The organism is Pandoraea captiosa (genome assembly GCF_902459775.1).
Lineage (GTDB): Bacteria > Pseudomonadota > Gammaproteobacteria > Burkholderiales > Burkholderiaceae > Pandoraea > Pandoraea captiosa.
On record NZ_CABPSQ010000022.1, the window covers coordinates 1 to 42,603 of the forward strand.

Consider the following 42,603-nt stretch of genomic DNA (forward strand, 5'->3'; position numbering starts at 1 on the left):
TGATATTTCATAAGCCAATGATTTATAATGAAATTCCCTTCACTAGGGGCACAAGTATCCGCGACGAAAGCGCGTTCGGGACGTAGAGGCCGGAGGTTCGAATCCTCTCACCCCGACCAGGATTTACTTTGCTTTATGCAAAGCAAAAAAACCGACGGCATTGTCCGTCGGTTTTTTTATTTCTGCGTCGGCGCTGCGTCGATAACAGCAGCCGGTCGCTACGTCCCGGATGGACGCTTTGTAGTCCGTCGGAATCCGGCCGCCACCGGGCAATCCCGCGGCGATTCGAAAAAGCCGCATCCCTGGCGCCGTTATCCCCTCTGATATAGTGGCAACTCATTGCCACCCCCAGCGCTTGTCGCGCATCTAACAGCTTGGACGCCTTGCCCTTATGGGCGCAGATTTGCGCCGTCGCCTTCCTGATCGTCTGCTCGGGATTCTTTTCCATTTCCGAGACCAGCATGATGGCGCTCAACCGCCATCGCCTGAAGCACCTCGTGCGCATGAACGTGCATGGCGCCAGGTCGACGCAGGGCCTGCTCTCGCGCACCGAAGATCTCCTCTCGACGATTCTCGTCGGCAATAACGTCATCAATACCGTCGTGCCGGTGCTCACCACCTCGATTGCGGTGCGCTACTTCGGCAACGATGCCATCACGCTGTCCATCGCCACGGCGGTCATTGCGTTGCTCATCATCATCTTCGCGGAAATCGCCCCGAAGATCGTCGGCGCAACGTATCCGGACCGCATCGCCCTGTCGGTCAGCACACCGCTCAAACCCATCGTCGCCGCCGCCAGGCCGCTGGTTTGGGTGCTGAACAGTTTCGTGCGCGGCATGCTCCGCGTGCTGCGTATCGACACGCGTCGCGCGTCCGGCGAAACGCGCCTGACGACCGAAGAACTGCGCACCATCGTGCTCGAAGCCGGCAACTACATGCCGACCAAGCCGCGCAGCGTGCTGCTCAACCTGCTCGACCTGGAGAACATTGCGGTCGACGACGTGATGGTGCCGCGCGCGCGTATCGAGGCGCTGGATATCTCGGCACCGCTGGACACGATTCTTTCGCAGCTCGAGACGTGCTACCACAACAAGTTGCCGGTCTACGACGGCGACATTGATCGCATCGTCGGTATTCTTCCGGTGCGCCGCACGCTTTCCGCGCTGCGTCATCCGGACGACATCACGGTCGACACGTTGCGTGCGTTGCTCGTCGACCCGTACTTCATTCCGAGCGATACACCGGCGTTGCGTCAGTTGCAGTATTTCCAGGAAAACCAGCGTCGTGTGGGGCTGGTCGTCAACGAGTACGGTGAGGTCGAAGGGCTCGTGACCACCGAGGACATCATCGAAGAACTCATCGGCGAATTCACGACGAGCGTGCCGGGCACCGGCGGCAGCCGCTCGGGCTGGACGGCCGAAGGGGAATGTCTGGTGGGCGGCGGCGTCGGACTGCGCGACCTGAACCGTCGACTGGGGCTGCACCTTCCGACCGACGGCCCCAAAACGCTCAACGGATTGATTCTCGAAGTCCTGCGCGAGATCCCGGAAGCTTCGGTCAGCCTCGAGATCGACGGCCTGCGCATGGAAATTGTGCAAATCGACAATCAGGCGATCAAGACGGTGCGTCTGTTCAAACCGGGACCGCGTCCTGCGCACCACGACTGAGTTGTGAGCGTGAGATGACGCGTATCGACTCACGAACCGCGTGAATCGATCGCGTCTCCTTCGCTCACTGCACGTCACACGAGGGCTTTTTTCGGGTTTTTCCGATTGAGTCGCCGCAGGGTTGCGTCGAGACTGAAGCTTCACTCAGCTCTCTTAGTGCAGCTCTCTTAGTTAGGGCAGCTCTCGCCGGACCCCGTCATGTCACACGCCACCGTTCCCTCGGGCGACACTACGTCATCGCTACATCGTCGCTCATCGGCCTCACAGCCTCCCGCCACTGCTCCTTTCAACCCTGCCGTGCCCACGGCCACCACGCCGCTGCAATGTCTCGAAGAGGTATTGAGCGACGCCGTGCGCGCCGGTGCGTCAGACGTCCATTTCGAACCCATGGCACAACGTTTCCGCGTGCGCCTGCGTATCGACGGGCGCTTGCAGGAATACCGTGACATTCCCTTGTCGTGGCGCGACATGCTCGTCTCACGCCTCAAGGTGCTCGCAAATCTGGACATTGCACAGAAGCGTTTGCCGCAGGACGGGCGCATGCTTTGGCGCGAGGCCGGGGAGCCGGTCGAATGCCGCGTGAGCGCGCTGCCGACATTGCACGGTGAAAAGCTCGTGGTGCGGTTGCTCGATGGTGCGAAGGTGCCGCTCTCACTTGAGGGGCTGGGTTATACACCGACGCAGTACCTCGCATTGACGCAGGCGATCGCGCGTCCTCACGGCATGATCCTGCTCACCGGTCCGACCGGTAGCGGCAAGACCGTCTCGCTGTACAGTTGCCTGCGACGGCTGAACGATGCCTCGCGCAATATCGTCACCATTGAGGACCCCGTGGAAATTCGCCTGCCGGGTGTCACGCAGGTCAATCTCAACGAGCGCGCCGGGCTCGACTTTGCGACGGCGTTGCGCGCCTTTCTCCGGCAAGATCCCGATGTGCTCGTCGTCGGTGAAATTCGCGATGCGCAAACCGCGGAAATTGCCGTGCAGGCAGCCCAGACCGGCCATCTCGTATTTGCCACGGTGCACGCGAACGACGCGCCAAGTACGCTCGCACGGCTCTTCGACCTCGGTGTCGCGCCGTTCAATCTCTCGTCGACGCTACTGCTCATCAGTGCACAACGATTGCTCAGACGACGATGTCCCGCCGGGTGCGAACCCGGCAACATGACGGGAGATGGCCAACGCAGCGCTCACACATGCATGCGGTGCCACGGGACCGGCTTCGCAGGACGCGTGGGCGCGTTTCAGGTGATGCCCATCAGTGCCACACAGGCCGTCAACATCTCGCAGGCACGCAGCCCGCACGAACTGGCAGCGCAAGCGCAAAGCGAAGGCGTAATGACGTTGCGCGAGTCGGGACTGTGGCACGTCGAGACAGGGACGGTAAGTCAGGAGGATGTCGATGCGACAACGCCGGCCTGAACGGAAATCGCACGGCAACTGCCCCATGCAATGTCGGCACGCATCAGCCGGAGATGACGCATGTCTCGAATGACCCGGCCACGCCAGTGGCACTGGCAGGGGCGCGAGGCGGACGGGCAACGCCGACGCGGGGAATGGGTCGCGCACGGCGAGGCGGCGGTGCGTCTGGCATTGCGTCGTCGATATCCGCAGATGACGATTACGCACGTCACCCCGGGGCGTCGACATACTGCTTCGGCACGCACCCGATCGGCGGATGCCGCCGACCTCGTGCGACGCCTTGCCACGTTGCTCGGCGCAGGCGTGCCGCTAAGCGCGGCGCTCGATGTGCTGGCCCGCGGCGCGCACACCCGAGGCCTCAAGCGCCTGGCGTCCGACATTGCGCAGGATGTCGCGCAGGGACATTCGCTGGCGCTCGCCATGGCGCGTGCGAGCCGTCGATTCAGCAGCGTCGATTGCCAGTTGATCGCGGCGGCCGAGCTGAGCGGAGAACTTGGCCCGACACTGGCTCGCCTGAGCGCGCACTACGATCACGCGAAAGGCATACGCGACAAACTGCAACGTGCGCTCATGTATCCCGTGACAGTGCTGGCAGTCGCGCTCGCCGTTATCGCGGCGCTGCTGCAATGGGTGATCCCGGAGTTCGAGCGTCTGTTCGCGAGTGCAGCCGGCGGAGGCGTGCCGTTACCGCCCCTGACTCGCTGGCTGATCGATCTCTCACGGGCATCACTGGACAAGGGGCCATGGGTGCTCGCATGCGTGGGCGCCATGGCGTTAATCCTCACCGCTGCCGTGCGGCGCAGTCCCCGAATGCGACGGCAGCGAGACCGGTGCCTGCTGCATTTGCCGGGCGCGGGCAAGATCATCCACATGATGAGTGCCGCCCGCTGGGCCAGGACCTTGGGCACGCTGCTCGATGCAGGCATCGCGCTGCCCGACGCCATGGACGCCGCCGCCAGCGCGTGCGGCAATCTCGTCATGTCGCAAGCCGCACACGAAGTGCACCGGAAGGTCGCGCGCGGCGCTCGGCTGGCGACGTCGCTGGAGGCCGATGCCCATTGGCCGCTGGCGATAGCGCAACTGGTCGTGATCGGGGAGGAATCGGGTACACTCGGGCGCATGCTCAACCAGGCCGCTGGCTTGCTCGACGAAGAAGCGTCGCATGCGCTGGTCAGTACCTGCGCCACGCTCGAACCCATGATGATTACGTTTCTCGGCCTGCTGATCGGCGGCATGGTCCTGGCCATGTACCTGCCGATGTTCCAACTCGGATACGGTGTCGCATGAACGCCCTCGATGGCTACGCTGAGCTGCTTCTCGTCGACTGGCTCGCCCAACTGGCGCCTCACTGGCGTCTCGCGATGTTCGCGATCGCCGGAACGCTTGCCGGGCTGATGCTGGACGTCGTCGTGCGCCGGGTCCCGGCGGCCATCGAGCGTGCGTGGCTGGAAGAACTTCAGGCCGCAGAGACCACCGACGGCGCGACACCCTCGGCGGCGCCCTCGCCTTCATCTGCTTCATCTGCTTCGTCCGCTTCGTCCGCTTCATCCGCCTTGTCCACCTCATCCACGCAAACGACGCCGCTCGCGCTCGCGCCGTGCGCGAAACTCCCGGGCATCGGCGCAGTGGAGCTTCCCACCACGTTGACGGACGCCGCGCCCACGCGCCGCTGGCAACTCGCGCTGATCAGCGGGGCGCTCAGCGCCGCCATATCCTGGCGCTTCGGGCCAACTTGGCAGAGCATCGGCGCGCTCGGGCTGGTGTGGACGCTCATCGCGCTCGCATATATCGATCACGACACGCAACTATTGCCGGACATCCTCACCCTTCCGCTCCTCTGGGCCGGACTGCTCTGCAATCTTGGCCACTGGTTCGCCACCTTGCCGTCGGCTGTCATCGGCGCTGCCGCCGGCTACCTGAGTCTGTGGACGATGTATTGGGTGTACTGGTGGGTGCGTCGGCGGGAGGGTATGGGCTTTGGCGACTTCAAACTTTACGCGGCGCTCGGCGCCTGGTTCGGCTGGACAGCGTTGCCCCAAATCCTGCTGGTTGCCTGCCTGCTCGCCATCGTCTTCGCCGGGAGCGCCTGGCTGATGGGGCGTCTGCGTAGTGACCAGATGTTTCCTTTCGGCGCGTTTCTCGCTGCCGCAGGTGTCGTCACGCTTTTTGGCGGCGACAGCCTGATGCTTTGGATCGGAGGAACTCCATGACGTACGCCATCGGCCTGACCGGCGGCATCGGCAGCGGCAAGACGACCGTCGCCAATCTATTCGCCACCCACGGTATCGCGATCATCGACACCGATGCGATCGCGCACAGCATCACCGCCCCCGGAGGCGCCGCCATGCCGGCGATCCGTCGCGAGTTCGGCGACACCTTCGTCGCACCGGACGGCTCGCTCGATCGAGCGCGTATGCGCGAAGCGGTGTTTTCCGACGATGCGGCAAAAACACGTTTGGAGGCGATCACCCATCCGCTGATTCGTACGGAGTGCGAGCGGGCCGCGGCCGAAGCCGACGGGCCGTATCTGATTTTCGTCGTACCGCTGTTGGTCGAATCGGGAACGTGGCGCGAGCGCGTGCAGCGCATTCTCGTCGTCGACTGCACAGAGGAGACGCAGATCGCGCGCGTCATGTCGCGCAATCGCTTCACCCGCGAGCAGGTGCAGGCGATCATGGCGCGTCAGGCCTCGCGCGCCCAGCGGCTCGCTGCGGCGGACGACATCATCGACAACGATGTCCAGCATGCACCGCTCGCGCCACAAGTCGACCGCTTGCATGCCACCTACCTTCAGCTCGCGAAACTGACCGGTGGCGAATAGGGGCCGAGGTGGGCGCGAACAGGGATGCGAACGGGGATGCCAAGCGGGGATGCGAAGCGGGTGCAAAGCGGGCGCGAGGCGGGGACGCTGGTGTGGCTGTCGATGAGGGGTACGGGGCAGATGCGGGGTATAGGTGCGTGGTCCGACTCAACGACAAATCGAGTTTGATGAGCATTTCGTGCAGAAGTCTCGCCTTTTGCCCTCGATTGAGCGCCAACTCGCGTTGCAACCCGACAGTTTCCCGCATTAGAATGTCGCCATTACGCTGAAAAGCGCCAACTTTTGGGCCAACGCGCTTGATCCTGTACGAATATCCGCTCAACGAACGCATTCGCACGCTGCTTCGGCTAGAAGAGCTGTTCGGGCGCTTTGCCTTTTTCGTCGGACAGGATCAGCCGCTCGATCATCATGCGGCCCTGATCACGATGTTCGAGATTGCCGACATCGCCGGTCGCACCGATCTGAAGAACGAACTGGTCAAGGAACTCGACCGGCAACGTCAGACGCTGCAAACCTACCGCGGCAACCCGGATATCGCCTCCGACGCGCTCGAACAATTCATCGGTGAAGTCGAGCTCGCGATTGCGAACCTCAACCAGATTCCCGGCAAACCCGGTCAGCACCTGAACGACAACGAATGGCTCGCCAGCATTCGCAGCCGCTCGGTGATTCCTGGCGGTACGTGCCGTTTCGATCTGCCGTCGTATTACGCGTGGCGTCACAACGATGCCGAACAGCGCCGTCACGACATCGATAAGTGGATCGGGCCGCTGTTCCCGATTCGCGACGCCATCGGTATCGTGCTGGGACTCGCGCGCGAATCCGGCCATGCCAGCAAGGCCATGGCACAGCAGGGCAGCTATCAGCAGATGCTCACGGGACGCGTGTATCAACTGATGCAGGTGCGCGTCGCGGCAGACCTTCGCGTGATCCCGGAAGCCAGCGCCAACAAATACATGCTGTGGGTGCGTTTTACGACACAGGATGGCGATCTGAAGCCGCGCCCGGTCGACAGCGATGTGCCGTTCCTGCTGACCCTTTGCAATCTGTAAGCCCATGACGAGCGTCGTGAACTGTCCGACCTGCGGCAAGAAAGTCGTTTGGGAGCCGCAGTCCAAATTCCGCCCCTTCTGCTCCGAGCGCTGCAAGCAGATCGATATGGGCGCCTGGGCCGCCGAGAAATACACGATTCCCGCCGAGTCGCCTGAAGATCCGTCGCAGGAATCGCCGCTCGATCCGACTCAGCGTTGACAACGGGGAGCGCGGTAATGCGGTAATGCGGTAATGCGGTAATGCGGTAATGCGCGCAAAGTATCGTCGGCACCAAAGAAAAAGGCACCTCACGGTGCCTTTTTCCATGTCGGTGTTTCGACGTTGCCGCCTGTCGTCACGTCGAGCGCTATTCGTGCAGTCAGCGCCGATTTCGCCTGTTGCAACGTGCGGCGCCGTCGATCAGGACCGCTGCGCCAGTTCTTCGGCAAGCCACGTCAACGGAGGCAATGCGGCCGGAAGCAACGGCTCGACGCTCACCGGCGGATGTTCCCAAGCGAGTGCCTGCCCTTCCTTGCCATGAGGCTCGCCCTGCCATGCCGTGACCTTGCAGAAGTGCAGCCGCACATAGGCGTGCGGATAATCATGCTCCAGCACGCGCCACGGGGCGCAGCGCTCGACCGTCACGCCAAGCTCTTCGTGCAGTTCGCGCGCCAATGCGGCAGCCACCGACTCGCCCGCTTCAAGCTTGCCGCCGGGGAATTCCCAGTAACCGGCATAAGGCTTGCCCGCCGGACGTTGCCCCAGCAGCACCGCCCCATCCGGGCGCACCATCACACCGACAGCCACTTCCGTGACGGGACGCCCATCGGGCGCAGTTTGCTTCACATCTGTCATATCGCTACACCTACCGTATCTCTTGTCTGGACGGGGCGGCACGCCGAGCGCATCGACTTGCCCGTGCCGCCGAAATGCTGCCCAAGTGCCGCTCAGACTCACGACGCCTGCGACGCCCCACGCTGCTTGCCCGCCCAGTCGCGCGCAAACTGGAACGCCACACGCCCCGAGCGCGACCCGCGCTCAAGCGCCCAGATCAGCGCCTCCTGACGCGCACTCTCCGTTTGCTCGGCCGGCACACCGAAGTGCTGCAACCAATGGCCGACGATCGTCAGGTAGTCATCCTGCTTGAACGGATAGAAACTGACCCACAGCCCGAAGCGCTCGGACAGCGAAATCTTTTCCTCGATCACTTCCCCCGGATGGATCTCACCGTCGTCGGTATGGCGATAGCTCTCGTTGTCCTTCATGTACTCCGGCAGCAAGTGACGGCGGTTGGACGTCGCGTAGATCAGCACGTTATCCGACTGGGCTGCCACAGATCCATCCAGCGCGACCTTGAGTGCCTTGTAACCGGATTCACCGTCTTCGAACGACAGATCGTCACAGAAAACGACGAAGCGTTCGGGACGCTGCGAAATCAGATCGACGATGTCGCCCAGATCCGTCAGGTCATCCTTGTCGACTTCGATCAGACGCAGCCCCTCGGACGCATACTGATTCAGACACGCCTTGATGAGCGACGACTTGCCCGTGCCACGCGCACCGGTGAGCAGCACGTTATTGGCCGGTTCGCCGCGCACGAACTGGCGGGTGTTCTGCTCGATCAGCGCCTTCTGACGCTCGATGTTCTGCAAATCGTCCAGCGTGATGGCCGAGACGTGTGCGACCGGTTGCAGGAAGCCACGTCCCTGCTTCTTGCGCCAGCGGAACGCCGTGGCGACGCTCCAGTCGATCTCGGGGGCAGCCGGGGGCAGCATTGCCTCCAGCCGTGCCAGCACGCCTTCCGCGCGCGTCAGGAATTGTTCCAGTTTGTCCATGCTTCGAAATCCCCGCGCCGCTCATGGGCGCTCGTGTCGATGCTGCCAGGTGTTGTCGTTTCCCTTCGCTGTGCGCCACGGTGCTTGTGCCACCAACCGACGATGCGTCCGATGCCGAGATACCCGAGCGATCGAACGCGCAAACTCACCGGCGCAGCGCCAATGCCGGTCAGGCATCGGCCGCCCGCGCCGACGGCCCTGGCTTCCTGTGGGAAGCCGAATCCGATTCAGGCCGTCGCGTCAGGTCTCAAGAGCGGTAATCCGCGTTGATGCTCACGTAGTCGTGCGAAAGGTCGCACGTCCACAACGTTGCCGCAGCGTCGCCACGACCGAGCACCACGCGTACCGTAATTTCACTTTGCTTCATCACGCGCTGGCCATCTTCTTCCCGGTAGTCCGCATTACGGCCACCGGCGCGCGCAACGAGCACGTCGTCCAGATAGAGATCGATTTTGCTGACGTCCAGATCGTTCACGCCCGCATAGCCGATCGCGGCCAGAATACGGCCTAGATTCGGATCCGACGCAAAGAACGCGGTCTTCACCAGCGGTGAATGGCCAATGGCGTACGCGATCTGACGGCACTCGGCCACATCACGACCGCCTTCGACCGTCACGGTGATGAACTTGGTCGCGCCTTCGCCGTCGCGCACAATCAGTTGCGCGAGTTCTTGCGAGATCGAGAGCAGCGCGTCGCGGAACGCCACGAAGGCCGCCGTATCCGTGCTTGCGATTTCCGGCAACTCGGTCTGACCGGTGGCCGCGACGATAAACGAATCGTTGGTGGACGTATCGCCGTCGATCGTGATGGCGTTGAACGAACGGTCGGCCACGAACTTCACCAGGGCATCGAGCACCGGCTGCGCCACGCGGGCATTGGTGCCGACGAAACCGAGCATGGTCGCCATGTTCGGCTTGATCATGCCTGCGCCCTTGCTCACACCCGTGAGTACGATCGTGTGACCGTCGATCACGAGCTGGCGTGACGCCGCCTTGGGCAACGTATCGGTCGTCATGATCGACTGCGCGGCTTCGTACCAGTGTGCGGGCGCCAGATTGCCAATAGCCTGCGGGAGCCCCGCGACGAGGCGGTCCACCGGCAGCGGCTCCAGAATCACGCCCGTCGAGAACGGCAGAATCTGGTTCGACGACACGTTCAGCAGCTTGGCGAGCGCATCGCACGTGGCGCGCGTCGCGAGCATGCCCGGCTCGCCGGTACCGGCGTTGGCGTTCCCCGTGTTGACGACGAGGGCCCGAATGCCCGCTTTGGCCGCGAGATGCTCCTTGCACACCGTCACCGGCGCAGCACAGAAGCGATTCGTCGTGAAAACGCCGGACACCGTGCTGCCGGGCGCCAGTCGCATGACCAGCACGTCCTTGCGGTTCGGTTTGCGGATGTTGGCTTCGGCCCAGCCCAGTTCCACGCCCGGAACGGCGTGCAGTTGGGAGGCTTCGATCGAGGGGAAATTGACGGCCATGAGGGTTCGCCCGCGAGAGATAAGGTTGCAGCTCCCGCCCTGGCGATGTCGGCACGACAGCCCGCCGGGGCGGCGGTTGATCGGTGCGGCCGGTGGCAAAAAACCGGCGCTACAAACGACGCGGCGCCGATAAGGAGTCGGCGCCGCGTCGATCGGTTCACATCTTAAGACAGTTTGCCGTGGCAGTGCTTGAATTTCTTGCCACTGCCGCAGGGGCACGGATCGTTACGTCCGACCTTCGGCAGGAAATCGCCGCCGGCCGATGCTGCGGCACCCGCGCCCGCCGCCGCTTGCGCGAGCGCTGCCACCACAGGACGCCCAGCGTCCTCGTCGACCTCGCCTTCACCGCCCACCGTCTCGAGTTCGTCATGCTTGAACTCGATGTTGACCAGACCGCCGGCGTTGTCGTCGAGCGATTCCGTGGCCTGTTCGAGTTCTTCCTGCGACTGGATGCGCACGTTCATGATGACGCGCGTGACTTCCAGCTTAATCGTCTCGAGCAACTGTGCGAACAGTTCGAACGCTTCACGCTTGTATTCCTGCTTCGGATTTTTCTGTGCGTAGCCGCGCAGATGAATCCCCTGACGCAGGTGATCGAGCGCCGCCAGATGCTCGCGCCAGTTCGAATCCACGCTTTGCAGCATGACCGAGCGCTCGAAACCGGAGAACGACTCACGCCCGACCAGATCGACCTTGGCGTTGTACGACGCTTCGGCGGCATCCATGACTTCCTTGAGGATGTCCTCGTCGTCGATCTCTTCCGTGCCTTCGATGCGCGATTGCAGCGGCAAGTCGAGCTGCCACTCTTCGCGCAGCACCGTCTCCAGGCCCTTCAGGTCCCACTGCTCTTCCACGGTGCCGGCCGGCACATAGTTACGCACCAGATCCTCGAACACGCTCTGGCGCATGCCTGCGATGGTCTCCGAGACGTCTTGCGCTTCGAGCAGTTCGTTACGCTGCTGGTAAATCACCTTGCGCTGGTCGTTGGCAACGTCGTCATACTCGAGCAATTGCTTACGCACGTCGAAGTTACGGGCTTCGACCTTGCGCTGTGCCGACTCGATCGAGCGCGTGACGATGCCCGCTTCGATCGCTTCGCCTTCCGGCATCTTCAGACGATCCATGATCGCGCGCACGCGATCACCGGCAAAAATGCGCAGCAGCGGATCTTCCAGCGACAGGTAGAAGCGCGACGAGCCCGGGTCGCCCTGACGGCCGGAACGGCCACGCAACTGGTTGTCGATACGGCGCGACTCGTGGCGCTCGGTACCGATGATGTGCAGACCGCCGGCGGTCTTCACCTGCTCGTGCAGGCCTTGCCACTCGTCCTGCAACTGCTTGATGCGGGCTTGCTTGTCGGCGTCGGAGAGTGAAGCGTCGGCTTCGATGAACGCCGATTGCTTCTCGACGTTGCCGCCCAGCACGATGTCGGTACCACGACCGGCCATGTTGGTCGCAATGGTGATCACGCCCGGACGGCCTGCCTGCGCCACGATCTCGGCTTCACGCTGGTGCTGCTTGGCGTTGAGCACCTGATGCGGCAGCTTCTCGCGCGTGAGCAGTTGGGAGAGATACTCCGACGTCTCGATCGAGGTCGTGCCGACCAGCACCGGCTGACCACGCTCCACGCACCCGCGAATGTCCTTGATGACGGCGTCGTACTTTTCCTTGGCCGTCTTGTAGATCTGATCCTGACGGTCGATGCGCTTGGGCACGCGGTTCGTCGGAATCACCACCGTCTCGAGACGATAGATTTCGTTGAATTCGAACGCTTCCGTGTCCGCCGTGCCCGTCATGCCCGAGAGCTTGGCGTACATGCGGAAGTAATTCTGGAACGTGATCGAGGCGAGCGTCTGGTTCTCGTGCTGGATCTTGACGCGCTCCTTCGCTTCGACCGCCTGATGCAGGCCTTCGGACCAGCGGCGACCAGCCATCAGACGACCGGTGAATTCGTCGACGATGACGATCTCGTCGTTCTGCACCACGTAATGCTGGTCTTTGTGGAACAGCGTGTGTGCACGCAGCGCGGCGTACACGTGGTGCATGAGCGTGATGTTCTGCGGCGCGTAAAGGCTGTCGCCCTCGGCGATCATGCCCCACTCCGCGAGCAGTTGCTCGGCCTTCTCGTGGCCGCGCTCGGTCAGGAATACCTGACGGCCCTTCTCGTCGAGCGTGTAATCGCCCGGCACTTCGACACCGGTGCCATCGGCCTTTTCTTCGCCGATCTGACGCTCAAGCATCGCCGGCAGGCGATCCATCTTCACATACAGTTCAGTGTGATCTTCGGCCTGGCCCGAGATGATCAGCGGCGTGCGCGCTTCGTCGATCAGGATCGAGTCCACTTCGTCGACGATGGCGTAGTTGAGCGTACGTTGCACCCGCTGCTCGGTCTCGTAGACCATGTTGTCGCGCAGGTAGTCGAAACCGAACTCGTTGTTCGTCCCGTACGTGATGTCGGCGGCGTAGGCGGCCTGCTTCTGATCGTGCGGCATCTGCGACAGGTTGATACCCACCGACAGGCCGAGGAAGTTGTACAGACGCGCCATCCACTCGGCGTCGCGTTGCGCCAGATAATCGTTGACGGTCACAACGTGCACGCCCTTGCCCGAGAGCGCGTTCAGATAAGCGGGCAATGTGGCGACGAGCGTCTTGCCCTCGCCCGTGCGCATTTCGGCGATCTTGCCGAAGTGCAACACCATACCGCCGATGAGCTGAACGTCGAAGTGCCGCATCTTGAGCACCCGCTTACCGGCCTCGCGGCATACGGCAAAGGCTTCGACGAGCAACGAATCCACGCTCGCCCCCTGGGCGATACGTTGCTTGAATTCCTCGGTCTTGCCGCGCAGTTGCTCATCGCTCAGCTGGGCGATTTGCGGCTCAAGGGCGTTAATCGCCGCGACGGTTTTCTGGTACTGCTTGATGAGCCGCTGGTTGCGGCTGCCAAATACTTTTTTAAGAAGACCGGGAATCATCGGATCACTGGTTAGGGCGGCAAATGTCGTTCGCATCCGTGCAGCTGTTCCTCGGACGGAAGCTCACCCCGGAGTTGTCCCCCATGAGTAACCATCCGCCTGCGGCGTCTGCGCGCTGCGGGTCACCGTGTTTGGCACTCTGGCCGAACGCCGGTTCGATATATGTACTGAAAAATGGATTCTAGCATGCTGTCGTGGCGCGCCCCGGCAGCGCCTGAGGTCGACAATCCGGTGTTTTCCGACGACGGCAGGAGGCGACGTCCGATCGCGGGGTAAAATATGCGGCGACATCCGTCTCATCATATGAAACGACCCAAAGCACCCCGCGTTGCCCGCCCGCTCACCGATTTGCTATCCGCATCCGACGGTGCCGGTTCGCTGCTGGTCGCCGCCGAACAACTGGGGCGGCTGGAACGAGACGTCCACGCGCTGCTTCCCCCTGCCCTTGCGGGAAGTGTGCGGCTCGCGCCGCCGCGCGAAGGCGCGCTCGTTTTCCTGGTATCGAACAACGCGCTGGCCGCGCGCTTGCGGCAGCAGACGCCCTCGTTGATCGAGGGCCTGGCCACACGCGGGTGGCTGATCCGTACGATCCGGATCCGCGTGAGCATCGCCGCGCCTGAGCCGCAGAAGCCGCCCAAGGAGGCGCGGCTTTCCCGGCAGGGGCTGGTGAGCCTGCGCGACCTGCGCGACTCGCTGGAACCCTCTCCGCTGCGTGACGCGCTCGCCCGACTGGTTTCGCGTCACTCTTACGGCGGTACGCGCAAGCCGTAACGCCCCCGAGGAATCCGGACGCCGAAAACGCATGCGCGTCAAATAAAAAAGCGCCGGATTTCCGGCGCTTTCCTTTTGTTACATCCGCGTCGCCCAATGCACCGGGCCCCGACGTTTTGCGTGACTTACGCGAACTGCGTCTGCGGTTCGAACTGGAAGCCGCGCGGTGCATCTTCTGCGCGCTCGAATGTCACGATTTCGTAGGCTTCCTGTGCGAGAAGCTCGCGCAGCAACTGGTTGTTCAGACCGTGTCCCGACTTGTATGCGGTGTACGACGCGAGCAACGGATGACCGATCACATACAGATCACCGATAGCGTCGAGCATCTTGTGCTTCACGAACTCGTCGTCGTAACGCAGACCGTCGTTGTTCAGAATTCGGTACTCGTCGAGCACGATTGCGTTATCCATGCTGCCGCCACGCGCCAGCCCCAGTTCGCGCAGCATCTCGACTTCGTGTGCGAAGCCGAACGTGCGAGCACGCGCGATCTCTTTCGCGTACGACGTCTGGGCAAAGTCGATCTCGAGTGCCTGGCCCGTGCGATCGACTGCCGGATGACGGAAGTCGATGGTGAACTTGAGCTTGAAGCCATCGAACGGATCGAGACGAGCCAGTTTGTCGCCTTCGCGAATTTCGACCGGTTTCGTCACGCGAATGAACTTCTTTGCCGCGGGCTGCTCTTCGATGCCCGCCGACTGGATCAGGAAGACGAACGTCGCAGCACTGCCGTCCATGATCGGAATTTCTTCGGCGGTCACGTCGACATACAGGTTGTCGATGCCCAGACCCGCGCATGCCGACATCAGGTGTTCCACCGTGGACACCCGCGCACCATCCTTTTGCAGCACCGAAGCAAGCCGCGTGTCGCCGATCGCCATCGCCGACGCCGGAATCTCCACAGGAGGATTCAGATCGGTACGGCAAAAGACGATGCCCGTATCGGGCGGCGCTGGACGCAACGACAACTCGACCTTGCGACCGGAGTGCAAGCCGATGCCGACTGTCTTGGCGATGGATTTGAGAGTGCGCTGCTTAAGCATGCTATTTATTAAAACTATCAGACGCTAATGACCATAGATCGAATTATATCAGATCGGCGCCTTCATCGCTGTGCCACAAACACAACGCTTCGTTACTAAACATTCCGAATGTTGCCTCATCGGACTGTCTCCGCCCATACCGCGTCACGAAACAACGTATTCGCGAAAATGGTCTTGCTTCATCTTAGACGTCAGGTCCGGGACCTGCGCGTCGAATCTGGTTCGGGGCACCCCGGCCACTGCGACGGAGGCATGCCGCAGCGGTCGGGGGGACAGACCCGCGAGACCGGGTCAGGGATCACGAACGCTTACCCGTAACGTTCGCCATCTGCGAGGCGTCGATACCTCTTGCGACTCTGGTTGTCGCAGCCACAAGGCATCTGCACGCGTCACAACCTTGCTGTATCGTCGGTCGGATGCCTACCGAGGCGCGCCTTCCCCACGCCACAGGGCATGGTAGTCGGAGCGACGGCGAATCCTCACGACGACCCGCGTAGGTCTCGCGATTCCCAAGGTGCGGCGGGCGCCGAGCACTGGCACCCGGCCCGCGCGCAACCCTGTCAGTCGGCTTGCTTGCGCAGGAAGGCCGGAATGTCGTACGTGTCGACACCCTTTTCCTGCAACGCGGCGACGTGCGAGGCTGCGGTCTCGCGCGTGCTGCGCCACACGGCCGGCGTATCGAGCGCGCCGTAGTCCGTACCGGCGGCCTGACCGACGTTCGGCACGTGGCCCGTCGCGATCGGCATGTTGTCGGTACCGGTCTTGAGCAGCGTCATCGGTGCAGCAGCCTTCTTTGCCACCGCACGGCCCAGGCCGGTTGCCACGACGGTCACACGCAGTGCATCGCCCATCTTGTCGTCGTAGACGGTACCGAAAATCACGGTCGCATCTTCCGCGGCGTAGCTCTTGATGGTGTTCATCACTTCACGCGTTTCCGACAGACGCAGCGAACGCGATGCCGTGATGTTCACCAGCACGCCACGTGCGCCCGACAGGTCCACCCCTTCGAGCAGCGGGCTTGCCACGGCTTGCTCGGCAGCCAGACGCGCACGATCGACACCTGCCACCGTCGCCGTCCCCATCATCGCCTTGCCCTGCTCGCCCATCACCGTCTTCACGTCTTCAAAGTCGACGTTCACGAGACCGTCGACGTTGATGATTTCGGCGATGCCTGCAACGGCGTTATGCAGCACGTCATCGGCGCACTGGAAGCACTTGTCCATTTCGGCATCGTCGCCCATGACTTCGAACAGCTTGTCATTGAGCACGACGATCAGCGAATCGACGTTGTCTTCGAGTTCCTGCGCGCCCGTCTCGGCCACACGCATACGCTTGCCGCCTTCGAACTCGAACGGCTTCGAGACCACGCCAACGGTCAGAATGCCCATTTCCTTGGCGATCTGCGCAACCACTGGCGCCGCGCCCGTTCCCGTGCCGCCACCCATACCGGCGGTGATGAACACCATGTGAGCGCCACGCAGGGCGTCGGCCACTCGCTCGCGCGCTTCTTCCGCAGCGGCACGGCCCATTTCCGGCTTTGCGCCAGCACCCAGCCCCGTCTTGCCGAGCTGAATGTTCACGCTGGCCTGCGAGCGGCCCAGTGCCTGAGCGTCGGTGTTCATGGCGATGAATTCCACGCCTTGCACACCACGGTTGATCATGTGCTGGACGGCATTGCCGCCAGCGCCACCAACACCCACCACCTTGATGATGGTGCCGTTGGTTTCCGTTTCCAACATTTCGAAGTTCATAGCGCCTCCAGTGAATTAAAAGCAGATCCGGTACTGCGGGTCACGTGCCGCTCGGGTAAGCCGCGCGTGTTTTCAACACCGGATCCACACCCCTCAAAAACTGCAAAAAACACCTTAGAAATTGCTGAAGAACCAGTCACGCATGCGCGTCCAGACCTGGTTCGCCTGCCCCGACTGCACGGCGACCTTGCGGCCACGCATGCGTTGGGAACGTCCTTCGAGCAGCAGGCCCATCGCCGTGGCGTAGCGCGGGCTGCGCACCACGTCGGCCAGGCCGCCTGCGTACTCCGGCACGCCAATGCGCACCGGCTTGAGGAAGATGTCCTCGCCCAGCTCGACCATGCCCGGCATCATTGCCGCGCCGCCGGTGAGCACGATGCCCGAGGACAACAACTCTTCGTAACCCGACTCGCGCACGACCTGCTGCACGAGCGAGAACAACTCTTCGACACGCGGCTCGATCACGGCGGCCAGCGCCTGACGCGACAACGTGCGCGGGCCGCGCTCGCCGAGCCCCGGGACTTCGATCATTTCATCCGGATCGGCCAGCGACTGCTTGGCGATGCCGTGCTGGATCTTGATGTCTTCCGCATCCGGCGTCGGCGTGCGAACGGCCATCGCGATGTCGCTCGTGATCTGGTCGCCCGCAATCGGAATCACGGCCGTATGACGGATCGCCCCTTCGCTGAAGATCGCGATATCGGTCGTGCCGCCACCGATATCGATCAGCACCACGCCCAGTTCCTTCTCGTCTTCCGTGAGCACCGAGATGCTCGACGCGAGCGGCTGCAGGATCAGATCGTTCACTTCGAGGCCGCAACGGCGCACGCACTTCACGATGTTCTGCGCCGCCGACACCGCGCCGGTCACGATATGCACCTTCACTTCCAGACGGATGCCGCTCATGCCGATCGGCTCGCGCACATCCTCCTGTCCGTCGATGATGAATTCCTGCGTGAGGATATGCAGCACCTGCTGGTCGGTCGGAATGTTGATCGCCTTGGCCGTCTCGATGACGCGCGCCACATCGGCCTGCGTCACTTCCTTGTCCTTGATCGCCACCATGCCGCTCGAATTGAAGCTGCGGATATGGCTGCCGGCAATGCCGGTGAAGACGTTGGTGATCTTGCAGTCGGCCATCAGCTCCGCTTCTTCGAGCGCACGCTGAATGGACTGCACCGTGGCCTCGATGTTCACCACGACGCCTTTTTTCAGGCCGCGCGATTCACTCTGGCCAAGGCCGATCACTTCATAGCGGCCTTCAGGGCGCAGTTCGGCCACCACCGCCACGACTTTCGACGTGCCGATATCGAGGGCGACCAACAGATCCTTGTAATCTTTGCTCATAGCGTGTGTAAGTCCTGAAGTCTCACTGGCTTCGCTTTACCGGCGCGGCAGGTTTCGCTGCCGGCTTCTGCGAATCCCGCTTTTGCACCGGTGTCGTGGCAAGCTTCTTGGCCTGTTCTTCGCTCAAGAAGCGCATGCCCGCGGCACGCACTGCAAAACCGTTCGGGTACCGAAGATCGGCATACTCGATCTGATTTCCCCAGCGCGCCGCTACCTGCGGATACGCCTGTACGAAGCGTCGGCTGCGCGTGGCAAGGGTCTCGGGCGTCCGCTCCCGTCCCAGCGCCAGTTGCACGCCCCCTGCGAGCCGCACGCCCCATGCGTAGCGATTCGACAGCGTGACCGCCTCGGGTTTCATATTCAGCGGCGCGAACCACTTCACGAAGTCGTAGTACCGCGCCGTCACATCCTTCTCGCTGCCCGGCGGCCCCGCGAACTCCGGCAACTTGCCGTCGTCCTCCGCTTCCGCCAGATTGGCCGCGAACAGTTCCCCGTCCACACTCACCAGACGGCCGTCGTTCCATGTGGCCAGCGGCTTGTATTCCTCGATCGTCACCGCCAGCTGGTTCGGCCAGACGCGTCGAACGCTCGCATGACGCACCCAGGGCACGGCTTCGAACGCAGCTCGCGTGGCGTCCAGATCGATGGTGAAGAAGTTGCCCTTCAGGCGTGAGACTGCGTTGGCACGCAGTGTCGGCCCGTTGATATGCGCCACGTCCCCGTCGATCTGAATCGCCTTGAGCGTGAAGACCGGCCGCTGGATCAGCCAGTGGCCGCCCGCCGCGAGCGCCGCCAGCACGACAAGTGCGACGAGCGCACTCGCGATGGCGTTGAGCAGGCGTACGTTGTGCCACATGGCGATTTGCTTTCCGTATCAGGGCGTTCTTCAACGCGTTCAATGTTTGACTCGACTCACTCAGGCTTCCACTGCGCGTTCGGATGCAGATCGAGCGTCGCAGTCGCCAGAATTTCAACCACCAGGTCTTCATACGACAGGCCCGCCGCCCGCGCCGAAATCGGCACCAGCGAGTGGCCGGTCATACCCGGCGACGTATTGATCTCCAACAGATACGGCTTGTTGTCGCGTTTGCGCAGCATCACGTCGGCACGCGCCCAGCCACGGCAACCGAGTACGAGGTAGGCGCGCAACACCAGGCGCTGCACTTCTTCCTGCAAGGAGACCGACAACGGCGGCGGGCATTCGTAGCGCGTGTCGTCCTTGAAGTACTTGTTCTGGTAGTCGTAGTTCGCGTCCGGGGCAACGATACGGATCACCGGCAGCGAGCGCGCCGCGTTCGCCCCCTTGGTACCGACACCCAGCACCGGCACGGTCAGCTCGTCGCCATCGATGAACTCTTCGGCCAGCACGTCCGGATCGAGCGCCACGGCCTTCTCGAACGCCGCCTTCAACTGCGACGCTTCGGTGACTTTCGTCAAGCCGATGGTCGAGCCTTCGCGCGACGGCTTGACGATGAGCGGCAGGCCGAGATCGCGCGCAACGGCGTCGAAATCGGTATCGGCATGCAGCATCGTGAAGCGCGGCGTGGGCAGCCCTTCGTTGATCCAGATGCGCTTGGTCATTTCCTTGTCCATCGCCAGCGCGGAAGCCAACACGCCACTGCCGGTGTAGGGAATGCCCAGATGCTCCAGCGCACCTTGCAGCGTGCCGTCTTCGCCATAACGCCCATGCAGCGCGATGAACACACGGTCGAACTTCTGCGCGGCGAGCGCGGCCAGGTCGTGCTCCCCCGTATCGAAGGCATGCGCGTCCACACCGCGACTGCGCAGCGCTTCGAGCACACCGTTGCCCGAAATCAGCGAGATCTGACGCTCAGCCGAGCGCCCGCCCATCAGGACGCCAACCTTGCCGAAACGTTTCGGATCGAAAGCACTCACGTCAGACTCCTTGCTGAACTTGCAACTTGCCGGGCACCGCGCCGATGGAGCCGGCACCCATGGTGATAACGACGTCGCCCGCACGGGCGACTTGCAGAATGGCGTCGGGTAGCTGGGCGACGTCTTCCACGAATACGGGTTCTACCTTGCCGGCGACACGCAATGCGCGCGCGAGTGCGCGGCCGTCGGCCGCCACGATCGGTGCCTCACCGGCCGAATACACTTCGCCGAGCACCACCGCGTCGGCATCCGAGAGCACCTTCACGAAGTCTTCGAAGCAGTCGCGCGTGCGCGTGTAACGATGCGGCTGGAAAGCCAGCACGATGCGACGCCCCGGGAATGCGCCGCGCGCGGCCGAGAGCGTGGCCGCCATCTCGACCGGGTGATGGCCGTAGTCGTCGATGAGCGTGAACGTGCCTTCGCCGTTCGACTTCGGCACGGCGATGTCGCCATAACGCTGAAAGCGTCGGCCCACGCCGTTAAATTCCGCCAGCGCCTGTTGAATGGCAGCGTCCGGCACTTCGAGTTCCGTCGCGATCGCTATCGCCGCCAGTGCGTTGCGCACGTTGTGCTCGCCCGGCAGATTGAGCGTGATGTCGAGCGGCGCCGCGCCCGCACCGAACTGACGCAGCACCGTGAAGCGCATCTGCCCCGCATCGGCGCGCACGTCGATGGCGCGGACCTGCGCGTCTTCCGACAGGCCATAACGCACGATCGGCTTCGAGACGAACGGCAGAATCTCGCGCACGTTCGGATCGTCCACACACAACACGGCGATTCCGTAGAACGGCAGACGCTGCGTGAATGCCACGAACGACTGCTTCAGACGGGCGAAGTCATGCCCGTACGTATCCATATGGTCGGCATCGATGTTCGTAATGACTTCGATCACCGGATTCAGGTTCAGGAACGAGGCATCCGACTCGTCCGCTTCGACCACGATGAAGTCGCCGGTGCCGAGTTTCGCGTTCGCCCCCGCGCTGTTCAGACGGCCCCCGATCACGAACGTCGGGTCCAGTCCACCCTGCGCCAGCACGCTTGCCACGAGACTCGTGGTCGTGGTCTTGCCGTGGGTGCCCGCAATCGCCACGCCCTGCTTCAGGCGCATGAGTTCCGCGAGCATCAGTGCGCGCGGCACGATGGGAATCTGACGTGCGCGTCCCGCGAGCACTTCGGGGTTGTCTGCCGTGATGGCGGTGGACACGACGATGGCGTCCGCGCCATCGATGTTTTGCGCCGCATGGCCGCGAGCGATGCGCGCGCCAAGGCTGGCGAGACGCTGCGTGACCGCGTTGTCGCCGAGATCGGAGCCGCTCACCTGATATCCCAGGTTGAGCAACACCTCGGCAATGCCGCTCATGCCCGAGCCGCCAATGCCGACGAAGTGAATATGTTTGACGATGTGTTTCATTTCAATCCTTGGCCAGAGCCGCGCACGCGCGCGCCACTTGTTCGGTGGCGTCCGGCTTGGCGAGCGCCCTGGCTTTCTCTCCCATCGCGAGCAGCGATTCGCGCGTCTGACGGCGCAGCCACTCGGCCAGGGTCTCGACCGACAGCTCGCGCTGATCGATCAGCGTTGCCGCGCCCTTGTCGGCGAGGAAACGCGCATTCGTTGTCTGGTGGTCGTCGACCGCATGCGGGAACGGCACAAACAGCGCCGCCACGCCGGCTGCGGCCACTTCGGCCACCGTCATGGCCCCTGCCCGGCAGATCACCAGATCCGCCCCGGCATAGGCCTCGACCATGTTGTCGATGAACGGCACTGCCTCGACCGTCACCCCCGCTGCGGCGTAGTTCGCCTGCAACGTCTGAATATGTTTGACGCCCGCCTGATGCGTGACTTGCGGGCGCATCTCGCGCGGCAGCTTCGCCAGCGCCTTCGGCACGATCTCGTTGAGCACCGTGGCCCCGAGACTCCCGCCCACGACCAGAATGCGCAGCGGCCCGGTGCGTGCGTTGTAGCGCTCGGCAGGCGACGCCATATCATCGAAGTCCGCGCGGATCGGGTTACCGACCCACTCCCCGCCTGCAATGGTGTCGGGGAAGGCGAGCAGCACCTTGTCGGCCACGCGCGCGAGCACCTTGTTCGCCATGCCGGCCACCGAGTTCTGCTCGTGGAGCACGAGCGGACGCCCCAGCAGCGACGCCATCATCCCTGCGGGAAACGTGATGTAGCCGCCCATGCCGAGCACCACGTTCGGCCTGGCGCGGCGCACTGCGCCGATGCTCTGCCAGAACGCACGCAGCAGGTTCAGCGGCAGCAGCAGCTTCGTCATCATTCCTTTGCCGCGCAGCCCGCCGAACTTCACGAACTCCATGGGAATGTCGTACTTCGGTACGAGCGTTGCCTCCATGCCGGTCGGATTGCCGAGCCAGACCACGCGCCACCCCTGCACACGCAGGAAGTTGGCGACCGCGAGCCCCGGGAAGACGTGACCGCCCGTGCCGCCGGCCATGACCAGCAGCGTGCGTGTCTTCGTCTGCGGCGCCGGCATCGCGGTAGCGCGCTCGGTCATACTTTTCCTCCCCGCATCAGCACGCGGTTTTCGTAATCCACCCGCAGCAGAATCGCCACGGCCACACAGTTGAGCAAGATGCCCGAGCCGCCGTAACTGACCAGCGGCAGCGTCAGCCCCTTGGTCGGCAGCAAGCCCAGATTCACGCCCATGTTGATGAAGGTCTGCGCACCCAGCCACACGCCCACCCCCTTGGCGAGCAGGCCGGCGAAGGTGCGCTCGAGCGCGAGCGCCTGACGCCCGATCTCGAAGGCGCGGCGCACCAGCCAGTAGAACAGCAGGATGACGACCAGCACGCCCACGAAGCCGAACTCCTCGCCGATCACTGCGAGAATGAAGTCGGTATGCGCTTCGGGCAGGTAATGCAGTTTTTCGATGCTTCCGCCGAGCCCGACGCCGGTCCACTCACCACGCCCGAAGGCGATCAGCGAGTGCGTCAGTTGGTAGGCCTTGCCCAGCGCGTAGTCTTCGCGCCACGGATCGAGGTACGCGAAGATGCGCTCCCGACGCCATGGCGACAACCAGATCAGCATCGCAAACGTGCCCACCGCCGTGAGCGCCAGCCCGCCGAACAACCGGCCGTTCACACCGCCGAGGAACAGAATGCCCATCGCAATGGCGGCCACGACCATGAAGGCGCCCATGTCCGGTTCGAGCAGCAGCAACATGCCGACGAAGACGACCGCGATGCCCATCGGCAGGAAGCCCTTGCCGAAGCTCTGCATGAACTCCTGCTTGCGCACCGTGTAGTTCGCGGCGTACAGCGTGACGGCGAGCTTCATGATTTCCGACGGCTGCAGGTTGAGCACCCCGAACGGGATCCAGCGCTTCGAGCCGTTCACCCCTTTGCCCACGTGCGGAATCAGCACGATCACCAGCAACAGCAATGCCAGCAGGAAGAGCTTGGGCGCGAGCCGGTCCATCGTCTTGACGGGAATCCGGAACGTGACCACTGCCGCGACCAGCCCGATCGTGAGCGAGATCACGTGACGGCCGAGGAAGTGATAGGTCGAGTAGCCGCTGTACTTCGGTGAGTCCGGCAGCGCGACCGATGCCGAGTACACCATGATCAGTCCCAGCGACAGCAACGAAATCACCACCCACACCAGCGCGTGATCGTATTCGAGCATGCGCGAGCGCGTCGGCTTGATACTGCCCAGCGTGCGATTGGCGGCGGTCGTTGCCGCCCCCGGCGCGGTGGCCGTGCCCGCACCGGCGAAGCCGGCCTGACGCTTCTTGCTGAAGAACGACTTGATACGGTTCATAGCATCACCCCCGCGTCGGCGGCCAGATCAACCACGGTGTCGCGAAACACTTGTGCGCGATGCTCGTAGTTGCGGAACATGTCGAAGCTCGCGCAGGCCGGTGAGAGCAGCACGGCGTCGCCGGGCTGCGCCAGTTTCGCGGCCTCGCGCGTGGCGTCTTCGAGTGTCGGTGCGTCGATCAGATCGACGCCGGTATCCGTGAGGGCCTCGCGCAGCAGCGGGGCGTCGCGGCCGATCAGCAGCACGGCGCGCGCGTGGTGCGCCACCGGGTTGGCCAACGGCGAGAAATCCTGTCCCTTGCCGTCGCCACCGAGGATCAGCAGCAGCGTCTTCTCCAGCCCGGTGATGGCCGCGACGGTCGCACCGACGTTGGTCCCCTTGCTGTCGTCGTAGAACTCGACTTCGTTGATCGTGGCAACGAGCTGCACGCGGTGCGGCTCGCCCGGATACTCGCGCAGGCCATGCAGCAGCTTGGCCAGCGGCAGGTCGATCGCGCGCGTGAGCGCGAGCGCCGCCAGCGCATTCGCCGCGTTGTGCTGGCCGCGAATGCGCAGCGCGTCGGCCGGCATCAGGCGCTTGCCCAACACCTCGACTGTCGCTTCGGCTGCCGCGCCGGCCTTGCTGCGGCGTTTCGGGGCGGGCGGCGCATCGTCGCGCGTAAAGCCTTCGACCAGCCACGACATGCCGCCTTCCATCTCGAGCCCGAAGTCGCCCACTGCGTCGGGCTTGCCCGTGCCGAAGGTCACGACATTGGCCTCGGGCGAGGCGAAGGCGATCACGCGGGCATCGTCGCGATTGAGCACGCGCACCGTGTGCTCGCCGAAAATGCGCGCCTTGGCGTTGACATAGGCGTCCATGTCGCCATGCCAATCCAGATGGTCCTGAGTGATATTGAGAATCGCCGCGGCGTCGGGCGCGAGAGAATACGTCGTCTCCAACTGGAAGCTGGAGAGTTCGAGTACCCAGACGTCGGGCAGCGAGGCATCGGCGATGCATTCGCTGAGACGGTCGAGCGCGGTCGGACTGATATTGCCGGCCACCGCCGTGCGCTTTCCGGCGCGACGGCACAGCAGCCCGGTCAGGCTCGTGGTCGTGGTCTTGCCGTTCGTGCCGGTAATGGCGAGCACCTTCGGCGCGTATCCGCTCGTCGACTGCATGTGACGCAGCGCCTGTGCGAAGAACTCGATTTCGCCCCACACCGGAATGCCACGCTCGGCGGCCACCGCCAGCAGCGCCGCCACGTCCTCGGCCAGCGGCGACAGGCCGGGGCTGATACCGATGAGCTCGATGTCGGCGAGCAATGCGTCGATCTGGTCCGCAAACGCCCCGCCGACAAACTCCGCCTGTGGCGCTTCCGCGCGCAGGGTCGCAACGTTCGGCGGTGTCTCCGACGACGCAAAGCGCGTGTCGGCCGCGCGCACTCGGCAGCCGTAACGCGCGCACCAACGCGCCATCGCCAGGCCGGACTCTCCCAGACCCAGGATCAGGACACGCGGTTGCCAGGATTCACCAAACTTCTCGCCGAACACGTCGCTCTTTCCTTTTAATCGATTCAAACAACCTACGAATGCATCGCTTCAACGACACCGATCTCCTGCTATCGGCGCGAGCGGCCTTACCTTTAGTCCAACCTTGCCTGCGTCCAACTTTGCGCGACAGCGACTTCGCATCTCTGCGACGTCGCTGTCCCGTCTTTTACGTGCCTTGCCTGCCGTGTACGTGTCGCGTCGTCAACGCAGCTTCAGCGTCGACAGGCCGATGAGCACCAGCATCAGCGTGATGATCCAGAAGCGAACCACCACCTGCGTTTCCTTCCATCCCGACAATTCGAAGTGGTGATGCAGCGGCGCCATCTTGAAGATGCGCCGCCCTTCGCCGAATCGCTTCTTGGTGTACTTGAACCAGGTCACCTGCAACATCACGGAAATCGTTTCGGCGACGAACACACCGCCCATCACGAAGAGCACGACTTCCTGACGCACGATGACAGCCACCGTGCCGAGCGCGCCGCCGAGTGCCAGTGCCCCCACGTCGCCCATGAAGACCTGCGCCGGGTGCGTGTTGAACCAGAGGAACGCGAGCCCGGCGCCCGACATCGCCGAACAGAACACGAGCAACTCGCCCGCGCCCGGAATGTGGGGGAACAACAGATACTTCGAGTAGACGACGTTGCCCATGACATAGGCGAACACGCCGAGTGCCGCGCCGACGAGCACAACCGGCATGATCACCAGCCCATCGAGACCGTCGGTGAGGTTAACGGCGTTGGACGAGCCTACGATGACAAAGTAAGTGAGCGCGATGAAGCCGAACACGCCCAGCGGGTAGCTCATCGTCTTGAAAAACGGCACGATGAAGTCCGCCTTCGGCGGCAGATCGAGCGGGAAACCGTTGCGCACCCAGCTGATGAACAACTCGAACACCTTGAGGTTGCTCGTCTCCGAGACCGAGAACGCCAGATAAATCGCCGCGAACAGGCCGATGATCGACTGCCAGAAATACTTTTCGCGCGACGACATGCCGCGCGGGTCCTTGTAGACCACCTTCCGGTAGTCGTCGATCCAGCCGATGATGCCGAAACCCAGCGTGACGAGCAGCACGATCCAGATGAAACGATTGCTCAGATCCGCCCAGAGCAGCGTGGCGACGGTAATGCCGATCAGGATCAGCACGCCGCCCATCGTGGGCGTACCCGACTTCACCAGGTGGGTCTGCGGGCCGTCGGTACGCACCGCTTGTCCCACCTTCATTTCGGCGAGCTTGCGAATGACCATCGGCCCGAACGAGAGCCCGATCACCAGCGCCGTGAGGCTTGCCATCACGGCCCGAAACGTCAGGTAGTTGAACACGCGCAAATAGCTCGCATCCGCTTGCAGCCATTGCGCTAACGTCAGCAGCATTCCATCAATCCTTTATCACTTGGCCGGGGCGTCGCCGCCCCCGCCTTCACTCGTCGCGCGCAATTGGTCGAGCACGCGCTCCATCCGCATGAAGCGGCTTCCCTTCACCAACACCGTCGCAGGCGCACTCAAGGTGGCGTTCAACGCCGCCACAAGTGGCGCCACATCGGTCACATCCGAAAAATGTTCGCCGCCGTCGCCGAAAGCGGCAACGCTCGCCGGCGTCTGCTCGCCCAGGGCCAGCAGACGATCGATACCGCGCTGTGCGGCGTATTCGCCCACCTCGCGATGAAATGCGGGCCCGTTGTCGCCGACTTCGCCCATGTCGCCCAACACCAGAACGCGCGGTGCAGGCGTTTGCGCGAGTACGTCGATTGCGGCCCGTACGGAATCGGGGTTCGCATTATAGGTGTCGTCGATCAACGTGACACCTGCCAGCGGTCCCTTCGAAAGCGTGGACACCTGGAGACGGCCTTTGACGGCGGAAAACGCTTCGAGTGCCCGCACGATCGAGCCGATATCGACATGGGCGCCCAAGGCGCAGGCAATCGCCGCCAGTGCATTGCGCGCGTTGTGCTCTCCGAGCAACGGCAACGTGAGCGAAAACTCGCCGGCAGGCGAGGCCACGCGCAGTACGCGGGTCGCCACGTCGTAACGGCCCGACACGGCCGCGCGCGCGTCCAGCGCGAAGTCGAGCACGCGGCGCTTATTCGTCTGCTGATTCGTCTGCTGATTCGTCTGCTGATTCGCGACTTCGCGCCACATCGGTGCGAATTCGCTGTCTGCGGGAAAAACGGCCACGCCGTCGTCGGACAGCGCCGCCAGCACGGCGGAATGCTCTTCGGCCACGGCGGCCACGCTCACCATGAATTCCTGGTGTTCGCGCTGCGCGTTATTGATGACGGCCACCGTCGGCTGCGCGATCTTCGCGAGGTATGCCGTCTCGCCCGGATGGTTCATGCCGAGTTCGAGCACGGCCAGCTTGTCGCCGTCTTTCAGACGAAACACCGTCAGCGGCAGACCGATGTCGTTGTTGAAGTTGCCCGCCGTCGCCAGACGCGCCTGCGCGCCCACCGCCTCGGCAAAGATGGCCGAGATCATTTCCTTGACGGTCGTTTTGCCGTTGCTGCCGGTCACCGCCACCACGGGAATGGCAAAGCGGCGACGCCATGCCGCAGCCATCTCGCCCAGCGCGATGCGCGTGTCAGGCACGATAAGCGCCGGCGTTGCGAAGCCTTCCGGCACGTGCGTCGCCACCACGGCGGCTGCGCCGGCGCGCGCCACATCGGGCAGGAAGTCGTGCGCATCAAAACGCTCACCCTTGAGCGCCACGAAAAGATCGCCGGGCTGGACCGAGCGGCTGTCCGTCACGATTCGCGAGAACGCCGTCGACGGCGCGCCCAGCACCTGCGAGTCGGCCACGGCGGCGTTGGCGTCGCTCAGTTGCCACATGATCGTTTGCGTCATTCGCCACCTCCGCGCACCGTCGTCGCACGTGCAGCGAGCGCCAGACGCGCGTGCTCCTGGTCGGAGAACGGCCGCTTCTTGCCCATGATTTCCTGTGTACTTTCGTGCCCTTTGCCCGCAACCAGCACAACGTCCGCCGGCTGCGCCCCGCGCACGGCCTGAAGAATCGCGCTGGCGCGATCCTCGATGCGACGTGCCGCGTCGGGCCGGGTCAGACCGGCGGCAATCTGCGCCATGATGTCGGCCGGCACCTCGGTGCGCGGGTTGTCGCTCGTGAGCACCACGGCATCGGCCAGCCGCTCGGCAACCGCGCCCATTTGCGGACGTTTGCCCGCATCGCGATCGCCACCGCAGCCGAACACGCACACGAGCTTGCCGCCGCGCGCCTCGGTCACCGGGCGCAACGCGGCAAGCGTCTTATCCAGCGCGTCGGGCGTGTGGGCGTAGTCGATGACCACCAGAGGCTGCCCCGGCTGCCCGATCTGCTCCATGCGACCGGAGACGGGTTCGAGCGTGGCGAGGCCGGCGATGGCGGCGTCCTGCGCAACACCGGCGGCAAGCGCCGCGCCCAGCACGGCCAGCGCGTTGCTGATGTTGAACTCACCGATCAACGGCACCGTGACCTGCTGACTCCGGTCGTCGATATGCAGCGTGAAACGCGTACCGGAAGTCGTCGCGCGAATATCCTCGGCGCGCAACACACGGTTGCCGTGCGATGACGTGGCGCTGCCGTGAAGGCCGTATTCGAAGACCGCGATGACCGGCGTCTTGCCCGCCAGATGCGCGAGCAAACGTTGCCCCATCGCGTCGTCGCGATTGATGACCGCAGCCTTCAACCCCGGCCAGTCGAACAGGCGCGCCTTGGCCGCCTCGTATTCGGCCATCGTGCCGTGGTAGTCGAGGTGGTCCTGCGTCAGATTGGTGAAAATGGCGACGTCGAACGCGACGCCGTTGACCCGGCCCTGGTACAGACCGTGCGATGACACTTCCATCGCGATCGCCGCTGCGCCCTGCGCGCGCAGATCGTCCAGGCTGTGCTGGAGCTGGACGGCGTCGGGCGTCGTAAACCCCGTCACCGTGAGATGCCCCGGGAATCCGCTGCCCAGCGTACCGATCACGGCACTGCGCACATTCGTTCTGGTCAGCAATTGCGCCAGCCATTGGCTGCATGAGGTCTTGCCGTTGGTGCCCGTCACACCGAGCATCGTCATACCGACACTCGGCTCGCCGTACCACAGCGCCGCCAGCGGACCCGCCAGCCAGTCCAGGCGCGGCACGCCGAACTGCGGCACGCTGGCCAGACTGCTGAGCGACGCAGGCCACGTGAAGTCGTCCGTCTGCCAGAGCACGGCGGCGGCGCCACGTTCCACGGCGTCCGCAATGAAGCCCCGGCTATCGGCGCCCTTGACCGCGTAGGCGACGAACACATCCCCCGGCGCGACGCGACGGCTGTCGGCATGCAGCGTTGCCGTGGCCGGCACCGTGCGGCGCAGCCAGTCCCATGTCTGCGCGAGCGTGGCGCGATCGGCGGCATCCGCGATCATCGCGAACGTGGCGGGATTTTGCGGCGTCGGCGTCACGGTGCCCATGGCTCGCTCTCCTCCACCTTGTCGCTCACGACCAGCTTGGTCACCGGCGAATCCGGCACCACGTTCAATGCACGCAGCGTGCCACCCACGATCGACGCGAACACCGGGCCCGCGGCGACACCACCGTAGTGCGATCCGCGGCCCGGCTCATCGAGCGTGACGGCCACGATGATGCGCGGCTCGGACATCGGCGCCATGCCGACGAACGACGCGCGGTACTTGCTCTTGTCGTATCCGCGGCCCGATTGCTTGTACGCCGTACCGGTCTTGCCGCCGACGCGATAGCCGATGACCTGCGCGCGCGTGGCGGTGCCGCCCGGCGACGTCACCATTTCGAGCATCTTGCGCACTTCGCGAGCGGTCGCGGGCGAGATCACCTGCGTTCCCTTCACCACACTGCCGTCTGTCTTGTAGATGGAGATCGGGAGCAATTCGCCGTCATGCGCGAAGACGGTGTACGCACGGGCCAACTGAATCAGCGACGCCGACAGGCCGTAGCCGTACCCCATCGTCGCCTGCTCGATCGGACGCCAACTTTTGGCCGGGCGCAGACGTCCCGCCACCGCGCCCGGGAAACCGAGCTTCGGCGCCTGCCCCAGACCGACGCTGGTGAACATGTCCCACATTTCCTGCGGCTTCATCTGCAACGCAATCTTGGCGGTGCCGATGTTGCTCGACTTCTGAATAACGCCGGCCACGGTCAACAAGCCGTAATCGTGCGTGTCGGTAATGTTCGCGCCGAAGAAGTTGGCACGCCCCGTGGTCATCACCGTCGACGTCGGCTTCACGTAGCCGTTTTCGATGGCCGCCGCAATGGTGATCGGCTTCATGATCGAGCCGGGCTCGAAGGTGTCGGTAATGACGCGATTGCGCAACTGCGCGCCTGTCAGATTCGTCCGGTTGTTCGGGTTGTACGTCGGCAAGTTGACGAGCGCGAGCACTTCGCCCGTGCGCACGTCGAGCACCACGGCGCTGCCCGCCTTCGCCCCGGTGCGCTCGATGGCGTCCTTGAGTTCGCTGTAGGCGAGGAACTGGATCTTGCTGTCGATCGAGAGTGTGATGTCGTGGCCGTCGCGCGGCTGCGCCAGGATGTCGAGGTCCTCGACCACACGACCAAGACGATCCTTGATCACGCGACGGCTACCCGGTGTAGCGGCCAGGTCCTTCTGCATCGAAAGCTCGACACCTTCCTGGCCAATATCCTCGACGTTCGTGAACCCGACCACATGCGCGGCGATTTCGCCCTCGGGGTAGAAGCGCTTGTATTCCTTGCGCTGATACACGCCGGGAATATCGAGTTCCGCGACCTGCTTGGCCACATCGGGCAAGACTTGCCGCTTCACATAGACGAAGCTCTTTTCCTGGTTGAATTTGCGACGCAGATCCGGCTCGCTCATCTCGAGCAGTCGGGCCAGCTTGCGCACCTGCTCGGCCGAGACGTCGTCGGGCACGTCTTCCGGAATCGCCCAGATGGCCTTGACCGGCAGACTGGTGGCAAGCACCTGCCCGTTACGGTCGAACACTTTGCCGCGCGTGGCGGACATCTCCAGTGTGCGTTCGTAACGGCTCTCGCCCTGACGCTGATAGAAGGCATTGCCCGGCCCCTGAATCCAGAATGCGCGCGCGACCAGCGATGCGAAGGCACCGAAGATCACGAAGACGAGCATCTTGGAGCGCCACATCGGCAGACGCACGGACAGGACCGGGCTGGCAGAGAACTGCACATCCTTGGTCTTGGCCTTGGCGTCTTTGCGGCGAATCATCGCTTGCCTCCGCTCGCAGGGGCCGACGCAGCGCTCGCCGTGGGCACCGGCACATCAACCATGGCACCGGAACCACCGGCGGGGGCGGACAGGTACTGCGTGCGACCCGGCGAGACGGCCTGCATCTTCAGGTCGCTGCGCGCCACGCTCTCGATACGGGCGCTCTTGCTCTGGGCGCTCTGCTCGTACTGCAGACGATCCCAGTCCTGCAGCAACTGATGCTCGAGCGCCTGCTCACGGTTCAGTTCGACGAACGTGCCACGTGCGCGGTACTGCGCATTGATCAGAGAGAGCGCGCAGCCGATGAGCAGCGCGAGCAGGAGGATATTGAGCCGGCTCATGACGACACCCGCTCCATCACACGCATGATTGCCGAGCGCGAACGCGGGTTCGCTTCGATCTCGGCGTCCGACGGCTTGATCTTCCGGCTGGCTTTGAACGGCGGCTCGGGAATTTCGTGGGCGCGCAAAGGCACGCGGCGATCCACCGCCGGTGCGCTCGAGCGCGCTTGCATGAAGCGCTTCACGATACGGTCTTCCAGCGAATGAAAGCTGATCGCCACGAGTCTGCCTCCCGTTTCGAGGACATCGGCCGCCACATCCAGTGCTATCTGCAAGTCCGCAAGCTCTTGATTGACGTGAATCCGTAAAGCCTGAAAGGTACGTGTTGCCGGGTCCTTGCCCTTCTCACGGGTCTTGACGGCGCCCGCCACGATCGAGGCAAGCTCGCGTGTACTGACGAGAGGCCCGAGGCGGTCGGCGTCTGCCCGGCGAGCAACAAGCGCCTTTGCAATCTGAAAAGCAAACCGTTCTTCCCCATAGTCCTTGATGACCTCCGTCATTTCTTCCAGCGTTGCCCGAGCCAGCCAGTCGGCGGCCGACTCGCCGCGCGTGGGATCCATGCGCATGTCGAGCGGGCCGTCGAAACGGAAACTGAATCCGCGCGCGGGGTCGTCGAACTGCGGCGACGAAACGCCCAGGTCCAGCAAAACGCCCGACACCTTCTCAATGCCTTGCCGGGCCATCGCTTCGCGCAACGTCGCGAAGCTGTCGTGCTCAATCGAAAATCGCGGATCGGCAATCTTTGCCGCCTCCGCGATCGCTTGAGGGTCCTTGTCGAACGCGATCAGTCTGCCCTTCGGGCCCAGCCGTTCGAGCAGCCTGCGACTGTGCCCGCCGCGGCCGAACGTGCCGTCGACGTATACGCCATCGTCGCGCCACAGCAAGGCATCCACGGCCTCCTCCAGCAGGACCGTGCGGTGCTGCATTACCGTTTCCACCGCTTGCGCCATGCTCGTCGGACCACCTGATCTGTCAAAAAGTGAAGTTCTTCAGTGCCTCCGGCATGCCCTGCGCCATCGCCGCCTGTTCCTTGGCGGCATATGTCGCGGCATCCCAGAGTTCGAAATGACTGCCCATGCCCAGCAGCATGACTTCCTTGTCCATGCCCGCGGCCGCACGCAACTCCGGCGCCACCAGGACACGGCCCGCCGAATCCATCTCGACATCGGCCGCATTGCCCAGAAAAATGCGTCGCCACCAGTGCGCGTCCATCGGCAGTGCGGCGATCTTGCCGCGGAAGATCTCCCATTCGGGACGCGGGAACAGCAACAGACATCCATCCGGGTGCTTGGTGATCGTCACCTTGCCTTCAGCGTCGCCCTGAAGCACGTCACGGTGCCGGGCCGGAATCGACATCCGTCCCTTTGCATCCAGTGAAAGTGCCGAGGCTCCCTGAAACACGTGCGCTCCCGTGAGGTTTCGTCCGCCTGCCCGTCATGCCGAAAGAGAAAGATTTTGTGCCCTACGCCACACAAAAATACACTTTCTCACACTATTTCCCACTTTAGAGGAGAGTGTATGGCCGGTCAAGCGTTTCGCCCGTTTTTCGAAGGGAATTTGGTAGACAGAACAATGACTTAGCTCACTTTCCTAAAGCGAGAAAACGGAATTTTGTCAGGAAAATTAAAGACATAAGTGCGATAGTGAAAGTGGAACCTCATATTTCAGGCATCGCCTCGCGGGAGGCCCGCCATCACTATCGATACCGGGTAGTGCGCGCTCACGCCGAGCCAAAACGACGCCGTCGTTGGCCGTGACGTGAAACGCGAGGATGTCGACTCAGGAGGTAGGGGGTCTTTCGGGGGGACGTTCCGAACACACTATATATAGTAGGCCGTCGTCGTCATGACTTTGGCGGCAGCGCGCATCACGCGCTGTACGGGGACCGGCAATTCGACGCCACCGGCGTCGCGTGCAGCCTGACCGTGCTCGATCTCGTCGACGCGCATTTGATCGACGATGGCGCGCGAGCGCAAATCGTGCGGCGGCAGTTCGTCCAGATGACTATCCAGATGGTGCTCCACCTGGCGCTCCGTCTCCGACATGAAGCCGAGGCTCACTTTGTCGCCGCACTTCCCGGCGACAAAGCCGATCGCAAACGCGCCGGCGTACCACAGCGGATTGAGCAGGCTCGGGCGCGAGCCCAGTTCGGACAGGCGGTGCGCCGTCCATGCCAGGTGGTCCTCTTCTTCCTTCCCGGCATGCTCGAAGGCACGTCGCAGCTCCGGGCGCTTCGTGGCCAGTTTCTGTGCCTGATACAACGCCTGCGCACAGACCTCGCCGACATGATTGACCCGCATCAGGCCAGCCACGTGGCGACGCTCCTCTGACGTCAGTGCGTCATCCGCGATGGGGGCGTCACTATTCGTAGCGGTTACGGGGGTAGGCGTCGGACGGGAAGCTTGCGTAACCCCCGCGATTGCACGCAGGCCACGGTCAAGTTCGGAAATCAGGCTGTCGGAGAACATCGTACTTTCAACTCGCTTCAATCTTTCACTATGTGGAACGTTGGACGATTCGTTCGCGTCTGCCGCCGATGATACGCCCCTTTATCCGGCGCGCCTTGCGCGGGCGCAAACGCGCGAAATCCCCGCCAGACGCCGGTTTCCACGATGTTGCGTAAACGAAACAAAACCCGTCGCAAACCCGCGTAAAACCGGCCTTTTCCTTTGCCGCCCAAAGTGAATTTGTTACATTACGTCCAACTTCTCGCGAAGTTGATTAGCAAGGACGTTATCACTAGTGACCTTGTTAAACAAATCTCACAATCCTTTGGAGATCACTCAATGAAAAAGTCGCTTCTCGCTCTGGGTGTGCTCGGCGCATTCGCTGGCGCTGCTCACGCACAAAGCAGCGTGACCCTGTACGGTATCATCGACGCTGGCCTGCAATACGTCAGCAAGACCGGTGGTAACCTGGCCGGCACGGGCAACACCTCGAAGAACTTCCAGTTCGCCAACGGCAACCTGCAAGGTTCGCGTTGGGGCCTGAAGGGTGCTGAAGACCTCGGTGGCGGCCTGAAGGCGATCTTCGTCTTGGAAAACGGCTTCAACCTGGGTTCGGGCACGCTGGGCCAGAACGGCCGTATGTTCGGTCGTCAAGCCTACGTTGGTCTGAGCAGCGCAACGGCTGGTACGCTGACCATCGGTCGTCAGTACGACTCCGTGGTTGACTTCGTTGGTCCGTACGCTTCGGGTAGCCAGTGGTCGACGTTCGCGGGTGCTCACCCGTTCGACAACGACAACCTGAACAACTCGTTCCGCGTCAACAACTCGGTCAAGTACACGACGGTCAACTACAACGGCTTCAGCGCCGGCGGTATGTATGGCTTCTCGAACTCGGCTAACAACGGTTCGACCGGTTCGGGCTTCGCCAACAACCGTGCTTACTCGTTCGGTCTGGGCTACGCTAACGGCCCGGTGTCGTTCGGCGCAGGCTACTTGTACCTCGGTTCGCCGGCTAGCAACGCCAGCGGCGTGATCAACAACGGCGGCGATGCTACGACCCCGATGACGCTCGGCGGCGCAGTTGCCAGCGACAAGGCATGGATCGCATCGGCAGGCGGTTCGTACGCCTTCGGTCCGGCAACGGTGGGTCTGGTCTACGCTCACAGCGTGTACCAGTACATCGGTGGCGGCAGCTGGAAGTTCGACAACGCCGAACTGAACGCCAAGTACATGCTGACCCCGGCTCTGCAACTGGGCGCATCGTACACGTACACGTGGTCGACGCTTAACCTGACGGGCAGCAGCGTGTCGCCGAAGTACCACCAAGTCAACCTGGGCGTCGACTACTTCCTGTCGAAGCGCACGGACACGTACCTGGTTGGTCTGTGGCAACACGCCAACAACGACGCTCCTGGCGGCGCATCGTTGAACGGCCTGGGCTTCTCGAACAGCACGAACCAGTTCGCTGTTACGGCCGGTATCCGTCACAAGTTCTAAGCTGACAGTTTCTGTCACTTAGGCTTTGACGAAAGGGCACCTTCGGGTGCCCTTTTTTTGTTAGCTCGAAGCCTTTCGAAACAGAGACTCCCGCGAGAGCGACGGCCTCGTGTCGCCCCTAGCTTGACCGCGCGTTTATTTCAAACCTAAAATTTCCACATTGTAAATTTCTCTCTCGCTGACCATGAGCCTCGCCGAATCCGACTCTCTCGATCTCGAAACGCGAGCGCACGACCGCGAGCATGACGCCCTGCGTCTCTGGCTGCGTCTGCTTACGTGCGCCAACCTGATCGAGACGGATATCCGCTCGCGCCTGCGTCAGGAGTTCGACTGCACGCTGCCGCGCTTTGACTTGCTTGCGCAGCTGGATCGACATCCCGAAGGGCTCAAGATGGGCGAGTTGAGCAAACGGATGATGGTCACCGGCGGAAACGTCACCGGCATTACCGATCAACTGGAAAAAGAGGGTTGGGTGACGCGCGAAACCGTCGTCAACGACCGGCGCGCTTTCCTGATCAAGCTCACGCCGCGCGGGAAAAAGGCCTTTTCCAACATGGCGCGCTCCCACGAGGAATGGATCGAGCAGCGCCTGGGCAGATTGCCGGAGGAACAGCGGCACCAGCTTTATCTGTTACTCGGGGATTTGAAGGCGGTAATTGCCTGACAGGGGGCATCTCACACGACCTAACGACTCGCTCGTGCCGGCGCATCCAGCAGGCCCCGTGCTGCGGCCGCTTCGGGCGTCGCGTCCAGCGCAGTCAGCATCTCGTTACGCTCGGGCTCCGGTCGCTTCGACATCGCCTTGACCGCCGCGTAGAACGAGGGCAAGTCGTCTTCCTTCTGCGCCAGCAGCGCCATGAACGCCGGCACCCATTGGTTGTAGGTGGCGAAAGATCCGATCTTGGCGTTGTTCAGATCGCTGGCAAACCATACATCGAATCCTCTGTAGCCGCCCCACGATGCCTTCAACGCCTCATAGTCGGCACGCATGCGAGCGAACAAGGCTTCCTTGCTCGCCAGCTTTTGGGCATCAGGCGCCGAGCCCCCGTACAGCAATTCGAGACGCTCCCGATACCCATCCACCAACTTCCGAAACTCGCGACGGTGCGAATCGTAGCGCTCATATTCGATCGCGGCATCCGGGTGTGCGGTCAGCCAGCGGCGCACGCCCACGGTTTCCACTGTCACGGCGAAGGACTCATTGAACGCCGTATCTCCGCGGACGAACAGTATCTGATGCGCGAGCTCATGGAAGATCATGCGTGCCACCTCGGCCCGCGGGAGATAGATGAACGTGTTTAAGAGCGGGTCATCGAAATAGCCCAGCGTCGAGTATGCGGGAATGCCCGCCACGAAGGTTTCCCAGCCCTCCCGATGCAACGCTGCGGCATAAGCCTCGGCCGATTCGCGAGAGTAATAGCCGCGGTACTCAACGCATCCGACGACAAGAAGACAAGACTCGTGGAGTTTCAGCGATAGCGCCGGGGCGGCAAAGACGTTGTAGACGACGAATGGTCGCTTCAGGTCGGCGTAGCTACGGTAGCTCCCATTGTCGGGCTCGCCCAGCACCGAGACCGCATAGCTTCGGATTTGCTCAGCCTCGATCAGCCGCGTGCGAAGGCGAGGGTCAATTGCCGGGTCAGTCACCAGATCGGACACCGGCTTTGCCGCATGCAAGACCGTAAAATGCCCGTTAATCGACTGAGCGTAATAGCCGACCTGTCCGCAGCCCGAGAGTGCAAGCCCCATACCGCACGCGACGATGATGCCAATCGTGCACCACGTCTGGCGCATGCGCATCAAAAACGCCATCGACATGGTCAGGCTCCTCCGGGGCAGCAGACGAACAGCGCCCGATCTCAAACCGGCGCGACCTCCACCAGGCAATCGTAGAAAGTCGGGGCGCGCCCAAGGTCGGTGAGGTTCTGGCTTGTGACTTCGTTGGCATTCTTCCCATCCGGCGCCAGCTTCTTCCACCAGATCGACAGGCCGACGACAACACCCTCACGCGCCTTGTCCGTGATGCGCGCCTTGGCGTTCAACGTGCCACGATCATTGAAAATGCGTACCTCATCGCCATCCGCAATGCCTCGTGTGACGGCATCCGACGGATGAATATCCAACGTCGGTTCACCGACCGACGCGCGCAGACTGTCGACGTTGACGAAGCTCGAATTCAGGAAGTTACGGGCCGGCGGCGAAATCATGGCCAACGGGTAGCGCGATGCCAACTGTGGATTGCTGGCGACCGACTCATACGGTGGCACCCAATCCGGCAGCGGGTCGAAACCTTCTTGCAACATTCGCTCGGAGTAAAACTCGCACTTGCCGGACGGCGTATAGAACTGGCCATTGGCAAACGGCGCTTCCGGCAGATCGTAGCGAATCCACCCGTTGCGCTTGAGCGTCTCCCAATCGCTTCCGGCCATGCGCGGGTCGCTCCAGCGAATCGATTGCGCCGCCAATTCGTCGTCGGTGTCGGAGAAGCAGGCGTCCTGCCACCCCATACGCTTGGCTAGCAGTCGGAATATTTCGGAATTCGGTTTCGCCTCGCCGAGCGGTGCAATCGCAGGGTTGTTCGCCAGCAAATAGGTGTGGCCGTAAGCCTTATGAATGTCGAGGTGTTCGAGCTGGGTCGTCGCGGGAAGCACGAAGTCCGCATAATCCGCTGTGTCCGTCTGGAAATGCTCCAGCACCACCGTAAAGAGATCCTCACGACCGAAACCGCTTGCGACCTTGCCGGATTCCGGCGCGACAGCCACCGGATTGCTGTTGTACACCACCAGCGCCTCGATTTTGGGACCGAATGTTTCGTCGCCCGGGTGGCACAGCGCATCTCCGATCGCGCTCATGTTGACCAATCGCGGCGCGCGGTCCTGTCGTGGGCGAAGGTCGGGACGCGCCTGAGCCAGCACGTCCACCGGTGCATAGCCGGACGACGACATCAGCAATCCGCCCGCCGGATCCCGCCACGCGCCGATGAGCGCCGGTAGGCACGCCACCGCACGCGTAGCCTGACCACCGCCTTTGGCACGCTGCATCCCGTAGTTCAGTCGGATCGCTGCCGGCTTCGCACTCGCGTACTCGCGAGCCAGGTTCACGACAGTGTCCTTCGTAATGCCACAAATCTCTGCGACGCGCGCGGGCGTGTACCCTCTCACGCGCTCTTTGAGCTCGTTGTAGCCGATCGTATGTCGCGCGATGTATTCGTGATCGACCAGATCTTCGTTGATGAGGACGTGCATCATGCCCAGCGCGAGCGCGGCGTCCGTGCCGGGCAACAGCGCAATGTGCTGATGGCACTTTTCGGCGGTGAGCGAGCGATAGGGATCGATGGCGATCAGCTTCGCGCCCCGGCGCTTTGCCTCCTGCGCGATGGCCCAGAAATGCACGCTCGACGTGATGGGGTTGCTCCCCCAGATCAGGATCAGTTTGCTGTCGGCAAAATGCTCGACGTGCATGCCGACGCCGGCGCCGTAGGTGTATCGCATGCCCGCCGCGCCTGCGCTTGCGCAGATGGTGCGATCGAGATCGGAGGCCCCGATCTTGTTGAAGAAACGTGCGGCCATCGACTCGCCTTGGACGAATCCCATCGTGCCGGCATAGCTGTAGGGCAGAATCGCCTCCGGCTCCCGTGCCGCAATAGCGCCGAGCCGCGACGCGATCTCATCGAGGGCTTCGTCCCAACTGACACGAACGAATTGACCACTGCCCTTGGGACCGACCCGCTTGAGCGGATGCAACAAGCGATCAGGGTGGTAGGTCCGCTCGGTATAGCGAGAGACTTTCGTACACAAGACACCATTGGTCGTCGGGTGGTCAGGGTCCCCCTGCACCTTGATCGCGACGCCATTCTCCACCGTCACATGCAGTGCACACGTATCGGGGCAGTCATGCGGACATGCGGCCCGAACGACGTGGGTATTGGTCGTCATCAAACTACTCCTCTCTCTACCGGATTACCGCGCCGCACAACGTTGGGACGCTGGCGATATTGTATTACGTTCATCCGGGCACTGCCCCGTCGCACGGGGCATTCGGCCATTTTTCGGCCTTGTCCGACCCGCCGTTCGGACAATTCCGGGTAAGGTGCCAGACCTAACCATTCGGGGTAAGATGAGCCATTGCGCTCAGCAGGAACCCGTCATGAAGCTCATCCCAGAAATCGACGCCGCCCGCGGCGAAATTCAGACCATTCGACGTGACATTCACGCACATCCGGAACTCTGCTTCGAAGAGAAACGCACGTCCGATGTTGTCGCGGAAACCTTGACCCAATGGGGAATCCCCATTCACCGAGGCCTTGGCACGACGGGCGTTGTCGGCATCATCAAGAATGGCAGCAGCAACCGCGCTATCGGTCTGCGCGCCGATATGGACGCCTTGCCCATCCATGAGGCCAATACGTTCGAACACGCCTCCAAGCATGAAGGCAAAATGCACGCCTGCGGACATGACGGTCACACCGCCATGCTGCTCGCTGCGGCGCAATACCTTCAGAAGCATCGCAATTTCGACGGCACCGTCTATCTGATTTTCCAGCCCGCAGAGGAAGGTGGTGGTGGCGCGCGCGAAATGATCAAGGACGGCCTGTTCACGCGCTTCCCGATGGACGCGGTGTTCGGCATGCACAACTGGCCGGGTGTACCGACCGGCACGTTTGCCGTAACGCCCGGCCCCATGATGGCGTCCAGCAACGAGTTCAAGATTACGATCCGGGGCAAGGGTACCCATGCGGGCATTCCTAACGCCGGGATCGATCCTGTCATTGCTGCCGTTCAGGTTGCACAGGCGCTGCAGAGCATCATTACCCGCAACAAGCGCCCCATTGACGCGGCGGTGCTCTCCATTACCCAAATCCATGCCGGTGACACGACTAACGTGGTGCCCGACGTCGCATGGCTTGGCGGCACGATTCGCACTTTCTCCATCGAAGTCCTTGACCTGATCGAGAGCCGACTTCGCGAAATCTCGGAGTTCGTCGCCAAGGGCCTCGGATGCTCGGCGGAAATCGAATTCCAGCGCAACTATCCGCCAACCATTAATGAGCCCGCGATGGCTGCACTGTGCGCCGACGTGATGCGCCAGATCGTGAGCGACGAGAACGTCAACGACAAGGTTGAGCCGACGATGGGAGCCGAGGACTTCTCGTTCATGCTGCTCGAAAAGCCGGGCGCGTACGTCTTTATCGGCAATGGGGACGGGGCACATCGTGACATTGGCCATGGCCTTGGTCCCTGTAACCTTCATAACGCCAGCTACGATTTCAACGATGACTTGCTGCCGCTCGGGGGGACTTACTGGGTCAAGCTCGTCGAAACGTATTTCGAGCGAAACAAGTAATCACCAACCTCACTGAGATTCGGTAACAAGCAAAGAGCCGGCGATTTCAAGTCGCCGGCTTTTTCTTTTCAACGTGGGTGTCGCGCTACTTGGCTGCGGTTGTCGTGGGAATACCATCCGTATCCAGACGAATGTCCCCGTACCATGCAATGAAGTCGGACTGCGTGTTGTCGCCATCGCTCATGATGGCGATGCCAATCAGGCGCCCGGGACGCTCACCGAACGCCCTCTCGTAATCCTTCGCGATATCACGAGAATACGTCTGCCAAGTGCCCAAATGTTGGCTACCGCGCTCGACAACGATGGATCGAATGCGCCCCGTATAAGGATTTGGAACCAGTTCGTTGGTCGCTAATTTGTCATCGCCCCATGTGTACATCAGCGTAGCGAAGGGCAACTCGCGCCCGCTCACCATGCGGGCCAACTCGCGATGCATATGGTCCTGCATGGACAATTTCGCGGGATCGCCGTCGAAGGCGAGCGCTATGCGCACGGGGGCATCGTCGGACCGTTTGGTGCGGATGTCGGCGTTGGTAGGCAAGGCATCCGCTCGCCAACGCCATGTCAGCCTGGCCCCTGGGTAGACCGGAATATCGAGTTTCTGCGCTAGTCCCGAGGCAGATCCCTGCACTGTCGCGCGGACCACAGCGATACCGTCTCCGTCAGCGGTTTGCTCATAGCGTGTCAGTCGCTTATTGCGTGTGACGAGATAGGTTTCCCAATGGGGTGGAAGCCCTTGAGCATCAACGGGAGCGGAGAGTGGCGCGATCTCTCCATGGGACGTGGACGCCAGAGATTCTGCTTGTGGCGTCGGTGACGACCCCAAAGACGTGCATCCACTGAGTCCCCAAAGCACGATGGCCCCGCTCACGCAAACCGTCGCACCTACACGCCATCGAGTAGCGCGCTCTTTCCAATACCGTCTCACCACTTGTTTCACTCCCCGAACTACCACTAACCCCGTGGCGGAATGCTAAGCGAGAAATCGACCGCCGATCTACCGGGGATTTCACTTCGTGATGCCAATGCAACACTATTCGAGGTGCTCAAGCGCGGCGGAGGAAAAGGCCCCGGCGTCGCAAGGGTCGGCCTCTAGCTCGATGCGAAGCTATCGTGCGGAGAAACCAATGACGGGGTAGCTACGAGGATCAACCTGGCGCCAACCGAGCCTCAGGACTTATAGCGTTCCCAATGCACGCGCCATGCGATGGACTGGAGTGGCGTGAATGCGGCAGTGGCCGACGAACGCAGGAACGGAGAGGCCCGACCGGAAGCACAGGAGTACCGCTACGCTGCGAGTGAGCGCGAGACCAAGCTTGGCGCCGGTTGCAGGTGGAAGTGCGAATTACGCAAAGCACGCACAAAAGCCCGCCCAAAAGCAAAAACCCCTCGCTACTGGGTAGCAAGGGGTTTTTAAGGGGAACCTGACGATTACCTACTTTCA

36 protein-coding genes are annotated in these 42,603 nt (G+C 62.7%); 11 read left to right on the forward strand and 25 right to left on the reverse strand.

The genetic code is table 11. From position 1 onward, the window contains the following. Nucleotides 1-133 precede the first annotated feature (133 nt). Complete coding sequence (locus tag PCA31118_RS27160; RefSeq protein ID WP_174990613.1) at nt 134-463, reverse strand: hypothetical protein; 330 nt, start codon at nt 461-463, stop codon at nt 134-136. Between PCA31118_RS27160 and PCA31118_RS26220 the strand changes: the two genes are divergently transcribed. From PCA31118_RS26220 to yacG, 7 genes are all read left to right on the forward strand, one after another. Further along, nucleotides 375-1,667, forward strand: a complete 1,293-nt coding sequence (locus tag PCA31118_RS26220; RefSeq protein ID WP_150627865.1) for an HlyC/CorC family transporter — start codon at nt 375-377, stop codon at nt 1,665-1,667. The genes PCA31118_RS27160 and PCA31118_RS26220 overlap by 89 nt on opposite strands. A gap of 198 nt (nt 1,668-1,865) precedes the next feature. After that, a complete protein-coding gene (locus tag PCA31118_RS26225; protein WP_150627866.1) occupies nt 1,866-3,089 on the forward strand; it encodes a GspE/PulE family protein in 1,224 nt (407 codons plus the stop codon). Nucleotides 3,090-3,149: 60 nt separating this feature from the next. Further along, entirely contained in the window at nt 3,150-4,376 is a 1,227-nt protein-coding gene (locus PCA31118_RS26230) for a type II secretion system F family protein (protein WP_150627867.1), read from the forward strand. After that, nucleotides 4,373-5,299 (forward strand): prepilin peptidase, encoded by a 927-nt coding sequence (locus PCA31118_RS26235; protein ID WP_174990614.1) that lies wholly within the window; start codon nt 4,373-4,375, stop codon nt 5,297-5,299. Before PCA31118_RS26230 ends, PCA31118_RS26235 begins: the two co-directional genes overlap by 4 nt. Beyond that, nucleotides 5,296-5,910, forward strand: a complete 615-nt coding sequence (coaE, locus tag PCA31118_RS26240) for a dephospho-CoA kinase (RefSeq protein ID WP_150627869.1) — start codon at nt 5,296-5,298, stop codon at nt 5,908-5,910. The genes PCA31118_RS26235 and coaE overlap by 4 nt, the downstream gene beginning before the upstream one ends. Before the next feature lie 296 nt (nt 5,911-6,206). Beyond that, nucleotides 6,207-6,962, forward strand: a complete 756-nt coding sequence (gene zapD, locus PCA31118_RS26245) for a cell division protein ZapD (RefSeq protein WP_044457152.1) — start codon at nt 6,207-6,209, stop codon at nt 6,960-6,962. Between the two features lie 4 nt (nt 6,963-6,966). Then, complete coding sequence (gene yacG / locus PCA31118_RS26250) at nt 6,967-7,161, forward strand: DNA gyrase inhibitor YacG (protein WP_150627870.1); 195 nt, start codon at nt 6,967-6,969, stop codon at nt 7,159-7,161. A gap of 201 nt (nt 7,162-7,362) precedes the next feature. On the opposite strand, the gene PCA31118_RS26255 is transcribed toward yacG, so the two are convergent. The 4 genes from PCA31118_RS26255 to secA form a co-directional block, all read right to left on the reverse strand. Continuing rightward, nucleotides 7,363-7,797 carry an NUDIX domain-containing protein gene (locus PCA31118_RS26255; RefSeq protein WP_150627871.1) on the reverse strand — a complete coding sequence of 145 codons (435 nt, stop codon included), beginning with the start codon at nt 7,795-7,797 and terminating at the stop codon, nt 7,363-7,365. Between the two features lie 98 nt (nt 7,798-7,895). Beyond that, nucleotides 7,896-8,777, reverse strand: a complete 882-nt coding sequence (locus PCA31118_RS26260) for an ATP-binding protein (protein WP_150627872.1) — start codon at nt 8,775-8,777, stop codon at nt 7,896-7,898. 247 nt (nt 8,778-9,024) lie between these two features. Beyond that, nucleotides 9,025-10,254, reverse strand: a complete 1,230-nt coding sequence (gene argJ, locus PCA31118_RS26265) for a bifunctional glutamate N-acetyltransferase/amino-acid acetyltransferase ArgJ (RefSeq protein ID WP_150627873.1) — start codon at nt 10,252-10,254, stop codon at nt 9,025-9,027. A gap of 164 nt (nt 10,255-10,418) precedes the next feature. After that, complete coding sequence (gene secA, locus PCA31118_RS26270) at nt 10,419-13,226, reverse strand: preprotein translocase subunit SecA (RefSeq protein ID WP_150627874.1); 2,808 nt, start codon at nt 13,224-13,226, stop codon at nt 10,419-10,421. A gap of 303 nt (nt 13,227-13,529) precedes the next feature. Between secA and PCA31118_RS26275 the strand changes: the two genes are divergently transcribed. Continuing rightward, entirely contained in the window at nt 13,530-13,997 is a 468-nt protein-coding gene (locus PCA31118_RS26275; RefSeq protein WP_044457158.1) for a DciA family protein, read from the forward strand. A 125-nt stretch (nt 13,998-14,122) separates the two neighbouring features. Here the strand turns inward: PCA31118_RS26275 and lpxC are convergent, their stop codons facing one another. The 17 genes from lpxC to coq7 form a co-directional block, all read right to left on the reverse strand. Next, complete coding sequence (gene lpxC, locus PCA31118_RS26280; protein WP_150627876.1) at nt 14,123-15,037, reverse strand: UDP-3-O-acyl-N-acetylglucosamine deacetylase; 915 nt, start codon at nt 15,035-15,037, stop codon at nt 14,123-14,125. A gap of 560 nt (nt 15,038-15,597) precedes the next feature. After that, nucleotides 15,598-16,788 (reverse strand): cell division protein FtsZ, encoded by a 1,191-nt coding sequence (gene ftsZ / locus PCA31118_RS26285; RefSeq protein WP_044457160.1) that lies wholly within the window; start codon nt 16,786-16,788, stop codon nt 15,598-15,600. A gap of 114 nt (nt 16,789-16,902) precedes the next feature. Then, nucleotides 16,903-18,135, reverse strand: a complete 1,233-nt coding sequence (gene ftsA, locus PCA31118_RS26290; protein WP_010806905.1) for a cell division protein FtsA — start codon at nt 18,133-18,135, stop codon at nt 16,903-16,905. 22 nt (nt 18,136-18,157) lie between these two features. Further along, nucleotides 18,158-18,991, reverse strand: a complete 834-nt coding sequence (locus PCA31118_RS26295) for a cell division protein FtsQ/DivIB (RefSeq protein WP_044457161.1) — start codon at nt 18,989-18,991, stop codon at nt 18,158-18,160. Between the two features lie 56 nt (nt 18,992-19,047). Beyond that, on the reverse strand, nt 19,048-20,031 hold the full coding sequence (locus PCA31118_RS26300; RefSeq protein ID WP_150627877.1) for a D-alanine--D-alanine ligase: 984 nt from the start codon (nt 20,029-20,031) through the stop codon (nt 19,048-19,050). A 1-nt stretch (nt 20,032) separates the two neighbouring features. After that, complete coding sequence (gene murC / locus PCA31118_RS26305; protein WP_150627878.1) at nt 20,033-21,442, reverse strand: UDP-N-acetylmuramate--L-alanine ligase; 1,410 nt, start codon at nt 21,440-21,442, stop codon at nt 20,033-20,035. Nucleotide 21,443: 1 nt separating this feature from the next. Beyond that, nucleotides 21,444-22,547, reverse strand: a complete 1,104-nt coding sequence (gene murG, locus PCA31118_RS26310) for an undecaprenyldiphospho-muramoylpentapeptide beta-N-acetylglucosaminyltransferase (RefSeq protein ID WP_150627879.1) — start codon at nt 22,545-22,547, stop codon at nt 21,444-21,446. Next, a complete protein-coding gene (ftsW, locus tag PCA31118_RS26315; RefSeq protein WP_150627880.1) occupies nt 22,544-23,812 on the reverse strand; it encodes a putative lipid II flippase FtsW in 1,269 nt (422 codons plus the stop codon). The genes murG and ftsW overlap by 4 nt, the downstream gene beginning before the upstream one ends. Further along, a complete protein-coding gene (murD, locus tag PCA31118_RS26320) occupies nt 23,809-25,341 on the reverse strand; it encodes a UDP-N-acetylmuramoyl-L-alanine--D-glutamate ligase (RefSeq protein WP_150627881.1) in 1,533 nt (510 codons plus the stop codon). The genes ftsW and murD overlap by 4 nt, the downstream gene beginning before the upstream one ends. Nucleotides 25,342-25,542: 201 nt before the next feature. Next, entirely contained in the window at nt 25,543-26,712 is a 1,170-nt protein-coding gene (gene mraY, locus PCA31118_RS26325; RefSeq protein ID WP_044457166.1) for a phospho-N-acetylmuramoyl-pentapeptide-transferase, read from the reverse strand. A gap of 15 nt (nt 26,713-26,727) precedes the next feature. Then, nucleotides 26,728-28,179, reverse strand: coding sequence for a UDP-N-acetylmuramoyl-tripeptide--D-alanyl-D-alanine ligase (locus PCA31118_RS26330; RefSeq protein WP_150627882.1), 1,452 nt, complete (start codon nt 28,177-28,179; stop codon nt 26,728-26,730). Next, on the reverse strand, nt 28,176-29,723 hold the full coding sequence (locus PCA31118_RS26335) for a UDP-N-acetylmuramoyl-L-alanyl-D-glutamate--2,6-diaminopimelate ligase (RefSeq protein WP_150627889.1): 1,548 nt from the start codon (nt 29,721-29,723) through the stop codon (nt 28,176-28,178). Before PCA31118_RS26335 ends, PCA31118_RS26330 begins: the two co-directional genes overlap by 4 nt. A gap of 32 nt (nt 29,724-29,755) precedes the next feature. Continuing rightward, nucleotides 29,756-31,531, reverse strand: coding sequence for a peptidoglycan D,D-transpeptidase FtsI family protein (locus tag PCA31118_RS26340; protein ID WP_150627883.1), 1,776 nt, complete (start codon nt 31,529-31,531; stop codon nt 29,756-29,758). Then, nucleotides 31,528-31,872 (reverse strand): cell division protein FtsL, encoded by a 345-nt coding sequence (gene ftsL, locus PCA31118_RS26345; protein WP_044457168.1) that lies wholly within the window; start codon nt 31,870-31,872, stop codon nt 31,528-31,530. The genes PCA31118_RS26340 and ftsL overlap by 4 nt, the downstream gene beginning before the upstream one ends. After that, entirely contained in the window at nt 31,869-32,822 is a 954-nt protein-coding gene (rsmH, locus tag PCA31118_RS26350) for a 16S rRNA (cytosine(1402)-N(4))-methyltransferase RsmH (RefSeq protein WP_425495407.1), read from the reverse strand. The genes ftsL and rsmH overlap by 4 nt, the downstream gene beginning before the upstream one ends. 22 nt (nt 32,823-32,844) lie before the next feature. Next, on the reverse strand, nt 32,845-33,273 hold the full coding sequence (gene mraZ, locus PCA31118_RS26355; protein ID WP_010806918.1) for a division/cell wall cluster transcriptional repressor MraZ: 429 nt from the start codon (nt 33,271-33,273) through the stop codon (nt 32,845-32,847). A gap of 419 nt (nt 33,274-33,692) precedes the next feature. Further along, nucleotides 33,693-34,340 (reverse strand): 2-polyprenyl-3-methyl-6-methoxy-1,4-benzoquinone monooxygenase, encoded by a 648-nt coding sequence (gene coq7, locus PCA31118_RS26360; RefSeq protein ID WP_150627884.1) that lies wholly within the window; start codon nt 34,338-34,340, stop codon nt 33,693-33,695. A 318-nt stretch (nt 34,341-34,658) separates the two neighbouring features. Between coq7 and PCA31118_RS26365 the strand changes: the two genes are divergently transcribed. Both PCA31118_RS26365 and PCA31118_RS26370 read left to right on the forward strand, forming a co-directional pair. Next, complete coding sequence (locus PCA31118_RS26365) at nt 34,659-35,816, forward strand: porin (RefSeq protein WP_150627885.1); 1,158 nt, start codon at nt 34,659-34,661, stop codon at nt 35,814-35,816. A 184-nt stretch (nt 35,817-36,000) separates the two neighbouring features. Beyond that, complete coding sequence (locus PCA31118_RS26370; protein ID WP_150627886.1) at nt 36,001-36,480, forward strand: MarR family winged helix-turn-helix transcriptional regulator; 480 nt, start codon at nt 36,001-36,003, stop codon at nt 36,478-36,480. 20 nt (nt 36,481-36,500) lie between these two features. On the opposite strand, the gene PCA31118_RS26375 is transcribed toward PCA31118_RS26370, so the two are convergent. Together PCA31118_RS26375 and PCA31118_RS26380 are read right to left on the reverse strand one after the other, a co-directional pair. After that, a complete protein-coding gene (locus tag PCA31118_RS26375) occupies nt 36,501-37,610 on the reverse strand; it encodes an aminopeptidase (RefSeq protein ID WP_425495408.1) in 1,110 nt (369 codons plus the stop codon). Nucleotides 37,611-37,675: 65 nt separating this feature from the next. After that, a complete protein-coding gene (locus PCA31118_RS26380; protein WP_150627887.1) occupies nt 37,676-39,751 on the reverse strand; it encodes a molybdopterin-containing oxidoreductase family protein in 2,076 nt (691 codons plus the stop codon). Between the two features lie 211 nt (nt 39,752-39,962). Here PCA31118_RS26380 and PCA31118_RS26385 point away from each other — a divergent pair, with 211 nt between their 5' ends. After that, nucleotides 39,963-41,159, forward strand: coding sequence for a M20 aminoacylase family protein (locus tag PCA31118_RS26385; protein ID WP_150627892.1), 1,197 nt, complete (start codon nt 39,963-39,965; stop codon nt 41,157-41,159). An 85-nt stretch (nt 41,160-41,244) separates the two neighbouring features. On the opposite strand, the gene PCA31118_RS26390 is transcribed toward PCA31118_RS26385, so the two are convergent. Further along, entirely contained in the window at nt 41,245-42,114 is an 870-nt protein-coding gene (locus PCA31118_RS26390; RefSeq protein ID WP_150627888.1) for a DUF3047 domain-containing protein, read from the reverse strand. Nucleotides 42,115-42,603 lie beyond the last annotated feature (489 nt).

Excerpts from the sequence above, each read along its gene's own strand:
- ftsA (WP_010806905.1), bottom strand. The coding sequence starts at position 18,135 with ATGAGCAAAGATTACAAGGATCTGTTGGTCGCCCTCGATATCGGCACG.
- ftsL (WP_044457168.1), bottom strand. The coding sequence starts at position 31,872 with ATGAGCCGGCTCAATATCCTCCTGCTCGCGCTGCTCATCGGCTGCGCG.
- murC (WP_150627878.1), bottom strand. The coding sequence starts at position 21,442 with ATGAAACACATCGTCAAACATATTCACTTCGTCGGCATTGGCGGCTCG.
- secA (WP_150627874.1), bottom strand. The coding sequence starts at position 13,226 with ATGATTCCCGGTCTTCTTAAAAAAGTATTTGGCAGCCGCAACCAGCGG.
- PCA31118_RS26225 (WP_150627866.1), top strand. The coding sequence starts at position 1,866 with ATGTCACACGCCACCGTTCCCTCGGGCGACACTACGTCATCGCTACAT.
- coaE (WP_150627869.1), top strand. The coding sequence starts at position 5,296 with ATGACGTACGCCATCGGCCTGACCGGCGGCATCGGCAGCGGCAAGACG.
- PCA31118_RS26370 (WP_150627886.1), top strand. The coding sequence starts at position 36,001 with ATGAGCCTCGCCGAATCCGACTCTCTCGATCTCGAAACGCGAGCGCAC.
- PCA31118_RS26340 (WP_150627883.1), bottom strand. The coding sequence starts at position 31,531 with ATGATTCGCCGCAAAGACGCCAAGGCCAAGACCAAGGATGTGCAGTTC.
- rsmH (WP_425495407.1), bottom strand. The coding sequence starts at position 32,822 with ATGGCGCAAGCGGTGGAAACGGTAATGCAGCACCGCACGGTCCTGCTG.
- coq7 (WP_150627884.1), bottom strand. The coding sequence starts at position 34,340 with ATGTTCTCCGACAGCCTGATTTCCGAACTTGACCGTGGCCTGCGTGCA.
- lpxC (WP_150627876.1), bottom strand. The coding sequence starts at position 15,037 with ATGCTTAAGCAGCGCACTCTCAAATCCATCGCCAAGACAGTCGGCATC.
- PCA31118_RS26260 (WP_150627872.1), bottom strand. The coding sequence starts at position 8,777 with ATGGACAAACTGGAACAATTCCTGACGCGCGCGGAAGGCGTGCTGGCA.
- ftsZ (WP_044457160.1), bottom strand. The coding sequence starts at position 16,788 with ATGAACTTCGAAATGTTGGAAACGGAAACCAACGGCACCATCATCAAG.
- PCA31118_RS26230 (WP_150627867.1), top strand. The coding sequence starts at position 3,150 with ATGTCTCGAATGACCCGGCCACGCCAGTGGCACTGGCAGGGGCGCGAG.
- PCA31118_RS26365 (WP_150627885.1), top strand. The coding sequence starts at position 34,659 with ATGAAAAAGTCGCTTCTCGCTCTGGGTGTGCTCGGCGCATTCGCTGGC.
- ftsW (WP_150627880.1), bottom strand. The coding sequence starts at position 23,812 with ATGAACCGTATCAAGTCGTTCTTCAGCAAGAAGCGTCAGGCCGGCTTC.
- PCA31118_RS27160 (WP_174990613.1), bottom strand. The coding sequence starts at position 463 with ATGCTGGTCTCGGAAATGGAAAAGAATCCCGAGCAGACGATCAGGAAG.
- PCA31118_RS26295 (WP_044457161.1), bottom strand. The coding sequence starts at position 18,991 with ATGTGGCACAACGTACGCCTGCTCAACGCCATCGCGAGTGCGCTCGTC.
- PCA31118_RS26380 (WP_150627887.1), bottom strand. The coding sequence starts at position 39,751 with ATGACGACCAATACCCACGTCGTTCGGGCCGCATGTCCGCATGACTGC.
- murG (WP_150627879.1), bottom strand. The coding sequence starts at position 22,547 with ATGACCGAGCGCGCTACCGCGATGCCGGCGCCGCAGACGAAGACACGC.
- mraY (WP_044457166.1), bottom strand. The coding sequence starts at position 26,712 with ATGCTGCTGACGTTAGCGCAATGGCTGCAAGCGGATGCGAGCTATTTG.
- yacG (WP_150627870.1), top strand. The coding sequence starts at position 6,967 with ATGACGAGCGTCGTGAACTGTCCGACCTGCGGCAAGAAAGTCGTTTGG.
- PCA31118_RS26330 (WP_150627882.1), bottom strand. The coding sequence starts at position 28,179 with ATGACGCAAACGATCATGTGGCAACTGAGCGACGCCAACGCCGCCGTG.
- PCA31118_RS26275 (WP_044457158.1), top strand. The coding sequence starts at position 13,530 with ATGAAACGACCCAAAGCACCCCGCGTTGCCCGCCCGCTCACCGATTTG.
- PCA31118_RS26255 (WP_150627871.1), bottom strand. The coding sequence starts at position 7,797 with ATGACAGATGTGAAGCAAACTGCGCCCGATGGGCGTCCCGTCACGGAA.
- PCA31118_RS26335 (WP_150627889.1), bottom strand. The coding sequence starts at position 29,723 with ATGATCGCGGATGCCGCCGATCGCGCCACGCTCGCGCAGACATGGGAC.
- PCA31118_RS26375 (WP_425495408.1), bottom strand. The coding sequence starts at position 37,610 with ATGCGCCAGACGTGGTGCACGATTGGCATCATCGTCGCGTGCGGTATG.
- argJ (WP_150627873.1), bottom strand. The coding sequence starts at position 10,254 with ATGGCCGTCAATTTCCCCTCGATCGAAGCCTCCCAACTGCACGCCGTT.
- PCA31118_RS26385 (WP_150627892.1), top strand. The coding sequence starts at position 39,963 with ATGAAGCTCATCCCAGAAATCGACGCCGCCCGCGGCGAAATTCAGACC.
- PCA31118_RS26235 (WP_174990614.1), top strand. The coding sequence starts at position 4,373 with ATGAACGCCCTCGATGGCTACGCTGAGCTGCTTCTCGTCGACTGGCTC.